This window comes from Terracoccus luteus (assembly GCF_003635045.1).
Lineage (GTDB): Bacteria > Actinomycetota > Actinomycetes > Actinomycetales > Dermatophilaceae > Terracoccus > Terracoccus luteus.
On record NZ_RBXT01000001.1, the window covers coordinates 2,966,922 to 3,023,557 of the forward strand.

The 56,636-nt window shown below is 73.0% G+C and carries 53 protein-coding genes (2 of these 53 cut by a window edge); 23 read left to right on the forward strand and 30 right to left on the reverse strand.

Annotation, left to right across the window (positions count from 1 at the left end; translation table 11 throughout):
* From DFJ68_RS13480 to DFJ68_RS13500, 5 genes are all read left to right on the forward strand, one after another.
* Window positions 1-333, forward strand: the end of a protein-coding gene (locus tag DFJ68_RS13480) for an MDR family MFS transporter (RefSeq protein WP_121033969.1). 1,485 nt of this gene lie to the left of the window's left edge; 333 of the gene's 1,818 nt are visible here — the last part of the coding sequence; the start codon falls outside the window, past its left edge; its stop codon occupies window positions 331-333.
* A 107-nt stretch (window positions 334-440) separates the two neighbouring features.
* A complete protein-coding gene (locus DFJ68_RS13485) occupies window positions 441-950 on the forward strand; it encodes a phosphoribosyltransferase (RefSeq protein ID WP_121033971.1) in 510 nt (169 codons plus the stop codon).
* 174 nt (window positions 951-1,124) lie between these two features.
* Window positions 1,125-1,541: a hypothetical protein gene (locus tag DFJ68_RS13490; RefSeq protein ID WP_147431587.1), complete on the forward strand. Its 417-nt coding sequence runs from the start codon at window positions 1,125-1,127 to the stop codon at window positions 1,539-1,541.
* A 73-nt stretch (window positions 1,542-1,614) separates the two neighbouring features.
* Entirely contained in the window at window positions 1,615-2,484 is an 870-nt protein-coding gene (locus DFJ68_RS13495) for an LLM class F420-dependent oxidoreductase (protein ID WP_121033975.1), read from the forward strand.
* A 166-nt stretch (window positions 2,485-2,650) separates the two neighbouring features.
* Window positions 2,651-4,525 (forward strand): CocE/NonD family hydrolase, encoded by a 1,875-nt coding sequence (locus DFJ68_RS13500; protein ID WP_121033977.1) that lies wholly within the window; start codon window positions 2,651-2,653, stop codon window positions 4,523-4,525.
* A gap of 87 nt (window positions 4,526-4,612) precedes the next feature.
* Here the strand turns inward: DFJ68_RS13500 and DFJ68_RS13505 are convergent, their stop codons facing one another.
* The 6 genes from DFJ68_RS13505 to DFJ68_RS13530 all read right to left on the reverse strand — a co-directional run bounded on the left by DFJ68_RS13505 (window position 4,613) and on the right by DFJ68_RS13530 (window position 10,835).
* The gene (locus DFJ68_RS13505; protein ID WP_121033979.1) at window positions 4,613-5,146 is read right to left on the reverse strand and encodes a putative immunity protein; all 534 of its coding nucleotides are present in this window, start codon (window positions 5,144-5,146) and stop codon (window positions 4,613-4,615) included.
* A 109-nt stretch (window positions 5,147-5,255) separates the two neighbouring features.
* Window positions 5,256-5,948 (reverse strand): Type 1 glutamine amidotransferase-like domain-containing protein, encoded by a 693-nt coding sequence (locus DFJ68_RS13510; RefSeq protein ID WP_121033981.1) that lies wholly within the window; start codon window positions 5,946-5,948, stop codon window positions 5,256-5,258.
* A 108-nt stretch (window positions 5,949-6,056) separates the two neighbouring features.
* Entirely contained in the window at window positions 6,057-7,028 is a 972-nt protein-coding gene (locus DFJ68_RS13515) for an ABC transporter permease (RefSeq protein WP_121033984.1), read from the reverse strand.
* Complete coding sequence (locus DFJ68_RS13520) at window positions 7,025-10,105, reverse strand: alpha/beta fold hydrolase (protein ID WP_211333363.1); 3,081 nt, start codon at window positions 10,103-10,105, stop codon at window positions 7,025-7,027. The genes DFJ68_RS13515 and DFJ68_RS13520 overlap by 4 nt, the downstream gene beginning before the upstream one ends.
* A gap of 66 nt (window positions 10,106-10,171) precedes the next feature.
* Entirely contained in the window at window positions 10,172-10,429 is a 258-nt protein-coding gene (locus tag DFJ68_RS13525) for a hypothetical protein (protein ID WP_121033986.1), read from the reverse strand.
* A gap of 1 nt (window position 10,430) precedes the next feature.
* Window positions 10,431-10,835 carry an ankyrin repeat domain-containing protein gene (locus DFJ68_RS13530; RefSeq protein ID WP_121033988.1) on the reverse strand — a complete coding sequence of 135 codons (405 nt, stop codon included), beginning with the start codon at window positions 10,833-10,835 and terminating at the stop codon, window positions 10,431-10,433.
* A 43-nt stretch (window positions 10,836-10,878) separates the two neighbouring features.
* Here DFJ68_RS13530 and tpx point away from each other — a divergent pair, with 43 nt between their 5' ends.
* Entirely contained in the window at window positions 10,879-11,373 is a 495-nt protein-coding gene (tpx, locus tag DFJ68_RS13535; protein WP_121033990.1) for a thiol peroxidase, read from the forward strand.
* A gap of 79 nt (window positions 11,374-11,452) precedes the next feature.
* Here tpx and glpK read toward each other — a convergent pair whose 3' ends face one another.
* Window positions 11,453-12,979, reverse strand: a complete 1,527-nt coding sequence (gene glpK / locus DFJ68_RS13540; protein WP_121033992.1) for a glycerol kinase GlpK — start codon at window positions 12,977-12,979, stop codon at window positions 11,453-11,455.
* A gap of 101 nt (window positions 12,980-13,080) precedes the next feature.
* On the opposite strand from glpK, the gene DFJ68_RS13545 reads away from it, so the two are divergent.
* Complete coding sequence (locus DFJ68_RS13545; protein ID WP_121033994.1) at window positions 13,081-14,805, forward strand: glycerol-3-phosphate dehydrogenase/oxidase; 1,725 nt, start codon at window positions 13,081-13,083, stop codon at window positions 14,803-14,805.
* An 87-nt stretch (window positions 14,806-14,892) separates the two neighbouring features.
* Here DFJ68_RS13545 and DFJ68_RS13550 read toward each other — a convergent pair whose 3' ends face one another.
* From DFJ68_RS13550 to DFJ68_RS18795, 12 genes are all read right to left on the reverse strand, one after another.
* The gene (locus tag DFJ68_RS13550; RefSeq protein ID WP_121033996.1) at window positions 14,893-15,357 is read right to left on the reverse strand and encodes a VOC family protein; all 465 of its coding nucleotides are present in this window, start codon (window positions 15,355-15,357) and stop codon (window positions 14,893-14,895) included.
* A 113-nt stretch (window positions 15,358-15,470) separates the two neighbouring features.
* Window positions 15,471-16,340, reverse strand: a complete 870-nt coding sequence (locus tag DFJ68_RS13555) for a DNA-formamidopyrimidine glycosylase family protein (RefSeq protein WP_121033998.1) — start codon at window positions 16,338-16,340, stop codon at window positions 15,471-15,473.
* A gap of 102 nt (window positions 16,341-16,442) precedes the next feature.
* On the reverse strand, window positions 16,443-17,042 hold the full coding sequence (locus DFJ68_RS13560; RefSeq protein ID WP_245963650.1) for a GNAT family N-acetyltransferase: 600 nt from the start codon (window positions 17,040-17,042) through the stop codon (window positions 16,443-16,445).
* Entirely contained in the window at window positions 17,032-17,322 is a 291-nt protein-coding gene (locus DFJ68_RS18525) for a hypothetical protein (protein WP_211333511.1), read from the reverse strand. The genes DFJ68_RS13560 and DFJ68_RS18525 overlap by 11 nt, the downstream gene beginning before the upstream one ends.
* Before the next feature lie 367 nt (window positions 17,323-17,689).
* Complete coding sequence (locus DFJ68_RS13570; RefSeq protein ID WP_121034004.1) at window positions 17,690-22,804, reverse strand: Lhr family helicase; 5,115 nt, start codon at window positions 22,802-22,804, stop codon at window positions 17,690-17,692.
* A gap of 82 nt (window positions 22,805-22,886) precedes the next feature.
* Complete coding sequence (locus DFJ68_RS13575) at window positions 22,887-24,212, reverse strand: AGE family epimerase/isomerase (RefSeq protein ID WP_147431588.1); 1,326 nt, start codon at window positions 24,210-24,212, stop codon at window positions 22,887-22,889.
* A complete protein-coding gene (locus DFJ68_RS13580) occupies window positions 24,209-25,507 on the reverse strand; it encodes an ADP-dependent glucokinase/phosphofructokinase (protein WP_170165775.1) in 1,299 nt (432 codons plus the stop codon). The genes DFJ68_RS13575 and DFJ68_RS13580 overlap by 4 nt, the downstream gene beginning before the upstream one ends.
* On the reverse strand, window positions 25,504-26,364 hold the full coding sequence (locus DFJ68_RS13585) for a ketose-bisphosphate aldolase (protein ID WP_121034010.1): 861 nt from the start codon (window positions 26,362-26,364) through the stop codon (window positions 25,504-25,506). Before DFJ68_RS13585 ends, DFJ68_RS13580 begins: the two co-directional genes overlap by 4 nt.
* 70 nt (window positions 26,365-26,434) lie before the next feature.
* Complete coding sequence (locus DFJ68_RS18785) at window positions 26,435-26,830, reverse strand: carbohydrate ABC transporter permease (RefSeq protein WP_245963651.1); 396 nt, start codon at window positions 26,828-26,830, stop codon at window positions 26,435-26,437.
* An 11-nt stretch (window positions 26,831-26,841) separates the two neighbouring features.
* Complete coding sequence (locus tag DFJ68_RS18790) at window positions 26,842-27,393, reverse strand: ABC transporter permease family protein (RefSeq protein ID WP_245963652.1); 552 nt, start codon at window positions 27,391-27,393, stop codon at window positions 26,842-26,844.
* Window positions 27,394-27,395: 2 nt separating this feature from the next.
* Window positions 27,396-28,400: a carbohydrate ABC transporter permease gene (locus DFJ68_RS13595; RefSeq protein ID WP_121034012.1), complete on the reverse strand. Its 1,005-nt coding sequence runs from the start codon at window positions 28,398-28,400 to the stop codon at window positions 27,396-27,398.
* Between the two features lie 52 nt (window positions 28,401-28,452).
* Window positions 28,453-28,662: a hypothetical protein gene (locus DFJ68_RS18795; RefSeq protein ID WP_245963831.1), complete on the reverse strand. Its 210-nt coding sequence runs from the start codon at window positions 28,660-28,662 to the stop codon at window positions 28,453-28,455.
* A gap of 36 nt (window positions 28,663-28,698) precedes the next feature.
* On the opposite strand from DFJ68_RS18795, the gene DFJ68_RS18800 reads away from it, so the two are divergent.
* The 4 genes from DFJ68_RS18800 (at window position 28,699) to DFJ68_RS13615 (ending at window position 33,329) form a co-directional block, all read left to right on the forward strand.
* Window positions 28,699-29,088: a DeoR/GlpR family DNA-binding transcription regulator gene (locus DFJ68_RS18800; protein WP_276330724.1), complete on the forward strand. Its 390-nt coding sequence runs from the start codon at window positions 28,699-28,701 to the stop codon at window positions 29,086-29,088.
* A 37-nt stretch (window positions 29,089-29,125) separates the two neighbouring features.
* Entirely contained in the window at window positions 29,126-29,629 is a 504-nt protein-coding gene (locus DFJ68_RS13605; RefSeq protein ID WP_211333364.1) for an EVE domain-containing protein, read from the forward strand.
* A gap of 88 nt (window positions 29,630-29,717) precedes the next feature.
* Entirely contained in the window at window positions 29,718-32,240 is a 2,523-nt protein-coding gene (locus tag DFJ68_RS13610; RefSeq protein WP_121035379.1) for a DEAD/DEAH box helicase, read from the forward strand.
* A gap of 231 nt (window positions 32,241-32,471) precedes the next feature.
* Window positions 32,472-33,329: an acyl-CoA thioester hydrolase/BAAT C-terminal domain-containing protein gene (locus tag DFJ68_RS13615; protein WP_170165776.1), complete on the forward strand. Its 858-nt coding sequence runs from the start codon at window positions 32,472-32,474 to the stop codon at window positions 33,327-33,329.
* Between the two features lie 28 nt (window positions 33,330-33,357).
* Here DFJ68_RS13615 and DFJ68_RS13620 read toward each other — a convergent pair whose 3' ends face one another.
* A complete protein-coding gene (locus tag DFJ68_RS13620; RefSeq protein ID WP_147431589.1) occupies window positions 33,358-34,827 on the reverse strand; it encodes a M1 family metallopeptidase in 1,470 nt (489 codons plus the stop codon).
* Window positions 34,828-35,032: 205 nt separating this feature from the next.
* Here DFJ68_RS13620 and DFJ68_RS13625 point away from each other — a divergent pair, with 205 nt between their 5' ends.
* Together DFJ68_RS13625 and DFJ68_RS13630 are read left to right on the forward strand one after the other, a co-directional pair.
* The gene (locus DFJ68_RS13625; RefSeq protein WP_121034022.1) at window positions 35,033-35,818 is read left to right on the forward strand and encodes a DUF1206 domain-containing protein; all 786 of its coding nucleotides are present in this window, start codon (window positions 35,033-35,035) and stop codon (window positions 35,816-35,818) included.
* Between the two features lie 33 nt (window positions 35,819-35,851).
* On the forward strand, window positions 35,852-36,721 hold the full coding sequence (locus DFJ68_RS13630; RefSeq protein WP_147431590.1) for a hypothetical protein: 870 nt from the start codon (window positions 35,852-35,854) through the stop codon (window positions 36,719-36,721).
* 24 nt (window positions 36,722-36,745) lie between these two features.
* Here the strand turns inward: DFJ68_RS13630 and DFJ68_RS13635 are convergent, their stop codons facing one another.
* From DFJ68_RS13635 to DFJ68_RS13645, 3 genes are read right to left on the reverse strand one after another with little or no spacing between them, the layout of a single operon-like run.
* Complete coding sequence (locus tag DFJ68_RS13635; RefSeq protein WP_245963653.1) at window positions 36,746-37,486, reverse strand: phosphatase PAP2 family protein; 741 nt, start codon at window positions 37,484-37,486, stop codon at window positions 36,746-36,748.
* Window positions 37,483-38,241, reverse strand: coding sequence for a phosphatase PAP2 family protein (locus tag DFJ68_RS13640; protein WP_245963654.1), 759 nt, complete (start codon window positions 38,239-38,241; stop codon window positions 37,483-37,485). The genes DFJ68_RS13635 and DFJ68_RS13640 overlap by 4 nt, the downstream gene beginning before the upstream one ends.
* Window positions 38,234-39,271 carry a diacylglycerol/lipid kinase family protein gene (locus tag DFJ68_RS13645; protein ID WP_121034026.1) on the reverse strand — a complete coding sequence of 346 codons (1,038 nt, stop codon included), beginning with the start codon at window positions 39,269-39,271 and terminating at the stop codon, window positions 38,234-38,236. Before DFJ68_RS13645 ends, DFJ68_RS13640 begins: the two co-directional genes overlap by 8 nt.
* Window positions 39,272-39,358: 87 nt before the next feature.
* Between DFJ68_RS13645 and DFJ68_RS13650 the strand changes: the two genes are divergently transcribed.
* Complete coding sequence (locus DFJ68_RS13650; protein ID WP_121034028.1) at window positions 39,359-39,997, forward strand: DUF1345 domain-containing protein; 639 nt, start codon at window positions 39,359-39,361, stop codon at window positions 39,995-39,997.
* A gap of 6 nt (window positions 39,998-40,003) precedes the next feature.
* Here DFJ68_RS13650 and DFJ68_RS13655 read toward each other — a convergent pair whose 3' ends face one another.
* On the reverse strand, window positions 40,004-41,158 hold the full coding sequence (locus DFJ68_RS13655) for a spore photoproduct lyase family protein (RefSeq protein ID WP_211333365.1): 1,155 nt from the start codon (window positions 41,156-41,158) through the stop codon (window positions 40,004-40,006).
* 140 nt (window positions 41,159-41,298) lie between these two features.
* On the opposite strand from DFJ68_RS13655, the gene DFJ68_RS13660 reads away from it, so the two are divergent.
* The 3 genes from DFJ68_RS13660 to DFJ68_RS13670 are packed head-to-tail and all read left to right on the forward strand — an operon-like array spanning window position 41,299 to window position 43,229.
* Window positions 41,299-42,516 (forward strand): inorganic phosphate transporter, encoded by a 1,218-nt coding sequence (locus tag DFJ68_RS13660; RefSeq protein ID WP_121034030.1) that lies wholly within the window; start codon window positions 41,299-41,301, stop codon window positions 42,514-42,516.
* Between the two features lie 54 nt (window positions 42,517-42,570).
* Window positions 42,571-42,897 (forward strand): hypothetical protein, encoded by a 327-nt coding sequence (locus tag DFJ68_RS13665; RefSeq protein ID WP_121034032.1) that lies wholly within the window; start codon window positions 42,571-42,573, stop codon window positions 42,895-42,897.
* Window positions 42,898-42,908: 11 nt separating this feature from the next.
* On the forward strand, window positions 42,909-43,229 hold the full coding sequence (locus DFJ68_RS13670) for a DUF3349 domain-containing protein (protein WP_121035383.1): 321 nt from the start codon (window positions 42,909-42,911) through the stop codon (window positions 43,227-43,229).
* Window positions 43,230-43,270: 41 nt separating this feature from the next.
* Here the strand turns inward: DFJ68_RS13670 and DFJ68_RS13675 are convergent, their stop codons facing one another.
* From DFJ68_RS13675 to DFJ68_RS13685, 3 genes are all read right to left on the reverse strand, one after another.
* On the reverse strand, window positions 43,271-44,542 hold the full coding sequence (locus DFJ68_RS13675) for an MFS transporter (RefSeq protein WP_211333366.1): 1,272 nt from the start codon (window positions 44,540-44,542) through the stop codon (window positions 43,271-43,273).
* 54 nt (window positions 44,543-44,596) lie between these two features.
* Window positions 44,597-45,862 (reverse strand): ATP-grasp domain-containing protein, encoded by a 1,266-nt coding sequence (locus DFJ68_RS13680; RefSeq protein WP_121034034.1) that lies wholly within the window; start codon window positions 45,860-45,862, stop codon window positions 44,597-44,599.
* 81 nt (window positions 45,863-45,943) lie between these two features.
* Window positions 45,944-46,651, reverse strand: coding sequence for an alpha/beta hydrolase (locus tag DFJ68_RS13685; protein ID WP_121034036.1), 708 nt, complete (start codon window positions 46,649-46,651; stop codon window positions 45,944-45,946).
* A gap of 344 nt (window positions 46,652-46,995) precedes the next feature.
* On the opposite strand from DFJ68_RS13685, the gene DFJ68_RS13695 reads away from it, so the two are divergent.
* Complete coding sequence (locus tag DFJ68_RS13695) at window positions 46,996-48,267, forward strand: DUF2786 domain-containing protein (protein ID WP_147431591.1); 1,272 nt, start codon at window positions 46,996-46,998, stop codon at window positions 48,265-48,267.
* A gap of 35 nt (window positions 48,268-48,302) precedes the next feature.
* Entirely contained in the window at window positions 48,303-48,902 is a 600-nt protein-coding gene (locus tag DFJ68_RS13700) for a hypothetical protein (protein WP_147431592.1), read from the forward strand.
* Between the two features lie 25 nt (window positions 48,903-48,927).
* Here DFJ68_RS13700 and DFJ68_RS13705 read toward each other — a convergent pair whose 3' ends face one another.
* Window positions 48,928-49,293, reverse strand: a complete 366-nt coding sequence (locus tag DFJ68_RS13705) for a TfoX/Sxy family protein (protein ID WP_121034044.1) — start codon at window positions 49,291-49,293, stop codon at window positions 48,928-48,930.
* On the reverse strand, window positions 49,280-50,407 hold the full coding sequence (locus DFJ68_RS13710) for an endonuclease/exonuclease/phosphatase family protein (RefSeq protein WP_121034046.1): 1,128 nt from the start codon (window positions 50,405-50,407) through the stop codon (window positions 49,280-49,282). Before DFJ68_RS13710 ends, DFJ68_RS13705 begins: the two co-directional genes overlap by 14 nt.
* A 267-nt stretch (window positions 50,408-50,674) precedes the next feature.
* Here DFJ68_RS13710 and DFJ68_RS13715 point away from each other — a divergent pair, with 267 nt between their 5' ends.
* Both DFJ68_RS13715 and DFJ68_RS13720 read left to right on the forward strand, forming a co-directional pair.
* On the forward strand, window positions 50,675-52,858 hold the full coding sequence (locus DFJ68_RS13715) for an HNH endonuclease (RefSeq protein ID WP_121034048.1): 2,184 nt from the start codon (window positions 50,675-50,677) through the stop codon (window positions 52,856-52,858).
* A gap of 64 nt (window positions 52,859-52,922) precedes the next feature.
* Window positions 52,923-54,530: an LLM class flavin-dependent oxidoreductase gene (locus DFJ68_RS13720; RefSeq protein WP_121034050.1), complete on the forward strand. Its 1,608-nt coding sequence runs from the start codon at window positions 52,923-52,925 to the stop codon at window positions 54,528-54,530.
* Between the two features lie 16 nt (window positions 54,531-54,546).
* On the opposite strand, the gene DFJ68_RS13725 is transcribed toward DFJ68_RS13720, so the two are convergent.
* Entirely contained in the window at window positions 54,547-55,092 is a 546-nt protein-coding gene (locus tag DFJ68_RS13725) for a type 1 glutamine amidotransferase domain-containing protein (protein WP_121034052.1), read from the reverse strand.
* 216 nt (window positions 55,093-55,308) lie between these two features.
* Here DFJ68_RS13725 and DFJ68_RS13730 point away from each other — a divergent pair, with 216 nt between their 5' ends.
* Window positions 55,309-56,106, forward strand: coding sequence for a deoxyribonuclease IV (locus tag DFJ68_RS13730; RefSeq protein ID WP_121034054.1), 798 nt, complete (start codon window positions 55,309-55,311; stop codon window positions 56,104-56,106).
* Window positions 56,107-56,140: 34 nt separating this feature from the next.
* Window positions 56,141-56,636: the 5' portion of a DUF1989 domain-containing protein gene (locus DFJ68_RS13735; RefSeq protein WP_121034056.1), read on the forward strand. Its footprint extends 140 nt past the window's final position; the window shows 496 of its 636 coding nt (coding positions 1-496); it begins with the start codon at window positions 56,141-56,143; its stop codon lies beyond the right edge, outside the window.

A 56,636-nucleotide genomic window follows, 5' to 3' on the forward strand; every position in this document is an offset into this window, starting at 1 on the left:
AGCTTCCAGGCGGCGCTGAAGAACCCCACCGGCGGCGACCCGGCCGCGAACGCGCAGTTCATCGCCTCGCTCAAGAGCAACGGCGGCGGCGCCGGCACCTCGGCCCTCACCGACAGCTCGTTCGTCAACCAGATCGACCCGCGCCTGGCGCGTCCGTTCCTCGTCGGCTTCAGCGACGCGATGTCGACGGTCTTCGTCGTCGCCGCGGGCGTGCTCGTGCTCGCCTTCGTCGCCACGCTGTTCCTGCCGCACGTCGACCTCGGCCCCAAGCCGGGCGAGTCGGCGCAGCAGCAGGAGGAGGGCGAGCCCGCCACGGCGGTCGCCGGCCACTGACGGCGTCCGTCTCGACGCACCACCCGCGAGGGGTGGGCCGGTACCCGCCGGCCCACCCCTCGCCCGCGTCCCGCCCCCGTCCGGGCACCGGCCCGTACCCTCGGAGGATGACGACGGCCTACCACGCAGACTCCAGCGACCTCGACGACAAGGAGGTGCTGACGTGGGACCGGTTCGGCGACGCATGCCGTGACCTCGCCCGGTCGGTCGTCGAGTCCGGCTTCGAGCCGGAGATCCTCATCGCCGTCGCCCGGGGCGGCCTGCTGCCCGGCGGTGGCCTGTCGTACGCGCTCGGGGTCAAGCTGACCGACGCCATCAACGTCGAGTTCTACACCGACGTGCACGAGACGCTGCCCGACCCGGTGCTACTCGCGCCGCTGCTCGACACCGAGAGCATCCGCGGTCGCCGGCTGCTCGTCGTCGACGACGTCGCCGACTCGGGCCGCACCCTCGCGCTCGTGCTCGACCTGCTGCGGGAGCACGGCGCCGAGTGCCGCAGCGCCGTGCTCTATGCGAAGCCGAAGTCGCAGGTGCGCCCCGACTTCGTGTGGAAGGAGACCGACCAGTGGATCGTCTTCCCGTGGTCCGCCGAGCCGCCGGTGTCCATGTTGGGATAGGGAGGGATAGCGGCCGGATGCCGTGGGGCCGGCGCCCGAGGCCGGTGCCGTTCCTGTTCGTGGGGCGAACAGGGGGCATGGCTCCCGTAAAGACTTGGTCGGCGGCTGTCAAAAGTTGTCCCGATGGTCCTGTTCGGGCGCGCACGGGGGGTCCGTCACCCCTACTCTCACCGCATGAGCACAGAAACCGCACACCTCTCGGTCGAGGACATTCTCGACATCGAGCAGGCGCTCGCCCCGGACCTGCAGCTGGCCCGTCTCGTCGACATCGTCAACCAGCAGGCGCCCGGCACGGTCTCCGTCGACCTCACCCTCATCATGAGCGGGCAGACCGTGGGCGGCACGCTCATCCCGGCGCGCCAGTGGCGTCAGGAGCTGCGCGACGAGCTCGCCCGCACGCTGCCCGACGACGTCGGCACGGGCGTGGGCGAGGCGACCTCGGGCACCCGCCCCGACGCGGCGAGCATCACCTCGTTCCTGCACCTCAAGGACGCCTGCGTCCCCGCCCACGACGGGGTGCTGCCCATCGGCAACACCCGTGCGCGGCTCAACGAGGTCTCGGCCTGGTCGCTGCGCAGCCTCGGTCGCTGACGCCGGGCGGGGCCGGGCCGGGGTCGGGACGGGTGATCCGGCGGCCGGGCTGCGGTCGGCGTAGCGTCGGGTCATGGACCTCGGACTGCACCTCGCCAACTTCACCTGGTCGGGTGGCGCCGACAGCTTCGTCGACGACCTCACCCGCACCGCCCGTCTCGCCGAGCAGGTCGGCTTCACCAAGCTCTCGGTCATGGACCACGTCTGGCAGATCCGGGGCGTGGGGCCGAAGGAGAACGAGATGCTCGAGGCCTACACGGCCCTCGGCTTCCTCGCCGCCGTCACCGAGCGGGTCGACCTGCTCGCGTGGGTGACGGCCACGGTGTACCGCGAGCCCGGCCTGCTGGCCAAGGAGGTCACGACCCTCGACGTGCTGTCGAAGGGTCGTGCCTGGCTCGGGATCGGCGCGGCGTGGAACGAGGAGGAGTGCATCGGCCTGGGGCTGCCGTTCCCGTCGACGGCCGAGCGGTTCGAGCGCCTCGAGGAGACCCTGCAGATCTGCCTGCAGATGTGGAGCGACGACGACGGCCCCTACGAGGGCGCGCACTACCGGCTCGGGTCCACCCTCAACTCGCCGCAGTCGGTGCGCCGGCCGCACCCGCCCATCCTCATCGGCGGCAGCGGGGAGAAGAAGACCCTGCGGATGGTCGCCCAGTACGGGCAGGCCTGCAACCTCTTCGACAGCCCCGAGGTGGCCCACAAGCTCGACGTGCTGCGACGCCACTGCGACGACCTCGGGCGCGACTACGACGCGATCGAGAAGACCGTCATCAGCATGGCCGACCTCGGTGACGACGAGAAGGTCGACGAGTTCGTCGACCACCTCGGTGGGCTGGCCGAGCTCGGGATCACCCACGTGCACACCGGCATCCGCGACGGATCCCGCACCGACGAGCTCGAGCTCTTCGGCGAGCGCATCATCCCCGCTGCGAAAGCCCTCTGAGCCCAACGGCATCCAGCCCTCCGGTCCACCCTGACAGGTGAGATCGGTTGCGGTACAACACCGTTCAACCATCTGTTCGTCGACCCCCTTCTCGTTTCAGGTTGCCGGGTGGTCGGGCCGCGCCTAGCGTCCGACTGTCACCAGTTCGCCCACCCGAGAAGGACTCATGACCCGACCCCGCTCGTTCACGCTGCTGGCCGCCCTGACGCTCACCGGCGTCGCCGCGGCCACCTTCACCGCGCCGCTCACCGCGCAGGCGGCCACCATCCCCACGCCCGGCAACCCCGTCAGCCACGACGAGAACCCCCGCGTCCCCGTCGGCGCGCTCTGGACCGAGGAGTACTTCCCCTCCTCCGACGGCAGCGATGTCGTGCTGCACGCCGACGTGCTGCGCCCGGAGAACCTGCCGGCCGACGCGAAGACGCCGGTCATCCTCTCGGTCGGCCCGTACTTCGCCCACCGGGGGCAGACCGGCGACGACGGCTTCGAGGGCACCGGCCCGTCGGAGCGGTTCGACGACCTCATCGTCGGGGCCGACCTGATGAACCGCGGCTACACCGTCGTCATGGTCGACCTGCGCGGGTTCGGCGGCTCCACCGGCTGCCTCGACTGGGTCGGGCCGGGTGAGCAGGCCGACGTCCGCGCCGCGGTCAACTGGGCGACGAAGCAGGCGTGGTCGACGGGCAAGGTCGGGATGTACGGCAAGTCCTACGACGCCTCGACCGGGCTCGTCGGCACCAACCAGGCGCCGCCCGGGCTCAAGGCCGTCGTGGCCCAGGAGCCGGTGTGGGACATGTACAACTACCTCTTCAGCAACGGCGTGCGCCGGCCGAACTACCTCGGCACCCCGCGGGCGTACAACTCCATCGCCGGCATCCAGGGGATGCCCGACGACTCGGAGCAGTACAAGGCCGCAGCCGCCTACGAGAAGACGCACCCCGAGTGCTACGCGGCCAACCTCACGGACACCCAGGACCCGAACGCGAACTCCGCGTACTGGCGCGCCCGCAACCTCGCCGAGCGGGCCAAGAGCTCGACCGTCCCGCTGTTCGTGACCCAAGGCTTCATCGAGCCGAACACCAAGCCCGAGGACATCGAGAAGCACCTGCAGAACCACCAGGGCACCGAGCGCGGCTGGCTCGGGCAGTGGGAGCACGTGCGCGGCAACGACGTCGACGGCGACGGCACCCTGCTCATGGGCCGTGAGGGCTGGTTCGAGGAGGTCATGCGCTTCTACGACAAGGAGCTCAAGGGCATCAAGCCGGCCGTCAACGACCCGGCCTTCGTCATCGAGGACAACCTCGGCCAGTGGCGGGCGCAGTCGTCGTGGCCCGAGGTGCGCAAGGCGACGACGGTGACCCTGCGCCCCGGCAGCTACGTCGACGACGGCGGCGAGAGCGGCGCGCGTCGCTCGACGCCCGCACCGACCCCCGCGTACGACATGGAGAACGCCCCCGCCCTGCCCCCGGCCTCCGCGGTCTCCGGCTCCGGCGCGTCGGCCACCTCGAGCGCCGCCGCGGACGCGAGCGCCGCCCGCCTGGCCGCCGGCCCCAAGCCGGGGACGACGGCCGACGACGACGGCTACTACTCGTGGTCGAAGCCCGTGGCGAAGGAGACCCGCATCACCGGGACACCGCGGGTCTCGCTGCAGACCCGCGGCACCGGCAACGTGCTCGTGCGCCTGTGGGACGTCGCCCCCGACGGGACCGCGACGATGTTCGACGAGCAGATGTCGCTCGTGTCGGGCGTGAAGACGGCCTTCGACCTCAAGTCCGTCGACTGGACGCTCGCGGCGGGTCACCAGCTCGTCGTCGGGGTCGGCACGAACACGTCGTTCTCGTGGGCCGACACCCCGTCGAACGAGACGATCACCGTCAAGGGCGCCACCCTGGCCCTCGACCTGCAGAACACGAGGTTCGACACGGCCACCCAGGGCGACCGTTCGCCGTACCTCGACGGCTACCTGAGCTACTACACGACGACCCTGCCGGAGACGGCGCCGGGGACCTTCGCGATCAACGTCCCGCAGAGCCGGGGCTGACACGAAGAGACGCTCCTGACGGAGCCCACCGACGGCGGGGCCGGTCACGCATCAGCGTGGCCGGCCCCGTCGTCGTGCTCGTCCCGGTCAGTCGTCGAAGAGGTTCCAGCAGAGGGGACTGCGACGGGCCTGGTCGTCGAGCACGAGGGCGCGCACGGCATCCGGGAGCAGGGCTCGCTGGTGGTCACGCTCGGCGCGTCGGACGTCGTCGACGAGGGGCCTGCCCGCACCCGCGTCCCCGTCTGACACCGCCACGACGGCCTTGATGGCGTAGGCAGCGGCGCCGAGGTCGTGCTCGGCGACGTGGCCGACGCAGGCCGCCTGCCCCGCGGCGTAGGCGGCGAAGCGGGGCGCCCCCGTCAGCGGCCGGGCGGCGCCCATCGCGTGCCCGCCGTCGGCCCTCGCGGCCATCATCGGCAGCTCGCCCCGCGCCCAGGCCCGCGCCGCCTCGACGGCACGCCGCGGCCGGTCGTCGTCGGGAGCCGACCGCTCGAAGAGGGGCAGCACGCGCTCGGCGCAGTCGGCGGCCCAGAGGGCGAGGAGCCGGTGGTCGTCGTCGGTGAGCGAGCCCCCGCGGCGGACGGTGACGAGGCGGGGGTCCCGGACCGGCGGCAGGATCATGCCCCCACCCTGCCGACCCGGGCCCCGCATCTCCACCCGCGCCACGGCCCGCTTCGGGACACCGGGCGGGCGCAACCGTGTCCGCCAGCGGGCCGCGGCCCCATCCGGGTCAGGACGAGACCGGGGACCCGGGGTCGAACCTCACCCACTGCCCGTCGGAGACGACCCGGGTGTCGCCGTCGGCGACGACGACGGCGCTGCGGTCGTCAATCGCGTAGGCCGGGTGGTCGATCGTGGCCGCCCACGCCTGTGCCTCGGCCAAGGAGTTGCCGGGCTCACCGTCGGGGGCGAGGTGGGGGCAGATGCAGAAGTCGACGAGCCCGAGGGTGTGGTCGCCCTCCCCCGCCGGCGGCTGCCACCCGACGAAGTCGTCGCCGATGCGGGGTGTGAGCACCATGCTGCCCGCGCTCAGGCCCATCCAGACGGTGTCGGTCAGCTCGGGCAGCAGGTCGGCCACCCCCGACTCCCGCAGCCAGTGCGCGAGGTAGAGGGCGTCGCCGCCGGACACGAGCAGCGCGTCGGCCGCGCGCAGCGCCGGCTCCCACCGTTCCCGGTCGATGGTGGGCACCGCGGTCAGCTCGAGCAGCCCGACCGACCTCCAGCCCAGCTCGACCATGGGGTTGGGCGAGCGGCCGCTGACGAACTCCCACACCTTCTCGCCGGCCCCCACGCTCGGGTGGCCGTACATCGCGGTCGGGATGCACAGCGCGGTCGACTCCTCGACCGGGCGCCCGAGCAGCTCGACGAGGGCGGCCCGGATGCCGGGGGTGGTGACCCCACCCGAGGTGAGCAGCAGCTTCACGGTGACTCCTGCGGTCGGCGGCGACGGCGATCACGGACGACCGCACCGTACCCCTCGCCCGCTCCGGGGAGCCACGCCCGGGCGGGGCCGAGGTCCGCTGGCGTCGGGTCAGCTGAGGATGTCGGACCGGCGGAAGCGCCGGTAGGCGAGCATGGTGAACAGCACCGCCCAGACGAGCGACCACAGGGTGCCGTGCACCATGTCGGTCCAGTCGGGGGTCACGGCCAGGGCGTCCTGCCAGGCCCGCCCGTAGTGGCCCGGGAAGGCGTTGCGGTACGGGTCGAGGGCGTCGAGCTGGTCGAGCACGTTCGCGAGGATGGAGACGAGCACGGCGCCGCCGACGGCCGCGAGCGGCGCGTCGGAGCGGGTGCCGAGCCAGAAGGCGATGGCGGCGATCGGCAGCAGGGTGACGAAGATGTATCCCATCGCGAGCGCGAGGCGCGGCAGGAACTGCCCCCACGTGAGGTTCTCGCCGATGGGGTTGGTCAGGGGGTCCCACCCGTACGCGATGCCGCCGACGAGCAGCCCCCACGCCGGGAGAAGGAACGTCGCGAGGAGGGTCGAGGTGACGCCCACGACGAGCTTGCTCGTGAGCAGCCTCGCCCGTTGTACCGGTGCGATGAGCAGGTAGCGCAGCGACGACCACGACGCCTCCGACGGCACGGCGTCACCGCAGAACAGGGCGGCGAGCAGCACGAGCAGCAGCTCGGAGGCGAGGAAGACGAGCACGAGGGTGAAGTTCGCGGCGCCGTCCTGGGCGAGGTCGAAGATGCGAGTCGTCGTGCCGCCGCGCCCGTTGTCGTTCCGCTCGCCGAAGAAGAACGACGCGACGAGCACGAGCGGCAGGGCGAGCAGCAGCCCGAAGGCCCAGATCGTGCGGCGTCGCCCCCACTGCCGCCGCACCTCCGCGCGCCACGAGAGCGGGTCGCGCTGCTGCCTGACGTCGGTGTCGCGGGGGGCGGATGCCGTGTCGATCGCCTCGAGCAGCGCCTCACCGGGTGCCGCGTCGGGCCCGGCGACGGCGCCGCGGGTGCCGTTGGTGCCGGTCGGGCCGGTGGTGGTCGTGCGGTCGTCGCTCATCGTGCCCTCACCTGTCGCAGGCGCTCGACGAGCGACTCCCCGCTGCCGTCGTCGTCCGTGCCGTCCCCGGCGCCGGACGCCGAGCTGATGACCCCGAGGAAGACCTCCTCCAGGTGGCGCCGGCTGCTGACGCCGATGACGGGCAGGCCGGCCGCGACCGCCGCGCGCACCACGTCGGCGCGGGCCACGTCGGCCACGACGACGAGGCGGCTGGGCGTGTCGGTGCGCACGTCGGTGATGCCGTCGGTGCCGGCCAGCACGCGCACCCCCTCGCGCACCGTCGTCGGGTCGAGCTGCTCGGGGAGGTCGAGCACCGTCGTGTCGTCGCTGTCGACGAGGTCGGCGACCTGACCCTGGGTGACGACCCTGCCGGCGTGCATGACGACGACGTGGGTGCACGTCATCTCGACCTCGGCCAGCAGGTGGCTCGAGACGACGACGGTGCGCCCCGACTCGGCGTAGCGCCGCAGGATCGGTCGCATGGCCGCGATCTGCGGCGGGTCGAGCCCGTTGGTCGGCTCGTCGAGGATGAGCAGCTCGGGCAGGCCGAGCATGGCCTGGGCGATGCCGAGCCGCTGGCGCATGCCCTGGCTGTACGACTTCACCGGCCGGTCGACGGCGCCGCCGAGGGCTGCGACGTCGAGCGCCTCGTCGAAGTGGGCGTCCTCGGGCGCGCGGCCGGTCGCGGCCCAGTAGGCCTCGAGGTTGGCCTTGCCGGTGAGGTGCGGCAGGAAGCCGGGCCCCTCGATGAGCGCCCCGACCCGGGCCAGCACCGGCGAGCCGGCCGTGACCGGCTGCCCGAGCACGTGCACCGAGCCGGAGTCGGACCCGATGAGGCCCATGACCATGCGCATCGTCGTCGTCTTGCCGGCGCCGTTCGGGCCGAGCAGCCCGACGACCTGGCCCTTCTCGGCCCGCCACGTGACGTCGTCGACCGCTCGGTGGCCGTCGGCGTAGGTCTTGACGAGCCCCTCGACGACGAGCGGCACGTCGGCGAGGTCGGGACGCGCGGGTTCGAGGCGGCGACGACGGCGCCGCAGCAGCCACCCGCCCAGCGCGACGAGCAGCAGCGCGCCGAGGGCGGAGGCGGCGATGGTCGTCTCCGTGTCGACACCGGCGACCCCGACCGACGAGCCCACGCTGGTACCGCGGGCGACCGGGAGGGTGAGCCCACCGGCATCCGACAGCAGGATCTGGCTCGGCTCACGCGAGTTCGAGAAGGTCGACTCGGTGCTCGTCAGCAGCACCCGCCACCGCGTGCCCGCGGGCAGGTCGTAGGTGGCGCCGGGAAGCGAGAGCAGCACGGGCGTCGGCCGGCCGGGCGTCACGGTGACGCGCAACGGGGCGACGAGCGGCTCGGTGAGGGTGACGCCGCCGCCGGTGACGGTCCACACGGAGGCGAAGAGCGTGACGTCGGGGGTGTCGGACGTCACGGTGAGCCGCATGGTCGGCGAGCCCACGACGGTGGCCGCCTCGGCCAGCGGCTCGGTGTCGAGCGCGGCGGACTGGCCCGGCAGCGCAGCGATCTGGTAGGTCGACAGGCTGATGCCCAGGGCGGCGAGGCCGGGCACCGCGATGAGGGATGCCGGTTGGCCGCCGGGCGGGTGCACCAGCGCCCCGCGGTCGGTCGCGAACGCGAGCTCACGGGTGTCGAGGGCGGCGCCGAGGCCGGGGTAGGACGGGAGCGTGTGCAGGGTCGAGGGCTGTCCGGGCCGCGAGGCGGGGAGTGGGTAGGTGAACGCGGCGCCGGGGAGGGGCGCGTCACGCGGCGCCTTGTCGCGCACCCAGTGGTCGAGCCAGGCGTAGGAGGCCTCGGTCTCCTCCGCCTCGTGGGTGCTGGGGGCGTCGTGGCCGCCGTCGCTCCAGCGCACCGCGTAGGGCGTGCCGCTCGCCTTCAGGGCCCGGGCCGTGGCGTCGGCCTGGTCGAGCCCGAAGAGGGAGTCGCCGATGCCCTGCACGAGCATGGTCGGCGCCGTCACCTGCGACATGGTCGGGGCCGGGCTGTGTCGCTTCAGCACCGAGACGATCTCGTCGCCGGCCTCGCCGGACTCCGACGTCTGCAGGAACAGCCGGCAGACGGTCGGGTCGAAGCGACCGCACGAGTCGGCCTGTGCCGCAGCGGCGCTCGAGCGTGCCGTGGTGGGGGCCGTCGAGGGGGTGGTCGAGGGGGTGGTCGAGGGGGTGGCCGAGGGCGCAGCCGAGCCGGACGGCGCCGGGGTGACGTCGGGGGCCGTCGCCCCACCGCCCGCGTCGGCGCCGGACCCGCTCGTCGTGGCCCCGCCGACACCTCCGGCCGCGCCACCCCCGCGGGCGGACAGGAAGAACGTCGTGGCCCACACCTGCTTGAACGGCCCCGGTGTCGCGACGGCCGGGCGTCCGGCCGCCGTGGTCGGGGTGGAGGCGAGCGCCGACTGGGGGAAGAACGCGGTCGACAGGTCGTTCCACGTGATGGCGCTGACGACGGCGTCGACCCGCTTGTCGGCACCGGCCAGCATGAGGCCGAGGGCGCCGCCGTACGAGCCCCCCATGACTCCCGCCCGCGGGTCGCCCGAGCCGTCGAGCTCGACGTCGCTGCGGGCAGCAGCGAGGTCGAGCAGCGAACGCGCGTCGGCGACCTCGTAGTCGGGGGCGTCGAGGTGGATGAGGCCGCCCGACGCGCCGTGCCCGCGGGCGCTCCACGTCACGACGACGTAGCCCCGCTGCTGCAGCTGCTGAGCCTGGCCGGCGACGGACGCCTTCGAGCCGCCGAAGCCGTGGGCGAGCAGCACCGCCGGGTGCCGCGCGCCGTCGGACTGGCCGTACACGGAGACGTCGAGGGTGACGGCCGTGCCGTCGGCCTCGGCCCGCACCGGGACGCGCTGCACCTGGGGCGCGGGCAGGTCGGCCGCGACCGCCGACACACGGGCTGGGGCGCCGACCGCGCTCACGGGGGCCGCCCCGGCCACCCCGGTCAGCCCGCCGACGCCCACCCCGAGAGGGGCGACGAGGGTGACGAGGCCCGCGAGAAGGGTCGACCGGGCCGTCGCACGACGGGCCGGCCGACGCGTCGAGGTCCCGCGAGGGGTCCGGCCCGGCATGCGCCCATCACATCACGAGATCCCGACACTCGTGAGCGGCCGCCCGGCGACGGCTGACCGTGGCCGTCACTCGCTGTCGGCACCGCGCTCGAGCAGGTAGGCGACGAACAGGCAGACGACGAGCACCATCGCGGGCGGCAGGAGCCGGGCCGCCCCCTCGAGCTGCAGCCAGCGGTAGGGCGCCTGGGTGAAGTCGAGGATGGCGCTCTGGAAGAGGTAGCTGACGATGGCGAGCCCGCCGTAGACGAGACCGACGACGCCGATGAGGTTGATGGCGAACCGGCGGGCGGCGCCGCCCGCCGGCTTCTGCTCGGGGCGGGCCACGTCAGGCTCCCTCGGACTCGATGAGGTGGGTGCTGCCGAACATCGCCGCGGTGGCGCGGGCCGACGGCGAGCCGGCGTCGAGGTCGGCCCCGGCGTCGACGAGCAGTCTCACGATCTCCTCCTCGCCCTTGAACAGGGCTCCGGCGACGGGCGACTGGTCGCGGTCGTTGCGCCGGTCGACGTCGGCACCGCGATCGAGCAGCGCCCGGACCGTCTCGGCGTGACCGTGGTACGCCGCCAGCATGAGCGCGGTGTTGCCGCCGTGGTCCCGCGTGTCGACGGGGAACCGGTGGTCGAGGAAGTCGAGCAGCTCGGCCGTGAGCCCCTCGCGGGCGAGGTCCATCGCGGTGACGATGATGCGCTCCTCCTGCTCCGGCGTGAAGGGTGAACCGGCGGCCTCGCTCATGCCCCCACGATAGGGGTGGCCCGGCAGGTGCTAGAACCGTGCCATGGCCATCACGCATCTTGGAGAGACCGAGGTCCACACCGTCGGCGAGCTGCCCGCCGTGGGCACGACCGCCCCTGACTTCACCCTGACGGGAGCGGACCTCGGCGACGACGTCAGCCGGCCGACCGGCATCCGCACCGTGCTCAACATCTTCCCGAGCGTCGACACGGGCGTGTGCTCTGCGAGCGTGCGGCGCTTCAACGAGATCGCCGCGGGCCTCGACGACGCCACCGTCGTCTGCGTCTCGAACGATCTGCCCTTCGCCATGGCGCGCTTCTGCGGCGCCGAGGGCATCGAGAACGTCACCGTCGCGTCGGCGTTCCGGTGCGACTTCGGCGACGACTACGGCGTCACCCTCGCCGACGGCGGCTTCCGCGGGCTGCTCGCCCGGGCGGTCGTCGTGCTCGACCGCGACGGCAGCGTGCTGCACACCGAGCTCGTCCCCAGCATCGGTCAGGAGCCCGACTACGATGCCGCGGTGGCCTCGCTCGGCTGAGCCCGGCTGAGCCCGGCTGAGCCCGCCTGAGCCCGGTCGGGTTTGTCTACGCCGCAACGTCGTCCAGGCCGGATGCCGGTCAGCGCGTGTCGTCGTCGACCCAGTCGAGCGTGCGCTCCACCGCCTTCTTCCAGGTGCGGTAGAGACGTTCGCGCTCGGCGGGGTCGAGCGACGGCGACCACCGGCGGTCCTCGGCCCAGTTGTCGCGGATCTCGTCGGTGGAGGCCCAGTAGCCGACGGCGAGACCGGCCGCGTAGGCCGCGCCGAGGGCGGTCGTCTCGCTGATGCGCGGGCGCACGACGTCGACCCCGAGCAGGTCGGCCTGGAACTGCATGAGGGTCTCGTTGACGACCATCCCGCCGTCGACCTTGAGCTCGGTGAGGCGCACGCCCGAGTCGGCCTCCATCGCGTCGAGCACCTCACGGGTCTGGAAGGCCGTGGCCTCCAACGCCGCTCGCGCGATGTGGCCCTTGTTGACGAAGCGCGTGAGGCCGACGAGCGCCCCGCGGGCGTCGGAGCGCCAGTGCGGCGCGAAGAGGCCCGAGAAGGCGGGGACGAAGTAGGCGCCGCCGTTGTCCTCGACGGTGGCGGCCAGCCGCTCGACCTCGGCGGCGGAGTCGATGAGCCCGAGGTTGTCGCGCAGCCACTGCACGAGCGAGCCCGTGACGGCGATCGAGCCTTCGAGGGCGTACACCGGCGGCTGCTCGCCGAGCCGGTAGCAGAGCGTCGTCAGCAGCCCGTGCCGGCTCTCGATGATCTCGTCACCGGTGTTGAGCAGCATGAAGTTGCCGGTGCCGTAGGTGTTCTTGGCGCTACCGACGTCGAGGCACGCCTGACCGAACGTCGCGGCGTGCTGGTCGCCGAGGATGCCGGCCACCGGCACCCCGATGAGGATGCCGGGGTGGCAGACGCCGTACTCCTCCGACGACGAGCGGATCTCCGGCAGCATCGACCGGGGCACGCCCATCGCCTCGACGACGTCGTCGGCCCAGTCGAGGGTGCGGATGTCCATCATGAGCGTGCGGGAGGCGTTGGTGACGTCGGTGACATGCACCCCGTCGTGCTCGGCACCGCCGGTGAGGTTCCACAGCAGCCACGTGTCGACGGTCCCGAAGAGCAGCTCACCGGCATCCGCCCGTTCGCGTGCCCCCTCGACGTGGTCGAGGATCCAGCGGACCTTGGGGCCGGCGAAGTACGTCGCGAGGGGCAGGCCCGTACGGGCCTTGAACCGCTCGGGGCCCTCGTCGCCGGCGAGCTCGTCGCACAGGGCCTGCGTGCGGGTGTCCTGCCAGACGATCGCGTGGTGCACCGGCTCGCCCGTCGAGCGGTCCCACACGACGGTCGTCTCGCGCTGGTTGGTGATGCCGACCGCCACGATGGAGGTGGCGTTGAGGTTGGCCGCGGCGAGGGCGCCGCCGACGACGGCCCGGGTGTTGGCCCAGATCTCCGTCGCGTCGTGCTCGACCCAGCCGGCTCGCGGCAGGATCTGCCGGTGCTCGCGCTGGTCGACGGCGACCACGCGCCCGCTGCGGTCGAAGACCATCGCCCGGGTGCTCGTCGTGCCCTGGTCGATGGCGAGGACGTGGCTGGCCTGCTCGCTCGTCATGCCCAGACCGTAGCGCCCGTCGCCCGCGCACGACCTGCTCCTACAGTGGTGGTGTCAGTGGGGGTGTCGCCCCACACGAGCACGACCAGGAGGGACCGCAGATGACCAGTGCGGTGCGGCTCGACGCCGAGTACCGGAGCCGAGCCTGGAAGCGGTTGGCCGAGAAGAAGTTCGACGTCCTCGTCGTCGGTGGCGGGGTGACCGGCGCCGGTGTCGCGCTCGACGCCGCCACGCGCGGGCTGTCGACCGCTCTCGTCGAGCAGCGCGACTTCGGCTCCGGCACCTCGTCCCGCTCGTCGAAGCTGTTCCACGGCGGCCTGCGCTACCTCGAGCAGATGAACTTCGACCTCGTCCGCGAGGCGCTCAAGGAGCGCGAGCTCATGCTGACGCGCATCGCCCCGCACCTCGTCAAGCCGGTGCCGTTCCTCTACCCGCTGACCGGGCGTGGGTGGGAGCGCCCCTACGTCACAGCGGGACTCACGCTCTACGACACGATGGGCGGCGCCCGCTCGACGCCCCGGCACAAGCAGCTGACCCGCACCGGGGCACTGCGCATCGCGCCGTCACTGCGCCGTGACGCCCTCACCGGGGCCCTGCTCTACTACGACGCGCAGGCCGACGACGCCCGCCACACCCTCACCACCGTGCGCACCGCGGCCGCCTACGGCGCCTGGGTGCTCGCCTCGGCACGGGTCGTCGACCTGATCCGGGCGGGTGAGCGCATCGTCGGGGCGGTCGTCGAGGACGTCGAGACGGGCGAACGGGTGCAGGTGCAGGCGTCGGTGGTCGTCAACTGCACGGGCGTCTGGACCGACGACATCCAGACGATGGCGGGCGGGCGCGGCCGCTTCCACGTGCGAGCGAGCAAGGGCGTGCACATCGTCGTGGGCCGCGACCGCATCAACAGCGAGACCGGGCTGATCCTGCGCACCGAGACCTCCGTGCTCTTCGTCATCCCGTGGGGCACGCACTGGATCATCGGCACCACCGACACCGACTGGGAACTCGACCGCAGCCACCCCTCGGCCACACGCGCGGACATCGACTACCTCCTCGAGCACGTCAACGCCGTGCTCAACGTGCCGTTGACGCACGACGACATCCAGGGCGTCTACGCGGGGTTGCGGCCGCTGCTGTCGGGCGAGAGCGAGGACACGAGCCAGCTCTCGCGCGAGCACGCCGTGGCGCGACCCCAGCCGGGCCTCGTCTCGATCGCCGGGGGCAAGTACACGACCTACCGGGTCATGGCCGCGGATGCCGTGGACGCCGCCCGCGCGGATGTGGGGGGTGACGTCGGCGAGAGCGTCACCGAGCACATCCCCCTCTCGGGGGCCGAGGGCTACGTCGCGCTCGTCAACCAGATCGACCGGCTCGCCCGCCACCAGGACCTCCCGGTCTGGAGGATCACCCACCTGCTCGACCGCTACGGCTCGCTCGTGCACGAGCTGTTCGCCCTCTCCGAGGACGACCGGAGCCTGTACGATCCGCTCCCCGGTGCCGAGGAGTACCTCACCGTCGAAGCGCTCTACGCCGTGACCCACGAGGGCGCCCTGCACCTCGACGACGTGCTGGCCCGCCGCACCCGCATCTCGATCGAGACGCCCGACCGCGGCGTGCAGTGCGCCGAGGCCGTGGCCCGGGTCGTCGGGCCCGTGCTCGGGTGGGACGACGCGCGGCAGCTCGAGGAGGTCGAGCGCTACCGGGCCCGGGTCGAGGCCGAGCGGGAGTCGCAGAAGGAGCTCGCCGACTCCGAGGCGAACGCCGAGCGGCTCAGCGCCCCCGACATCCGCCGAATCCCGGTCAGCCGGGCCCCGCACGAGCCCTGAGGTCGCTCGGCTGCCCGCCGACCGGCATCCGGTCGAGGGGGTCGTCGGCGCCACCCCCGAGGCGGCGCCGACGACCCCCTCGGCTCCCTACGGGGTCCCGGCGGCCTCGGCGCCGTCGGCGCTGTCGGAGCCGTCCGGCGGCTGCGACCCCGCGATGTTGACGAGCCAGCCGACGCCGAACCGGTCGGTGACCATGCCGAACTCGTCGCCCCACATCTGCCTCTCGAGGGGGACGGTCACGGTGCCGCCGTCGGCCAGCTTCTCGAAGTAGCCGCGCAGCTCGTCGGCGTCGTCACCGCTGAGGCTGATGCTCATCGACGAGCCCTCGTCGAGCGGCATGCCGGGCGGGGCGTCGGAGGCCATGAGGGTGTAGCCGGCCGGCGTCTCGAGCTGGGCGTGCATGACGCCGTCGGCGGACGCCCCCTCCGGTGGCGTGCCGAACTCGCCGAAGGTGCTGATGCTCAGCTCGCCGCCGAGGATGCCGCGGTAGAACTCCATGGCCGCGCGGGCGGAGTCGGTGAAGTTGAGGTACGGGTTCAGCGTGGACGGCATGCGGTGCCCTCCTTCGTCGGTCGGATGCCCAGCAGCGTAGGGGCGTCGCGGGCGCGGCGGAACAGGTCTGACGCAGGAAGTTCACACCGACCACATGGCGGTCGCCGGACGGGTCAGAGGGCGCGGGGCGAGCGCTTCGAGCTGCCCTCCGACCCGAGCGGACGCTGGGTGCGGCCGTCGTCGGTGGGGCCGAGGCCGCCCTGGCAGCGGGGGCAGTAGAACATCGTGCGGGTGCGCGGCTCCTGGCCGATCGGGGCGACGCGCACGGTGGTGCCGCAGCGACGGCACGGGCGGCCGCTGCGGGCGTGGACGTAGTGCGCCTCGTCGAGCCGGTAGCTGCCGGTGCTCGTCTGCACGGCGTTGTTCTTGCCGTTGTCGATGAGCCGGTGGGCCCGGGCGACGATGCGCTGCAGCCGTTCTCGGCCCAGCTCGGTCGTCGGGGTCCACGGCGGGACACGCTCGAGGAAGAGCGTCTCGGCGCACCACATCGTGCCGACGCCCGCGAGGTTGCGCTGGTCGAGCAGGGCCTCGCCGACGGGGAGGTCGGCGCGCAGCAGGTTGTCGATGGCGGCCTCCGCGTCCCAGTCCGGCCCGAGGACGTCGGGACCGAGGTGGCCGACCAGGTCACCCTCGCGGTCGGTCGGGACGAGGTCGAGCATGCCGAGGCGCATGCCCAGCGCGGTCCAGTCGGTGGCCGAGACGAGCGCGCGCAGGTTCGGGTTGCGCCGCCACCGGGGCGCGAGCGACGGGGTGGCCTCGATGCGCCACTGGCCCTCCATGCGCAGGTGGGAGTGCAGGGTCAGGCCGCCCTCGATGCGGTGCAGCACGTGCTTGCCGCGGCTGACGACCTCGATGGTCGTGCGGTCGGTGAGGTCGGCGGTGGCGATGTCGGGCCAGCGCAGGTCGCTGGCGACGATGAGCTTGCCGGCGAGCGCCTGGTGCAGTCGGGTGGCGGTTCGCCACACGGTGTCGCCCTCGGGCACGTCGCCCCCTCTCGTCTCGGTCGAGGTCGACGTACCCCCTCCCCGTCGAGAGGCCACTTCCCGACACCCCCACACCGTCGAGAGGCCACTTCCCGTCGCTGCTCAGAAGTCGATGCGCACCACGACACGGCGGACGCTCGGCCGCAGCACCTCACGGAACCCGGCCGACAGGTAGCTGCCGAGCAGACCGGGGTGCAGCTCCTCGAGGAGCGCGTCGGTGCTCGTCATGGGGTACCCCTCGAGCGCCCGCGCCCCTCGGTCCCGGGCGAAGTCGACCGCAGCGGCGACGAGCGCGGTGGAGACACCCTCACGGCGGAAGCCCCGCCGGACGAAGGCGCAGGTGACGGCCCAGACGCCGTCGTCGAGACGGTCCTCGTCACGGCCGACCCAGACGGCGCGGCTGCTGTTGCGGACGAGGCCGCCGTACGCCGGGCGGGGCTCCACCGCGCACCACCCGACCGGAGAGCCGTCGAGATGGGCGACGAGCCCGCTCGTCTCCGGTGCGTCGGGGTCACCGCATGCCGTCTGCTGACGCAACCGGTGCACCCGCTCCTCACGCGGCATCCGGCCGAACGACTCCCCCCGGGCCAGCTTGAAGCGCTGGCACTGGCAGCGGTGCGCGGGACCACGCTCGCCGAAGACCTCCTGCAGATCGTCGAAGGGGACTTCGTTGGCAGGCCGGATGCGCAGGTCAGCCGCCACGTGCACCACCCCCGCCCGGGTGCCCGTCCGGGTCAGCCGCGCTGGACGACAGCATGACCGCGACCAGGGCGCCGAGCCGGCCGGCGACATCGACGGCGGCCCGGCCGACGAGCCCGTGAGCCTCCATCGCGTCGTCGGGCCGGCCTGTCTCGGCGAGGGTTTCGCCTAGAGTCCTGCCCTCGAGCAGGACGGCCTCGAGCGTCCCGTCGTCGTCTATGTGCACCCACAGGTCGACGCACCCGAAGGGCGCCTTCTGGTGCTCGTCGTACGACTGGGGCAACCCCGGATGGTTCGCCAGGACCGCGGGGAACGCCGCACACCAGACGATCCCGCCGCCCGAGGGTGCGTCCGGCGAACCGTCCGTGGGGTCCGGCGGTCCGGTGTTCTCCTCTACCGGCGGTCGTCGCTCCCACGGCGATCCGACCACGGCGGCCGACACCGCCGCGTCGACGACCTCGATGGGTGAGTGCACTCTCATCGACTCATGGTGGCAGAGCGCGCGTGGGCAGGAAGGCGCCGTCGTTGCTCCACACCGACGGGAAGTGGCCTCTCGACGGTTCGACGTCGTGACGGGAAGTGGCCACTCGACGGTTCGGGCTGCGGTGGGAGGTGACCTTTCGATGACCTCTATTCGGCCTTTCGACGGGTCAGCGGCGGAGGCGGAGGCCGCGGGGGGTCATGTGGAACCCGGCGCTCGACAGGGCGGCGACGAGCGGGTGGTCGGACCCGAGGACCGCTGCACCGTCGGCCTTCTCGACCGTCAGCCGGCCCAGCGCCCCCTCGCGCACCGCGAGCGCCAGGGCGTCGGCGGCCGGCTGCAGCTGCGCCTCGTCGTCGGACCAGCAGAGCATCGTCTTGCCGCCACGCTCGACGTAGAGGACGAGCTCGCCGTCGACGAGCACGACCAGGGCCCCGGCCTTGCGGCCCGGCTGGTGGCCCTTGCGTCGTGAGGTCGCCTTGGCCGGGGCGTCGCCGTTCGAGGACGTGTCGGCCTCGCCGTCCGCCGCGTCGGTGACGGGTCGCTCGGGCCAGCCGAGGGCCGCGCCGTAGGGGTTGGCCGGGTCGCTGGCCGCCAGCACGAGGGCGGGCGGTCCGCTGCGGTCGTCACCGCGCCGCCCCCCACGACCGGCCGCAGCCGGGGCCGCGACGGCGGGCGTCGCCCACTCGTCGCCCTCGTCGGGGTCGACGCGACGGGAGCCACCGCCGTCTGCGCCACCGGGCAGTCGGGAGAGCGAGCGCAGCCGGTCGACGGCACCGGTCGTCGCGAACTGTGACGCCCCGAGGCTCTCGACGAAGTACCCGCGACGCACCTTGCCGGCCTCCTCGGCGGCGGCGAGCACGCGGTAGACGGCCGCGAAGCCACCCGTGACCTCCTCGGCCACGACCGACCCCCGGGTCAGCACGCCGTAGCGATCGAGCAGCAGCTCGGCCGTCGTCACCGCGCGCACCGTGGGGTCGGTCTCGGCGGTCGGCAGCAACGTCCAGCGGCCGACCCCGGATGAGGGGCCCGACCCGGCCGCGCGGCCGGCCCCCGACGCCGCCGCCTGCGCCTTGGCCTCCGCGTCGACGACCTGCTCGGGGCTGGTGGCGGCCAACGCGCCGCGCAGCAACCCGAAGCGCCCGAGCGAGCCGCGCCGCCCGGAGTACCGTGCCGACCGCGGCGCCGTCACCGTGCGCTTGTGCGCCGTGCGTCCCCCGGCGAGCAGGGCCCGCAACGGGGCCATCGTGTCGTTGGTGACCCGACCGCTCCAGGCGACGGACCACAGGGCGTCGAGCACCTCCGGGTCACCGAGCCCGACCCGCTGCGCCAGCGGACGGAAGAACCAGGCGCCGCCGCCAGCGAGGGCGTCGAGCACGGCGTCCTCGGCGTCGGTGAGGTCGCTCGACTCGGGCGGCAGGAGGGTCAGATGGGCCTGGTCGGCGAGGTGAAGGCTGACCCACCCGTCGTCACCGGGCAGCGAACCGTGACCGCGCCAGACGACCTCGCCGGCGCTCATCACCTCGTCGAGCAGGCCCGGGCGGTAGTCACCGACCCGGGCGGGCAGCACGAGCGTCTCGAGCGAGCTCGCCGGCACGATGGCACCGGTGAGCTGCTCGACGGCCCGCAGCAGGCCGTCGCGGCCGCGCTGGTTGCCGCCGACCCCCTGCCACTGCGGCACGAACCGCGCCAGCGCCGTGCGGTCGACCGGCTCCACCTCGTGCCGCAGCGCCGCGAGCGAACGCCGCCGCAGCAGCCGCAGCACCTCGGCGTCGCAGAACTCGGGACCGTGGCCGCCGCCGTTCTCGGTCGGGAGCAGCTCACCCTCGACGGCCCGCCCGGCCGAGACGAGCCGGCGCAGCGCGTCGTGCACGACCGCCGGGCCGACGCCCCACCACCGCGCGACGGTGGCGACGGTGAACGGGCCGTGGGTGCGGGCGAAGCGTGCGACGAGGTCGCCCAGCGGGTCGGGCACCGGCTCGAGGAACGCCTGCGGCACCCCGACGGGCAGGGCGGTGCCGAGCGCGTCACGCAGCCGGGCGGCATCCTCAATGGCGGCCCAGCGCTGCTCGCCACCGACGCGGACGCCGATGACGCGCCGTGACGACTCGAGCGCGGCCAGCGCCGCCTCGACGTCGGCGGGGGCGAACCCCTCCGCCGCGCGGGCGACGATGTCGGCGAGCGACAACGGGCCGAGCACGCGCAGCAGGTCGCTGACGTCGTCGGCGTCGCGGGCGCCGCGCTCGGGCGTCAGCCGCTGCAGCTCGGCCTCGGTGCGGGCGACCGCCTCGGGGTCGAGCAGGTCGCGCAGGGCCAGCGCCTCCCCCTGGCCCAGCAGCTCGGACAGCAGCGACGGGTCGAGCGCGAGGGCCGCCGCCCGGCGCTCGGCCAGCGGCGAGTCGCCCTCGTAGAGGTACTGGGCGACGTAGCCGAACACGAGCGACTTGGCGAACGGGGAGGGTGACGAGCTCTCGACGTCGAGCACGGTGATGGCCCGCGACCGGACGTCGGTCATGAGCTCGATGAGCCCCGGCACGTCGAAGACGTCCTGGACGCACTCGCGCACGGCCTCGAGCACGATCGGGAACGACGGGTACTGGCTCGCCACCTCGAGCAGCTGGGCGGCCCGCTGTCGCTGCTGCCACAGGGGCTGACGGCGGTCGGGGCGTCGACGCGGCAGCAGCAGCGCCCGCGCCGCGCACTCGCGGAAGCGGGCGGCGAAGAGGGCCGAGCCGCCGATCTCCTGCGTGACGAGGGCGTGCACCTCGTCGGGTTCGAGGGTGACGAGCTCGACGAGCTGGCGCCCGATGGCGCTGTTGCCCATACGGCGGTGCGTGCGGACGCCGTCGCCGTCGCCCTCGCCGTCGTCACCGCCGAAGCCGTCGTCGTCGAACTCGAGGTCGGGCAGGCGGAAGACGATCCCGTCGTCACCGTGCATGGCCTGGACGTCGATGCCGAACCGCTCACGCATGCGCGCGGCGACGCACAGCGCCCACGGTGCGTGGACCTGGCCGCCGAACGGTGAGAGCACGGCGACGCGCCAGTCACCGATCTCGTCGCGGAAGCGCTCGACGACGATGGTGCGGTCGTCGGGGACGTGGCTCGTCGCCTCGCGCTGCTCGTTGAGGTAGCCGAGCAGGTTGTCGGCCGCCCACTCGTCGAGGCCCGCGGTGCGCACCCGGTCGCGGGCCCGCTCGGGGGTGAGCCCGACGATCTCACGGATGAAGGCCCCCACGGCCCGCCCCAGCTCGGCCGGGCGACCCTGCTGGTCGCCCTTCCAGAACGGCAGCTTGCCGGCCTGCCCCGGCGCCGGTGTGACGAGCACCCGGTCGTGCGTGATGTCCTCGATGCGCCACGACGACGTGCCGAGGGTGAAGACGTCACCGACCCGCGACTCGTAGACCATCTCCTCGTCGAGCTCGCCGACGCGTCGCCCCGGCCCGTCCCCCGAGGCGAGGAACACGCCGTAGAGACCGCGGTCGGGGATGGTGCCACCGCTCGTCACCGCCAGTCGCTGGGCGCCGCGCCGGCCCGACAGCACGTCGGTGACACGGTCCCAGACGATGCGCGGACGCAGCTCGGCGAACTCGTCGCTGGGATAGCGACCCGCGAGCATGTCGAGCGTCGCCTCGAGCACCGTGTGCGGCAGGGCGGCGAAGCTCGCCGAGCGCCGCACCAGCGCCTCGAGGTCGGCCACCGACCACTCGTCCATCGCGCACATCGCTACGATGTGCTGGGCCAGGACGTCGACCGGGTTCGCCGGGATGCGCAGGCTCTCGATCGCCCCCGCCCGCATGCGCTCGACGACGACGGCCGTCTGCACGAGGTCGCCGCGGAACTTCGGGAACAGCACCCCCTCGCTCACCGCGCCGACCTGGTGCCCGGCGCGCCCGACGCGCTGCAGGCCGCTCGCCACGCTCGGCGGGCTCTCGACCTGGATGACGAGGTCGATGGCGCCCATGTCGATGCCCAGCTCGAGGCTGCTCGTGGCCACGACCGCCGGCAGACGCCCCGCCTTGAGGTCCTCCTCGATGGCCGACCGGTGCTCCTTGCTCACCGAGCCGTGGTGCGCGCGCGCCAGCACCGGCGCCGCGCCCGTGGCGACGCCCGCCTGGGCCATCACCTGGGCGGGCGCCCGGGTCACGGTGCGGGCGGGGGCCGACCCACCGGCATCCGGATGCCGGGTGGCGCCCTCCCCGGGTGGGGTGCCGTCGGGCGACTCCTCCCCCGCGGCGGCCTCGGCGGCCTCGGCGGCCTCGGACTCGGCCAGCCGCTCCTCCCAGATCTCGTTGAGACGTGAGGTGAGCCGCTCGGCCAGCCGGCGCGAGTTGGCGAAGACGAGCGTCGAGCTGTGCTCGGTGATGAGGTCGACGATCCGCTGCTCGACGTGGGGCCAGATCGAGGCCTGCGGCGCCTGGCCCGCGGCCGGGCCGCTGAGGTCGGGTACGCCCGGCGAGACCTCGGCCGCGCCGCTCAGCTCGGCCATGTCGGGCACGGGCACGACGACCTCGAGGTCCCACTCCTTCGTCGAGACCGGCTGCACGATGTCGACCGGGCGACCGCCGGCGAGGTAGCGGGCGACCTCCTCGACGGGTCGCACGGTGGCCGAGAGCCCCACGCGCTGGGCGGGCTGGGGCAGCAGGGCGTCGAGGCGGTCGAGGCTGAGGGCGAGGTGGGCACCGCGCTTCGTGCCGGCGACGGCGTGGACCTCGTCGATGATGACGGTCTCGACGCCCTGGAGGGCCTCGCGCACGGCCGAGGTGAGCATGAGGAAGAGCGACTCCGGCGTCGTGATGAGCACGTCGGAGGGGGTGCGGGCGAAGGTGCGGCGGTCGGCCGCGGGCGTGTCGCCCGAGCGCACGCTGACGGTGATGTCGGGCGGGGTGACCCCGAGGCGCTCGGCGGCGTGGCCGATGCCGACGAGGGGGGCGCGGAGGTTGCGCTCGACGTCGACGGCGAGCGCCTTCATCGGCGAGATGTAGAGCACCCGGCACCGCTCGATCGCCTTCTCGGGCACCGGTCGGCTGGCCATGCGGTCGATGGCCCAGAGGAAGGCGGAGAGCGTCTTGCCCGAGCCGGTCGGCGCGACGACGACGCAGTGGTGGCCCGAGCTGATGGCGTCCCACGCACCGGCCTGCGCCGCGGTCGGCAGCGCGAAGCTGTTGCGGAACCACTCGGCGGTCGCCGGCGAGAAGCGCTCGAGCACGTCGACGGGGCCGCGGGCGCCGTCCGCCCCGCGACCGCCCGTGCCTCCGGTGCCGGCCGTGCCGTCCTTGGTTGCCATCACCGCACAGCCTGCCACCCTGCGCCGACAGAGGCCCGCCCGTCGAACGACGGCCGCCCGTCGCCGGGGCCCAGGTGGCTCGTCAGCGCACCGGCCGACCCACCTCGCCGGCCAGGTGGGTCGCGCTCTGGTCGCGCGTCAGCGCCCCCTCGGCCGCGGCCACCGTCATGAACGGCCACACCGGCAGCAGCGGGGCGAGGTAGGCGCCGGCCCCGTGGTAGACGTCTGGTCGACCCGGCCACACCGCGAAGCCCTCGTCGCCGTTCTCGTCGAGCTCGTTGACCCAGCTGCCGTCGGGGGCCACGAAGAACCGTGCCGCGTGGTCCCAAAGACGCCGGTACCACCGCTCCCACTCGTCGTCGCCGGTGAGCGCCCGCAGCGCCGCCGTGGCCTGGATGCCCTCGCACACCGGCCAGTGCAGCCGCACCGTCGACACGGGGCGCCGCTGCCAGTCGACGGTGTAGACCAGTCCCTCCCGACCGTCGACTCCCCACGCGGACAACGCCGTCCGCGTCAGCGCCGCCGCCGAGTCGAGCACCCAGCCGGGGGTCTCGACGCGCGGTGACGCGTGCAGGGCGCACAGCAGCCGGGCCCACTCGAGGGAGTGGCCGTACGTCGCGCCGTAGGGTCGGAAGGGGTGGTCGGGGTCGTCGACGTTGTGGTCGGGCTGCTCCACCCACCGCTCGTCGAAGTGCTCCGGGAGCAGCCAGCCGTGCTCGCGCGCATGGCGGTCCACGAGCCGCTCGCAGACGCGCAGCGCCCGCTCGTGCCACCTGTCGTCGCCGAGGGCGTCTCCGGCGGCGAGGAACGCCTCGACCCCGTGCATGTTCGCGTTGGCGCCGCGGTAGGGCTCGGGGTCGCTCCAGTCGGCCGCGAACGACTCGGACAGCGCGCCGTCGGCCTCGACCCAGAACCGGGTCCCGACCACGTCGAGCGCCTCGTCGAGCAGCTCGCGCGCGCCCGGCACCCCGGCCGCCAGCGCGGACGACGCGGCGAGGACGACGTGGACGTGCTCGTAGGCCGCCTTGCGCCCACGGCCCTCGCCTCCGTCGCCCGCCGCCGCATCCGTCGCCGCATCCGTCGCCAGCGTGCCGAACCAGCCGCCGTGCTCGGCGTCGCGGAACGGACCGGCCAGCGAGTCGAGGGCGTGCCGCAGCAGCGCCTCCGACCCGGGCAGGCCGAGCACGCTGCCGAGCGAGGCGGCGTGCGCCATGCGGGCCGTCAGCAGCAGGGTCGGCGCACGCCCCGGCAGCGGGCGCCGGTCCCCCCCGAGGTACTCGAAGCCCCCACCGGGGGCGGCGCTCGCGACGACGAAGTCGAGCATGCGCCCGAACCGGTCGACCGCCCACTGCCGGTGCGTCGCCCGTTGCACCCACGGTGTGTCGACGGCAGTCACGTCGGCGCTCACGACGGACCGACCGCCCTCCGCGACACCACGCGTCGCAGCTCGGGCGACCGCGCGCACTCGGAGAGGAAGCCGCCGACGAAGGTGTCCCCGAGCCCGACGGTCGTCGCGGTCGGCACGTCGACGAGGGGGACGGGCACCACCGCGACCAGCCCGCCGGCCAGCTGCTGCAGCCGGCCTACGACGTCGTCGGTTCCGTCGTGGCGAGCGGCCAGACGGTCGAGCGCGGTCCGGATGCCGGCCACGTCCGTCGGCGTCGCCGCTCCCCCGTGCGCGTAGCGGGCCGTCGCGAGCACGACACCCGCCCGCAGGGCCGGCCGCAGGGCGGCCGCCGCCCTCGCGTCGTCCGCGACGGCCAGGGCCCAGCGGCGCGAGTGCACGACGAGGGCGCCCACCTGCAGGCGTCCCGCGACCTCGGTGACCGCGGCCAGCACGTCGTCGGCGTCGAGCAGGTCGACGGGCCGGCCCAGCACCTCCGCGAGCTCCTCGTCGCTCAGGCTGTAGACGTCGACGAGCGGCACGAGCCGGCGCCGAACGACCTCGGCGAGGTGCGGCTCGTGGAAGCCGGCGTCCTCGTACATGACGAGGGCGTCCGTGTCGGCGTGCGCCAGGGCCGCCTCGACGTGCCGGAGCCGGGGCTGGAGGTCCTCGTCGGTGCGCAGGGCGTTGAGGCCCGACACGAGCACGACCTCGGCCGACGCCACCGCGCCGACGAGACCATCCGACAGGGCGATCCGCTCGTTGGCGGGGTCGTTGACGTAGATGATCCGGTTGGCCCGGGGGGCGAAGAGGTCAAGGCGGTCGGTGACGACCCGGGCCCCGCTCGGGTACTGCACGATGAGGTGCGGGTGGTACTCGGCGTCGTTCTCCCCGACGAGGTGCGCCGCGCCCGGGGGCAGCAGGGCGAGCACGTCGTCGTCGACGAACGACAGGTGCACCGTGGCCGGTACCCCCACCCGCGCCATGGCCGATGCGGCCCGGACGCACGTGCCGCCGAGCGAGGTCTCGCCGTCGAACCGCTCGCAGAACGCGCCGATGACCTCGGCGCCCTCGACGTGGCGCTCGCCGCCGGCCCCGCGGGCGAGGTAGCCCAGCACCGAGGCGACGAGGTCACGCTCGGTACGGATCGGCCCGACCGCTGTCAGGTCGTCCGGCCCGACGCCGTGGTGCCGGGCGAGATCGCCCAGCACCACGGCATCCCAGACGATCTCGCGGTCTATCGCGGCTCCGAAACCGAGCACGACCTCGCCGGCGTGTGGCGAGACGACCGGGGCGACCGCCGTCACGGGAGTGCTCAATACAGGGCAGCCTGGCCGCTCGCGTTGAACAGCTCGATCTTGTGCGCGGCCGTGACCTTCATGGCCTCGATGCACGGCGGCTGGATCGAGTTCGGCTCGCGCAGCTTGGTGTCCGCGAGCACCTCGCGCATCTTGTCGTGGTAGGCCACCTTGATGTCGCTGCTGATGTTGATCTTGGCGACGCCGTGCATGACCGACTTGGCGATCTCCTCGTCGGGGTTGCCCGAGCCGCCGTGCAGCACGAGCGGGATGGCGACGGCGGCCTCGATGCGCTCGAGCAGGTCGAGCTTGATCTCGGGCTTCATCCAGTCGGGGTAGAGGCCGTGGCAGGTGCCGACGGCGACGGCCAGGCTGTCGATGCCGGTGAGCCCGACGAAGCGGACCGCGTCGTCGGGGTCGGTGTAGACGATGGAGTCGGTGCCGGCCTCGGCCTCGTCGTCGGTCTTGCCGATGGTGCCGAGCTCGGCCTCGACGCTGACGTCGACGGCGTGGGCGGCGTGGGCCACCTGCTTCGAGACGGCGACGTTGTCGTCGAAGGGCTTGAGCGAGGCGTCGATCATGACGGAGGTGAAGCCGAGCTGGATGGCCCGCAGCGCCTCCTCGTACGTGGCGCCGTGGTCCCAGTGCACCGCGACCGGGACGGTCGAGCGCAGCGCTCGGCTCAGCACCGCGGGGAGGAAGTCGGCGCCGACGTGGCTGACCTCGTCGGGGTGGATGGCCACGATGAGCGGCGACTCGGTCTCTTCGCAGATCTCGAAGATGCCCTTCGCCATCGCGTGGTCGCTGATGTTGAAGGCCGGCACCGCGAACTGGTTCTCGCGGGCGACCTGCAGGAGCTTGACTCCGTTGACGAGCATGGATTCGTCTCTCTCTGATGGGTGTTCGGGCTGGTGGGTCGCCGCCGCTCGACGCGGGGCGAGGCGGAGGTCAGCTCTTCACGGCGCCGGCGGTCATGCCGCCGATGAAGAACTTCTGGAAGAAGACGAACAGGACCAGGACCGGCACGCTGCCCAGCACACTCATCGCCATCATCTCGCTCCACTCGTACGAGTGCTGGCCCATGAGCAGCTGGATGCCGATGGGCACCGTGCGCATGTCGTCGGTGCGGGTGAGGGTGAGCGCGAAGAGGTACTCGTTCCACGCGATCATGAACGTGTACACGGCGACCGAGACGATGCCCGGCAGCGAGATCGGCACGAGGATGCGCCACAGCGCGCCGAAGCTCGAGGTCCCGTCGACCCGCGCGGCCTCGTCGAGCTCGCGAGGCAGGGTGTTGAAGTAGCCCGTCATCATGATGATCGCGTAGGGCAGCGTGAACACCATGTAGGTGAGGATCAGACCCTGGTAGCTGTTGTAGACCGCAGCGCGACGATGAGGCCGAAGTACGGGATGAGCAGCGTGATCGGCGGGACGGCCTGGATGCCGATGATGACGATGTTGATGAGCGTCTTGCCCCGGAACTGGAAGCGGCTGAACGCGTACGCCGCGAGGATGGCGACGACGAGCGTCAGCACCGTCACGACGCTCGCGATGAAGTAGCTGTTGAAGAAGAACCGCAGCTTCGTCGGGTCGGTGAATACGCTCGTGTACGCGGCGAAGGAGAAGTTCTCGGTGATGAGCTTCGGCGGGTAGGCGAAGATCTCGCTGTTCGCCTTGAACGAGCTCGACACCATCCAGAGGATCGGCAGGCCGGCGAAGCAGGCCCCGAGCAGGAGGCCGAGCACGGCACCGACCTTGAGCAGCATCCGCTTCGCGTGTCGGGGGTCGCGCCCACCGGATGCCGGGGTGGCGGGGTGGGTGGGGCCGGCGGGGTCCGTGCCCGACGAGCCCGACGAGCCCGACGACGTCGGCGTCGTGGCGCGGGGGCTCACGGTGTACTGGGTCATGGTCAGTCCCTCGCTCGCTGGTGGCGGACGTACAGGACGGCGAGCACCAGGGCGATGACGAGCATGATCACGGCGCTGGCGGCGGCCTGGGCGAACTGGTACTCGCTGAAGGCGAGCTTGTAGGTATAGGTGCTGAGCATCTCGGTGCGGTCGAGCGGTCCGCCGCCGGTCGTCATCCAGATGAGCGGGAACTGCTGGGACGTCCAGATGACGTCGAGCAGCGCCATGCTGATGATGACGGGGCGCAGCGACGGCAGCGTCACGTGCACGAACCGTCCCCACCACGAGGCGCCGTCGACGGCCGCGGCCTCGTAGAGGTCGGTCGAGATCCCCTGCAGGCCGGCGAGCAGGCTGATCATGAAGAACGGGTAGCCGGCCCAGATGTTCATCACCGTCACCGCCGGCAGCGCGAGGTTGAGCTCGCTGAACCAGGCGACCGGACCGTCGATGAGCCCGACGCTCTGGAGGCCGTAGTTGACGACGCCGTTGGGGTCGAGCAGGAGCCGCCAGAGGATGGCGATGATGGCCACGGTGAGCAGCCACGGCATGACGAAGATGGTGCGGAAGACCGTCTTGGTGCGGTTGCCGATGAGCGTCGAGTTGAGCAGCATCGCAAACCCGAGGCCGATGACGAGGTGCGCCGCGACGCTGACGCCGGTGAAGACGAGGGTGTTCTTCGTCGCCGTGTGAAAGGCCGGGTCGGTGAGGATCGTGACGTAGTTCTTGAGGCCGACGACGATCGAGGTGGGGCTGATGATGACGTTGTCGAAGAACGAGTACCGGATGACGACGGCCACCGGCAGGATCATCAGCACGAGCATGAGCGCGATGACCGGGGCGAGGTAGCCGTAGGGGCCGAGGCGCTTGCCGAGGCTCGATCGCCGGACCGGTGCCGACGCCCGCGAGCCGCGGCCGTCGGCACCGGGGCCTGGGGTGGCGCCGCCGGGAGTGCCCGAGGGGTTCTGCGATCGCCTCACCGCTGGGGTGGGCAGGGTGGTACCTGACATGGGGGTGCCTCCTCGACGGGGCGGCCCTCCCGGGCCGCCCCGTCGTCAGCGGTCAGAACTTGGACGACCAGGCGGACTGGACGTTGCTGAGCATGGTGTCGACCGGCTGGCCGTTGGCCAGGGTCTCCTGCAGCTGCACGTCGAAGGTGCGCATGAGGTCCTCCGCGGTGGGCAGGCCGGTGAACTCGTTGGCCGGCACGCCCTTGTTCCAGATGTCGAAGGCGGTCTTGAACATCTCGTCCGACTGGACGAAGTCGGGCACCGACTCCGGCTGCCGGCCGAGATCCCGCCGAAGTGCCTGCGGGGCCTCTACGTCTTCGGGGGCGACGTCAGCCTCGTCGCCCAGGCGACCATCGGTCCCGTCGCCTTCCCCGTCACCCTCGGCGGGCGCGACATGGACATCCGCTGCGACCTCGCCCTCGTGACCGTGGGTGGGGTGTCGGGCGACGGCTACTCGACCGGCAACCTCGCTGAGGCGAGCATGATGCGCTCGATGGTCGAGCGGGCGAGCCGGGTGGCGATCCTCGCCGACTCCTCCAAGCTCGACCGGCGGCTGTTCGTGCAGATCGCCGAGCTCGGCGCGGCCGACTACTTCGTCACCGACCGCGAGCCCCCGGCCGAGCTGCTCGCGGCCATGCGGCACGAGGGTGTCGAGGTGCTCTGGGAGCCGGTGGAGGAGACCGCCTGACCCCACCCGACGCGCCGCCGGCGGGTACGGGTCCGACGTGGTGAGAACCGTGACGAACACCGTGACCCGCGACCGGCTCGGCGCCTGGGTGCTGAAGTGCAACCCCGTCGCGTGGGACCTTCGCGCCTTCGTCGACTCCGGCGAGGGACGCGTCACCTCGTGGTCGGTGCAGCCGGGCTACCGGGCCGACCTCATGGAGCCGGGCGACCGGGTGCTCTTCTGGGTCTCAGGCGACGGCCGCACGGGGTTCGACCGTGGCGTGTGGGGTCTGGGCCACGTCACGGCGCCCGCGGAGCCGTGGGTCGAGACCGACCCCGGTCACTGGCGTGCAGCGGGTGACGCCCACGGCATCCGGGCCCGCGTCGAGGTCGACGTCCCGCTGCTCTCGGCCCCCGTCACGGATGCCGACCTGCGCGCGGTCGGGTGCGACCGCCTCGAGGTGCAGCGCCAGCCCTTCCTCGCCAACCCCTCGTGGGTCGACGTCGACCAGCTCGCCGCGATGGGCCCGCTGCTGCCGCCGTGGCCCGACCCGCCTGCCTGACGCGCCCTGGACCGCCCTGCGTCAGACGGCGTCCCCGGGCCCGGTGCGGGCACGGGATACTCGGGTGGTGAAGAACCTCAACGAGCGGATGCCGCGCGACCCCGACGCCGACGCCCTCTACGAGGCGTTCACCGAGTGGACGACCGACTCCGGGCTCACGCTCTACCCGCACCAGGACGAGGCCTTCCTCGAGCTGCTCAGCGGCAGCAACGTCATCCTCGCCACGCCGACCGGGTCGGGCAAGTCGCTCGTGGCGACCGCCGCCCACTTCACCGCGCTCGCCGACGACCGGGTCAGCTTCTACACGGCGCCGATCAAGGCCCTCGTCTCCGAGAAGTTCTTCGCCCTGTGCGGCCAGTTCGGCGCCGACAACGTCGGCATGATCACCGGCGACGCGACGGTCAACGGTGACGCTCCCATCATCTGCTGCACGGCCGAGATCCTCGCCAACATCGCTCTGCGAGAGGGCAGCTCGGCCGACGTCGGCCTCGTCGTCATGGACGAGTTCCACTTCTACAGCGAGCCCGACCGCGGCTGGGCGTGGCAGGTGCCGATCCTCGAGCTGCCCCAGGCGCAGTTCGTGCTCATGTCGGCGACCCTCGGCGACGTCACGATGTTCCGCGACGACCTCACCCGCCGCACCGGCCGGTCCACGGCCGTCGTCGCGGGGGCCGAGCGGCCCGTCCCCCTCGAGTTCTCGTACGCCATGACGCCGCTGCACGAGACGATCGAGACGCTGCTCGAGAAGGACCGCGCGCCCGTCTATGTCGTGCACTTCACCCAGGCCGCCGCCCTCGAGCGGGCCCAGAGCCTCACCGCCGTGAAGGTCACGACCCGCGAGGAGCGCGACGCCATCGCCGAGCGCATCGGCGCCTTCCGCTTCGGGGCCGGCTTCGGGCGGACCCTGTCGCGGCTCGTGCGCCACGGCATCGGGGTGCACCACGCCGGCATGCTGCCGAAGTACCGCCGGCTCGTCGAGCAGCTCGCGCAGGACGGCCTGCTCAAGGTGATCTGCGGCACCGACACCCTGGGCGTCGGCATCAACGTCCCGATCCGCACGGTCGTGCTCACCGGGCTGACGAAGTTCGACGGCACGAAGCAGCGGATGCTGCGGGCCCGCGAGTTCCACCAGATCGTCGGCCGGGCCGGACGCGCCGGCTACGACACGCGCGGCTGGGTCGTGGCCCAGGCCCCCGACCACGTCATCGAGAACCACCGGGCGGTCGAGAAGGCCGGCGACGACCCGAAGAAGCAGCGCAAGGTGCAGCGCAAGAAGGCCCCCGACGGGTTCATCGGCTGGAGCGAGGAGACCTTCGACCGGCTCGTCGCCGCCGCACCCGAGCCCCTCGTCCCCCGCCTGCGGGTCTCGCACTCGATGCTCGTCAACATCCTCGCCCGCGAGGGCAACCCGGTCGCCCACGTCTCACGGCTGCTGACCGACAACCACCACGAGAGCAAGGACCAGCGCCGCCTGCAGAAGCACGCCCTCGTGCTGGCCCGCGAGCTGCTGACCTCGGGTGTCGTCGAGCGGCTGCCCGAGGCGGACGGCACCGGGCGGCGGCACGCCCTCACCGTCGACCTCCAGCGTGACTTCGCCCTCAACCAGCCGCTGGCACCGTTCGCGCTGGCCGTCATCGACACCCTCGACCCCGACTCCGAGACGTACGCGCGCGACATCGTCTCGGTCGTCGAGTCGGTGCTCGACGACCCGCGCCAGGTGCTGTGGGCGCAGGAGAACAAGGCCCGGGGCGAGGCCGTCGCCGCCATGAAGCTCGACGGCATCGAGTACGAGGAGCGCATGGAGCGCCTCGAGGAGGTGTCGTGGCCCAAGCCGCTCGCCGAGCTGCTCGACACCATGCTCGCCACCTACCGCCAGACCCATCCGTGGCTCTCCCCCGAGGCGCTGTCGCCGAAGTCGGTCGTGCGCGAGATGTACGAGCGCGGCATGACCTTCAACGAGTTCGTCGGCGAGTACGGCCTCTCCCGTTCCGAGGGGCTGCTGCTGCGCTATCTCACCGACGCCTACCGCACCCTGCGGCACACGGTGCCCGAGTCGGTGCGCACCGACGAGCTCGACGACCTCGTGGAGTGGCTCGGTGAGCTCGTGCGCCAGACCGACTCCAGCCTGCTCGACGAGTGGGAGGACCTCGTCAACCCGGATGCCGCCCTGCCGCAGCCGGGCACGCTCGCCCCGCCCGCGCGCCCCCTGACGGGCAACGTGCGTGCCTTCACCGTCATGATCCGCAACGCCCTGTGGCACCGGGTCGAGCTCGCGTCCCGCGACCAGTGGGAGGCCCTCGGTGCGCTCGAGGCGCGGGTGGCCGAGCTGACCGACCCGCCGCAAAAGGTCGTCATGACGGCGCAGGCGTGGAACGACGCGCTCGGCGCGTACTACGACGACCACGACGCCATCGAGACCGACCAGCAGGCCCGCTCCCCCGCCCTGCTCCAGGTCGAGAAGGGCGCGGACACGTGGCGGCTGCGCCAGGTCGTCCGCGACCCCGACGACGACCTGGACTGGGGCATCGTCGCGCACGTCGACCTCCCGGCGTCCGACGAGGCGGGCGCCGCCGTGCTCACCGTCGACGCCTTCGAGCGGTTGGGCGGCTGAGCCCCAGCCACGGCCACGGCCACGGGCTGGCAACACTGGCGACACGCCCGGGCGCGAAAGCCCACAACCGACCCAATCCGGCCCGCGGGGGTCTCCGAACCATGACACGGGGGGCGGTAGACCGGAGCGCAACCTGAGGGGGTGAGCGCTCGGGTCGCCCGGCGGGCCGGCAGACGCAACTCGACGGTTACGTCTGCCGGCCCGTGCATCATTGAGCGGGTGAGGGGACCCGTGTCCGTCAGGGAGAGCCGGCTGGCCGAGCACGACACCGTGCTCGCCCAGCCGGTCGACGGCGGCAACGGCACCGGCGTGCTCGTGCTCGGGGGGAGCAGCGGCCGCGTCGAGCGCGATCGGGTCCGGGTGCTGGCGCAGGCTGGGGTGACGGCCCTCGGCCTGCGCTGGTTCGGCGGCCCCGGCCTGCCCCCGGCCATCGACGAGTACCCGCTCGAGCGGCTGTCGTGGGGCATCGACCGGCTGGCCGACCGCTGCGACCGGATCGCCGTGATCGGCAGCTCGAAGGGCGCCGAGGCCCTGCTGCTCTACTCCCCCGACGACCCCCGGGTCGACGCCGTCGTCGCCTTCGCCCCCACCCACGTGGCCTGGGCCGACCTGGGCCGGCGCCCGGACGAGGCGCCCCGCGACGACCGCTCGTCGTGGAGCCGGGGAGGCCGCCCGTTGCCCTTCGTGCCGTACGACCACGAGGCCCCCACGCCGGGGGACCCACCGGCGTTCGCGCCGATGTACGCCGCGAGCCTCGCCGGCCTCGCCGACCGCGACCCCGCACGCCTCGAGGCGGCCCGTCTGCCGGTCGAGCGCTTCTTCGGGGCGATGCTCCTCGCCGCCGGGGGTGACGACGCCGTCTGGCCGTCACTCGGCTCGGCGCGCGAGATCGAGCGCCGACGCACGGCATCCGGGCTGCCCACCACGGTGGTCACGCACCCGGGCGCGGGTCACCGGGTGGTGCTGCCGGGAGAGACGCCGCCCACCGGCGGTCAGCCCATGGCCCGCGGCGGCACGGAGGTGGACGACCGCGCGCTCGGCGCGCTCGTCCACCCCCACCTCATGCGGGTGCTCGACCTCGAGCCGTGACGGTGCTGTCTCGTGGGGCGAGGTCGGCTCAGGGGCGGGCCGGCTTGCCCGGCGTGTAGAGCCACGTGTCGAAGAAGCCGTCGAGCCGCTGCCCCGAGACCCGCTCGGCGAGCGCCACGAAGGCGTCGGTGTCGGTCGACCGGTACTCCTCCGTCGCCGCCCACCGCTGCAGCACCTCGTCGAACGCCGCGGAGCCGATGCGGTGGCGCAGGGCCTCCAGCGTCATCGCCCCTCGCGTGTAGACCGCGTCCGAGAAGAGCAGCGCCGGGTCGTGCAGGTCGGCCGGGGCCGGCCCCCACAGCTCGTCGTCGGCCGCGGTGGCGTAGGCCTTCGCGAACGCCTCGGCGCGCGTCTGCCCGCCGTGGGCCTCCTGCCACCACCACTCGGCGTAGGTGGCGAACCCCTCGTTCAGCCAGATGTCGCCCCAGTCGGCCGGGGTGACCGAGTCGCCGTACCACTGGTGCGCGAGCTCGTGCACGAGCGTCGAGGTGTCGACCGGGCCGTCGAAGAACGGGCGCGTCTGCGTCTCGAGCGCGTACCCCACCTTGATGCGGCTGGCGACGATGCCGACGGAGCTGAAGGGGTAGGGCCCGAAGTGCCGCTCGAGGAACCGGACGGCGGGGGCGATCTGCGCCCGCGCCGCCGCCTGGCTGCCGAGGTCGGGGTCGATGAACGAGGTCACCGGGATCGTGCGTCCGTCGGCCAGCCGCAGCGACGAGCGGTACACGTCGTACTGCCCGATGGAGATCATCGCGAGGTAGGTGGCCATCGGCTCGCGCTGCACCCACGTCCACGTCGTGCGCCCCGCCCGGGTGCTCTCACCGGAGAGGACGCCGTTGCCGGCCACCTCGGTGCCCGCCGGCACGGTGACGGCCACCCGGAACGAGGCCTTGTCGGCCGGGGTGTTGTTGTCTGGGAACCACGTCTGCGCCCCCACCGGCTCGCTCAGCACGGTCGCCCCGTCGGCGGTCGGCACCCAGCCGTCCTTGGCGCCGTCGGGGTCGATGTGCGTCACCGGGCGACCGCCGTAGCGGACGACGACGGTGAAGTCCCCGTGCACCGTCGCCCGCGGGACGACGTGCAGCTTCGTGCCGGTGCGCGACCACGTGGCGTCACGGCCGTCGACGGAGACGGACCGCACCGTGAGCCCCTCGAGGTCGAGGTCGATGCGCGGGAGCGGACGGGCCGCGGTCGCCCGCACGGTCGTCGTGGCCGAGATGGTGCCGGCCTTCGCGTAGTCGAGGGCGACGTCGTAGTGCCGGACGTCGTAGGCGTCGGTGCCCTGGCCCGGGAAGAGCGAGTCGCGCCCGGATGCCGCCCTGCCGGTGGGGGGGTGGGACGTGGCCGCGGGCGCGGTGCCTGCGGTGGTGATGGCGGCGCCTGCCGTGGTGGGGGTGGCGGTGGTGGCGCCGGCGGGCGGCGCTGCGGTGAAGGACAGACCGGCGGCGGTGACCGCGCCGGCGGCGGCCGCGACGACGCGGCGGAGGGGAGTGCGCATGGCGCGCACGCTAGACCCGTCGGCTGACAGGCGGCCCGCGGCACCCTGCAGCACCCTGCAGCGCCCTGCAGCGCCCTGCAGCGCCACCGACGGCGCCGGACACCGCCGAGCGCGGAGACGGTAGGGTCGGGAGGCCCTCGACCGCCCGGGGGACTCCCCGGCATCCGGGCGGGGCGTCGTCGCCGACAGCACACCGAGGAGACCCATGGACTCGTCCGACGTCAAGGCGGTCTCGCGCGAGGCCGGTGACCACCCGGCGCTCGAGACGGCCGCGCGGGTCGGCTACGCCGTCAACGGGCTGCTGCACGTCATGATCGGCGTCATCGCCCTGCAGCTGGCCTGGGCCACCTCGAAGCTGACGGCCGACCAGTCGGGGGCGCTCGGGGCGCTGTCGGGCAACACCTTCGGCAAGCTGGCCCTGTGGGTCGCGGTGGTCGGCTGGCTCGGCCTCGGGCTGTGGCAGGTCACGGAGGCGATCACCGGGTCGTTCGAGACGCCCGACCGAGTCAAGGCGGCGGCCAAGGCCGTCGTCTACCTCGTGCTCAGCTGGACCGCGTTCGGCTTCGCCCGCGGCGGCAAGGGCGACAGCGGCAAGCAGTCGACCGACTTCACCCGCTGGCTGCTCGGGGCCCCCCTCGGTGTGTGGCTCGTGGGCCTCGTCGGGGTGGCGGTCTTCGGCGTGGGCGTCTACCACGTCGTCAAGGGCTGGAAACGGAAGTTCCTCGCCGACCTCGAGAGCGACCCCGGCGACTTCGTGGAGGTCGCCGGCCGTTACGGTTACATCGCCAAGGGCATCGCCCTCGGCGTCGTCGGCGGCCTCTTCGTCGTCGCCGCCGCGCGGCACCGGCCGAGCGAGGCGGACGGGCTCGACGGCGCGCTGCACACGCTGCTCGAGGCGCCCGGGGGCAAGGCCCTGCTGACCGTCGTCGCGCTCGGCCTCATCGCCTACGGCGTCTACTCCTTCGGACGCGCCCGGCACGCCGACGTCTGACCACCACGACATCCGGTCGGGCACACTGCTCCCGTGACGAGCAGGGGTGAAGGTCCGCGAGGCCGCCGAGCGGCCGTGGGTCTGACCGTGCTGGCGCTCGGCGCGTCGCTGGGCTGCACGCCGAGCTCGCCGACACCGCAGCCGTCGCAGGTGTCGATGCCGTCGCAGGTGTCGATGCCGTCGCAGGTGTCGATGCCGTCGCAGGTGTCGATGCCGTCGCAGGTGTCGATGCCGTCGCAGGTGTCGATGCCGTCGCAGCCGTCGGCCGCGCCCACCCCGGGCACACCGACGATGACGGAGATCGTGTCCGCCCCGCGGTGCACCACCCGCACGCAGAGCGCCGGCCTCGCGCTGGAGGAGGTCTTCCCGGGGTCGACGGCCGGTGACTTCGGTGACCTCGACGAGGTGCGACCCGGCCCGGATGCCGCTGAGCCCGCGCTGTGCCCCGGCGAGCTCCCCGAGTCGGCGTGGTGCGACCAGTCCGTGCCGTGGACGGGTCTGCCCTTTGCCACCTTCGTCGTCGCCGCTGGGGCGACCACTGCACAGCGGCAGGACCTCGGGTCGTACCCGACCGGATCCCCCGTCGACGAGAACGGGAACATCGAGGGCGCACGGTCGCTGCACTACGAGCGGCTGAACGTGCGCCGAGGCGATCCCCGTGGCCTTCTCCCCTACCTCCGCGCCGCCTTCGCGAAATGCGCCGACGCCCGACCCGCCGTGGTTGCCGGCCGAACAGCTCTTGTCGGTCACGTCACGTCACTGCAGGGTTATGCGGTCCCGACCGAGGTCGTCCTCATCACCGGGTCGACGTCGGCGGTGTGGGTCCAGCTCGCCGGCGACGGCTGGGACGCACTCAGCCGCGACCGCGCCGCCCGCGCCGTCCTGGCCTTCGGCGACCGGTAGGGCGAAGCCGGCCGCGGCCCCCGGTCAGCGGGTGCGGTCGCGGCGCAGCCAGGCCCAGGCGAGCAGGGCGCAGACGATGCCGTTGACCGCGCCGACGAGGACGTCGCTGAGGTGGTGCATGCCGCGGTAGAGCCGGGCGTACGCGACGAGGAACGGCACGACGACGCAGACGACGGTGACGAGCCGCCGCAGCCACGGGGTCTCGATGCGCTGGGCCATGAACGCGAGGGCGAGGTAGAGCGCGGTCGACGCGCCGACGTGACCGCTCGGGTAGCTGCTCGTGGGCGGGGCCGGGTCGAGCTTGTCGACCGTCGGGCGTTCGCGACCGACGATGGCCGACACTGCGACGAAGACGCTGGCCTGCACCGCGATGGCGATGACCGGCACGAGCGCGAACCACCACTGCCTCGTGCGCCACCAGACGAGCAGGGCGACGACGACGCAGACACCGATGACGATCTCGGTGTTGCCGACGTGCGACCACACGGCGGTGATGCCGTTCCACGTCGAGGTGCGGCCGTCGGCCAGCGCCTTGCTGACGCGGTTCTCGGCCGGCAGGTCGCCGAGCGGACCGGTGATGAGGTACCCGGTGCCGAGCAGCACCGCGAAGAGCACGACGGCCGGGGCGAGCACCCGCAGCCCGAGGTCGCGGGCGGCGGCGCCGGCCGACGGTCCGGACGTGACGCCGTCCCACCGGTGCACGAGAACGCCGCGCGGCTCGTGACGGTGCGGGCGGGTCTCCGGGGCGGTGGCGGGACGGCTCACGGCGTGCCTCTTCTCGGGACGGTTCGGGTGGGGCGAGAGGCCGGGTCGGCGGCCTTCTCCTCCGGGGGAGGCGGGTCCTCGGGACCCAGCGGGTTCCAGCCGCGGTACCCGGCGTAGGAGGCGGCCGCGAGGCCCATCCCGAAGAGGACACCGGCGACGGCATCCGAGGGGAAGTGGACGCCGAGGTAGACGCGGTCGAGCGCGGTGACGCCGGTGACGACGACCGCCGCCGTGACGACCGCGACGCGCCCGCGGCGTTCGAGCAGCGGCCAGACGAGCAGCGCGAGGATGCTCGTGGCGGCGGCCGCGTTGGCGACGTGGCCCGAGGGGAAGCTGTAGCCGGGCGCGGTCGACACGGGGTCGGCGACGACGGGCCGGGCCCGCTGCACGACCTCCTTGAGCACGAGCTGGAGGTTCCAGGCCACCATCATCGTGACGAAGGCCCACGCGGCGCGGGTGGTGAGGTGGTGGCGCCGCCAGACGACGAGGCACACGATCGTGCCGGCGATGTAGACCCACTTCGGCTGGGTGGCCTCCTGCCAGTCGAGCAGGAAGGTGCGCAGCCACGGTCGCTCGCGGGTGACGTCCGTGGCCGCCCGGATCGCTGCCTCGTCGAGCCGCAGCAAAGGGCCGAAGTGCTCGCGGACGAAGAGCGCGAGCGCCGTGACGGGAACGGCGGACACGAGGCCGTAGGCCACCGCCCGCAGCAGCCGCCGACCGCGCCCGACCCGTCCGAGCCGCTGCGGCTCACCCAACGCGGACCACCAGCGACCCGGGCAGCACCCGGATCGCGAGCCCGCGGCGCTCGCCGATCGGGTCGCCGTCGATCTCCGCCTCGACGGGCTCGGCCACCTCCACGGTGAAGCCCGGCCCGCGCATGCGGTCGAGGCGGCGGTGGCCCCTGCGGTCGCGGGTGACGATCGCGGTGAGCACCGAGACCCACGCGAAGACGCCGCGCGGGGCCAGCACGACGGCGTCGAGGATGCCGTCGTCGAGGCGGGCGTCCGGCATGAGCTCGAGGCCACCCTGGAGGGTGCCGCAGTTGCCGACGAGCACGGTGCGGGCGTGGCGCGCGACGGAGTGGTCGACCGTGCCGTCTCCGCCGGTCTCCCCCTGCGGCGTCGGCCCGCTCGGCTGCCCGGCGGCCGTCGGCGCGACGTCGGCGCTGAACCCGCGGCGGGTCAGCTGCCGGGCGGCCGAGAGCACGTAGGCCGGCCAGCCCAGCACGCCCTTCACCTTCTCGTTCGTGCCGGCCATGATCTGGCCGTCGAGCCCGAGACCGGCCATGACGAGGAAGACCTCCTCGTCGTCCTCGGGGGCGTCACCGGCGCCGGGCGTCGGCACGGAGTCCTCACTGCTGCGCAGCAGGCCGACGTCGATACGGCGGTCGCGGCCACCGACGACGGCGAGCGCCGCCTCCTCGAGCGACTCGACCGGCAGCCGGAGGTTGCGGGCGAGCAGGTTGCCGGTGCCACCCGGCAGCAGCCCGAGCGCGACCTGGGTCCCGACGAGGGCGCTCGCGACGGCGCGCACCGTGCCGTCACCCCCATAGGAGGCGACGCAGTCGGCGCCCGCCTCGACGGCCTCGCGGGCCTGCTTCTCGCCGGTCTCCTCGGCGGTCGTCGGCACCCACGTCGCCTGCTCCCAGCCGTGGCGCTCGCAGGCGTCGGCCACCACCGTGCGGGCGCCCTGCAGGTCCTCGACCTTGACCGGGTTGTAGACGACGGTGAGGCGACGGCGGCGCGGCGGGGCCGGCGGTGTCGCAGGGTCCGGGGCTGGGGGCATCCAGTGATCCTAGGGAGGGCAGTCAGGTCGGGGCGGCTGCCGACGACGTCGAGTTCTCGTACCCGACTGCGTGGGTACCCTCACGTCGTGCACCGCGTGAGGGTCAGGCTCGCCATCGCCCTCGCCGTCGGGGTGGCCGCGGGGGCGATCGTGCCGCTCGGACCGGCATCCGGCCTGCTCACCCACCTGCTCACCGGGTTCGCCGTGACCGGGCTCGCCTTCGCCGTGCCCCTGCTGCGGCGGATCATGCGCGCGGATGCCGACACCACCCGGTCGCACGTGGACGGTGAGGACCCCGGGGCCCGTGTCACCGACGTGCTCGTCATCGTCGTGGGGCTGCTGAGCCTCGCCGGCGTCGGGGTGCTGCTCGTCGGGCCCGGCGGCTCGGGAGGCCGGGGCGCCGAGGTGGTCGAGGCGGTACTCGCCGTCGTCACGGTCGCGGTGGGCTGGCTGTGCGTGCACACGGTCTACTCGCTGCGCTACGCCCGCATCTACTACAGCGACCCGAGGCCCTGCATCGACTTCAACCAGGACGAGCCGCCGCGGTGGTCCGACTTCGTGTACTTCGCCTTCAACCTCGGCATGACCTTCCAGGTGAGCGACACGAGCGTGCGCTCGTCGGCGCTGCGCCGGGTGGTGCTCGGGCACTGCCTGCTCTCGTACGTGTTCGGCACCGTCGTCATCGCCTCGACCATCAACCTCGTCGCGGGGCTGAGCGGTGGCTGACGACGGTCAGAAGGCGTAGCGCACCCGGCACCACGGCGCCCTCGCGGCGAGCAGCGCCGACAGGTCGGCGAGGTGTCGCTGCTTCTGCTGCCACCGGTAGCGCACGTTGACCGCCCCGTTCTCGGAGCGCTTCTCCTCCTGCAGGTCGGGGCGCCACAGCATCTGCTCGGCCTGGGGGTGCCAGCCGAGGTTGACCTCGTGCAGCTGCTCGTTGTGGGTGAGGAAGATGACCTCGCAGGCGAGCTGGGCCTTCGTGCGCCCGCTCGTCGCGTCGCCGAGCTGGCCGAGCAGCTCGGCCCACGCCTCGAGCCACCCGTCGTGGACGACGACGGGCGAGAGGTTGACGTGCACCTCGTAGCCGGCCTCGACGAGGTCGTCGAGCACGGCGAGCCGGTCGGCCATGGGGCTGGTGCGGATGTCGAGGGTGCGGGCCGTGGCCGCGGGCATGAGGGAGAGCCGCACCCGCGTGCCCCCCTTCGGGTCCCAGTCGAGCAGGTCGCGGTTGACGAACTTCGTCGCGAACGACGCCTTGGCGCCCGACAGGCCCGCGAAGAGGGTGACGAGGTCGAGGACGTTGTCGCTGACCAGGGCGTCGACGCTGCAGTCGCTGTTCTCGCCGATGTCGTAGACCCAGGCGCGCTCGTCGCACTGGTTGGGCTCGGCCTTCGGCCCCTGCCGGTCGACGTGGCGCCGGATCGCGGCCGTGATGCGCTCGATGTTCGTGAACGTCGTGATGGGGTTGCTGTAGCCCTTGCGCCGGGGGACGTAGCAGTAGGCGCAGGCCATGGCGCAGCCGTTGGCGCTCGAGGGGGCGATGAAGTCGGCCGACCGGCCGTTGGGGCGCACCGTCAGCGTCTTCTTCTCGCCGAGCACGAGGGCCTCGCGCTTGATGCGCACCCACCGGGCCACGTTGGCCTCGTCGCCGTGCACCTGGGGGATCTGCCAGTGGCTCGCGACCTCGACCACGTCGGCGTCCGGCCAGCGCGCGATGACCTGCCGCCCGCGGGGCGACGCCGCGGCGGCCGGCTCGGCGTAGATGCGGGTGACGTCGAGCATGCGACGGGCGGCCTCGTCACGCCGCGCGTCGCGGTGGGTGCCGTGGGTGGGATCGGCGCCGTGGGTGCCGGGCATCGGCAGGGCGAGCATCGGCTGGTCGGTCATCACCGTCCATCCTGCCCGCGACCACCGACAGCAGGCTGCCCGGTCGTGACGAGACCGAGGTTCCCGGCCAACGTGAACTGTCGGCGAACAGTCGGACGAATCCCTTGTGAGGCCCAGCGGAGGCGCCCACCCTGATCTGCGTGACATCTGAACTCATCGTGCTGGCCCTCGTCGTGGTCACCGCGCTCGGCTTCGACTTCACCAACGGCTTCCACGACACGGGCAACGCGATGGCGACCTCGATCGCCACCGGGGCCCTCAAGCCCAAGGTGGCGGTCGCCCTCTCTGCGGTCCTCAACCTCGTCGGCGCCTTCCTCTCGGTCGAGGTCGCGCTCACGGTGACGAACGCGGTCATCAAGATCCAGGACAAGTCGGGGGCGCCGAAGCCGGAGTTCCTCGCCGACGGCGGCAACGCGCTGCTCGTCATCGTCATGGCCGGCCTCGTCGGCGGCATCGTCTGGAACCTGCTCACCTGGCTCGTCGGCCTTCCCTCGAGCAGCTCGCACGCCCTCTTCGGCGGCCTGATCGGCGCCGGCATCGCCGGCCTCGGCTTCGGCGGCGTCAACTGGGTCGGCGACGGCAGCAAGCTCGACGGCGTCATCGGCAAGGTCATCCTGCCGGCGCTCATGTCGCCCTTCATCGCCGCCGGGGTCGCGGCCGTCGGCACGTGGCTCATCTACAAGATCACGGCGGGCGTGGCCAAGCGGCGCACCGACTCCGGCTTCCGCTGGGGCCAGATCGGGTCGGCATCCCTCGTCTCGCTCGCCCACGGCACGAACGACGCGCAGAAGACGATGGGCGTCATCACCCTCGCCCTCATCGCGGCCGGCCACTGGAGCGAGACCGGCTCGATCCCCTTCTGGGTCAAGCTCGCGTGCGCGCTCGCCATCGCCCTCGGCACCTACCTCGGCGGGTGGCGCATCATCCGCACGCTCGGCAAGGGCCTCGTCGAGATCGAGAGCCCGCAGGGCATGGCCGCCGAGAGCAGCTCGGCCGCCGTCATCCTCGCCTCGAGCCACCTCGGCTTCGCCCTCTCGACGACCCACGTCGCGACCGGCTCCATCCTCGGCACCGGCATCGGTCGCCCCGGCGCCGAGGTGCGCTGGAAGGTCGCCGGCCGCATGGGCCTCGCCTGGCTCATCACCCTGCCGGCGGCGGCCCTCGTCGGCGCGCTCATGTGGTTCGTCGCCCACTCCATCGGCGGGGCGGCCGGCGCGGTGGTCGTGTTCGCCATCCTCGTCGTCGCCGCGGTCGGCATGTGGATGCGCTCGCGCCTGCAGCCGGTCGGCGCCCACAACGTCAACGACGAGTGGAGCGAGTCGCCCGCCGACACCACCCGCGCCACCGTCGACGCCTGAGCCGGCGCGACCTCCCCTACCGACTCCTCCCGACCCACGCGAAGGACCCCCACCGTGCACAACATCGCCCTCGCCCTCGAAGGCGCCTGGAAGGTGCTCCTCGCCGGGCTGCTGCTCGGCGCCGGCCTGCCCGCGATCTTCGCCCTCGGCATCCGCTCGCTCGGGATGTCGGCCCCCGGCGCCCGCGGCGCCACCGTGACCGGCACCGACGGCACGACGACGACCGACGCCCCGACGAGCACCCTCGGCCGGGCGCTGGCGGCGCTCTGCTTCGGGCTCGTGCTGCTCGGGGTCGCCCTCGGCATCACCTTCATCGTGGCCTCCGGCTTCGGCAAGCAGCTCGTCTTCGAGAACGTCTACCCCACCCTCATCGACAAGTGACCGGAGACGCCGTGAGCCTCGACGCCCGCCCCACCGTCCCCTCCCGCATCCTCGGCTGGCTGCGCGCCGGCTACCCCCAGGGCATCCCCGTCCGCGACTACGTCGCCCTGCTAGGGGTGCTGCGCCGCCAGCTGACCGACGACGACATCAGCGCCATCGCCACCGACCTCGCCCTCCAGTCCGACGCGCACGACGCCGCCGTGAGCGCCGACGACATCCGCGACATGGTGCGCGAGCACGCCTTCCAGTCGGCCACCCCCGAGGACGTCGCCCGGGTCTCGGCCGCCCTCGCCCGCGGTGGCTGGCCGCTCAGCGACGACGTCGACGCGTGACCTGACGCCCCGGCGCGCTCCGGGTGACCACTCGACGGGGGCTAAGCGCCCTCTCGACGGGAGCGGGGCGGGCGCAGGCGGGCGAGCACGAAGGCGGCCGGGGCGAGGATGCCGGCCGAGACGACGAGCGCGAACGGGATCGACGTGCGCGTGGCCAGCGCCCCGAGGGGCGGCCCGCCGAGCACCTGGCCGACCGCGTCGGCCTGGCTCGTCAGCGACAGCGTCGTGGCCCGGGTGTGCGACTCGACGTTGCGGTTGAGCCACGCCGCCTGCACGGGGTGGGCGACCGTGCGCGCCGCCTCCTTGACCCAGAGCGCGACGAGCACCGGCCACAGCGAGTCGACGAGCGCGAAGGCGAGGATGCCGGCCACCTGCACGAGCACGAGCCCGGCGAGCAGCCGGTTCGGGTGCAACGCGTTCAGGCGCGGGCCGGCCAGCCGGTTCGCGGCGAGGCTCGCGACGAGGGACACGACCGAGCCGACGAGGGCGAAGACCGTGAACCACGTGGCGGCGTCGTCGAACCCCGCCACCGAGGGCAGCGCGAACGACTCGACGACGCGGGCGGTCCAGAGCCGGTCGAACACCTCGGACGAGAGCCCGACGAGCAGCGCGACGACGAGGAACGAGCGCACCACCCCCGGTCGTCGGGCGGCGGCGACCCCGGTCGTCAGCAGGTGGCGCAGGTGGGCCCACGTCTCGCGCTCCTCCCGCGGCACAGGGCGGAAGCCGGTCTCGGGCATGACGACCGACAGGCCCAGGGCGAGGACGAGGTAGCCGGCGCCCGCGAGGAGCAGCGGCAGCTGCAGGCTGACCTGGCCGGCGACACCGGCGAGCACCGTGCCGACGACGGTGAGCGCGAGGTGCAGCTGCTGGGCCCGGGTGAAGAGCGGCTGGACGGCCCGCTCCCCCACCTCGTCGGTGACCCACGCGTCGACGGCGCCCGAGACGAACGTCCACCCGATCCCCCAGACGACCTGGGCGGCGACGATCGGCCAGAACGACGGCCAGACGCCCTGCACGAGGATGCCGAGGCCGACGACGAACGCCCCGATGAGCACCGACAGGCGGCGCGAGACGAGGTCGGCGACGACACCGGTCGGGATCTCGAAGAGGAAGCACGTGGCCTCCATGACGGTCCCCACGACGACGAGCTGCAGCGGCGTGAGACCGGCCACCTGCACCTGGTAGAGCAGGGCGAGCGTGAAGGCGAGCGCGTGCAGCAGCGACCAGCCGCCCTCGAAGCAGTAGTAGGCCCGCGCCGCCCGCGTGGGTCGGGGCGCCCGCAGGGGCCAGCGGCCGGGGTCGGCGGTCACCGGGCACCCGAGGTCGGCCGGCCGGGGGCGCCGGCCGACCGGCATCCTCGGGCGTCAGCGGGCGGCGAGGCGCGCCTTCTCGTCGGTGACCCAGGCGCCCACGAGCCCGCCGAAGTGGGCCATGAAGCGGTCGCGCTCGTGTGCCGGGTAGGTCGTGACGACGGTCTGGCGCAGCAGGCTCTCGAACTCCGGCGAGGCGGCCCACTGCAGCACGGCCTCGTCGAGGTGTGAGAGGTGCTTCGCGCACCAGGCCCAGTACGCGTCCGAGTCGAGGTACTCGTCGGCGATGGCGAGGTACGCGTCGAGCTTCTGCGCGTCGTCGAGGTCGTCGCGGTCGGCGACGTCGAAGTAGCGGCGCATCTCGAGGTCGACGCGCGGCTGGCGACCCGTGACGACGCAGTACGTCGACCAGCGCACGAGCGCCTTGATGGCCCAGGGGAAGTAGTAGTGCAGCGAGGTCACGGCGACGTCGGGACAGGCGTTGGCGTAGTCGATGGGGTAGACGTCGTCGCCGGAGACGAGCATCTCGCAGCTGTTGAACTCCCAGCCGAACATCGCGTTGACGATGCGGCTGATGGCCGCGGTCTGGCGGCCGGCCGACGGCGTGAGGAAGTCGTGGCTGACGGCGTACCGGTTGTGCATCGGCTGCTCGGGGCGGAAGTCCATGACCATCGTCTCGGGGCCGATCGACAGCGCCCGGGCGAAGTGCTCGTACTCGACCGTCGACTGCAGGTGCATGAGCATCTCGCCCGACTCGTCGTAGGCCCGCACGAGGTCGCGCTCGTCGTTGATGCGCGAGACGCCGCGCCAGCCACCCCCGTCGAACGGCTTCATGTAGAGCGGGTAGCCGAGGTTGCCGGCGATCTGCTTGAGGTCGAAGGGCTGGTTGTACTTCGCCGACGTGTAGGCCCACCGGACGTTGTCGACCGGGTTCTTGTACGGCACGAGCCACGTCTCGGGGACCTTGAGCCCGAGGCGCATGAGCGCGACGTAGGCGCTGTGCTTCTCCATCGACTGGAACGTGAAGGGGCTGTTGAGCAGGTACGTGTCGTTCATCAGCGCGGCCTTCTTGAGCCACTCGCGCGGGTGGTAGTACCAGTAGGCGAGGCGGTCGATGACGAGCTCGGTGCGGACCGGCTGACGCAGGTCGAACGGCTCGATGGTGAGCCGCTCGGTGGTCAGGTGGTGGGTGACCCCGTCGTCGTCGGTGATCGGCCCGACCAGCCCGAGCACCTGCTCGAAGGCGGTCGGCCAGTCCTCCTCGGCGCCGAGCAGCAGCCCGACGAGGTGGGTGCGCGACTGGGGGTCCGGCTGGCTCATCGAGCGCTCCTTATGGGTGGGGGTCGAGACGATCTTGGCAGGAGCGGGCGCGCCTGTCTCGCCTGCTCCACAGGCGCGCGGTCAGGACGTGACGCGTCGCAGCAGCGCCGGCAGGGTGGGCTTGAGGCTTCGCCGCCACTGCGGCCAGTCGTGGCGGCCGGGCACGACCGTGAGGCGCGTCTCGTAGCCGAGCCGCTCGAGCACCCGCGCCATCTCGCGGTTGTTGGCCAGGTTCCCCTCGTCGGCCCCGCACGTCAGCGCCATCACCGTGTCGCCCCGCGCCCGGCGCGCCCGGCGCACCTCGCGGACGAAGCCGGTGACTCGACGCCAGTGCTCGAACGACTCCTCGCCGTCGACGCCGCGCAGGAAGAACGAGCCCGACTGCAGCAGCAGCCCGGAGAACGCCTCGGGGTGGCGCCAGTGCGTCTGCAGCGCGGCGAGCGCACCGAGGCTGGCGCCCACCATGACCGCTCGCCCCTCGGTGCGTGCGACCTCGCCGACCGCAGGCAGGACGTGTTCCACCACGGATGCCGCGTGGTCCGGGTTCGCGGCGTACCGGCCGTTGCGCTCGCCCGGGTGGAGCAGCGCGACGCGCACCCGGGGGCACCGGCCGGCGTCCGCCGCCTCGTCGAGAAGACGCACGATACCGGCCCGACGTGAGTACTCGGGCCCGTCGCCGGCGACGACGAGCGGCAGCGGGTCGGTGCGGCGCGTGCCCCGGGGTGAGACGAGGGTGACGTCGACGTCCCCCACCGGGGTGTCGGGGACGGTCAGGTGCAGGCGGGCCACGACGACACCGTAGGTGGGCCGGGTCGTTCACACCCCCCGTGGTGGGAGGCGCGGCAGGGCGGTCGTCCACAGCCGGGCCGGTCGGGGTCGGGGCATGGCCTGCCGGGCGGGCACGATGGGGTCCGGACGAGAGGGGTGTCATGGGCAGGGCGAGCAGGCGGAAGCATCCGGCCGGCGGTGCGGGCGGTGGCGGTGGTCATGGCGGTGGTCATGGCGGTGGTCATGGCGGTGGTCATGGCGGTGGTCATGGCGGTGGTCATGGCGGTGGTCATGGCGGTGGCGGTGGCGGTGGCGGTGGCGACGACAGTGGCGCGGGCGACGGGCTCGACGGTGCGACGTTCGCGGTGCTGCTGCAGCAGGCCTTCGACGCCCTCGACGACGGCGACGGCCACGGGTTCGACGACGTGGTCGTCGTCACGGCCTCGGCGTGCGGCGCCGACGGTGCCCGCGGTCGCGCCGCCGTGACTGCGGTGGTCGAGCGGGCCCGGGCCGCGGTGGGCCGCGCGTGGCAGGCCGGGTGGCAGCCCGCCGACCTGCACCGGGTGGCGGGACGACGGCTCGGACCGCCGGAGCAGCGCCTCGTGCTCGACCTCGTCGTCGACGAGCTCGCCGGCCACGCGCGCGCGACCGTCGATCGTCGTTGGTGGGCGCAGCTCGACGAGCTCGAGGCCGATGTGTGGTGGCCGACCTCGCAGACGTGGCTCGACGGCCACCGGGTTCGCGGCGCCGACTGGTTCTCCCTCCTCTCGCAGACGCTGCAGGTGATGCACCTGCTGCACCGCGTGCCCACGCTCGAGCGACTCTCGCCGCTCCCGGGCGAGGCCAAGCCACCAGGCACCGACGCCGGCGCCTCGGGCGAGGGAGACGGAGGCGAGGAGGTCAGGTCGGCGGGCCCACCGGTCGACGACCGCATCCTGACGCGGGTGCGCATGCTGCTGGCCAAGGCCGAGTCGACCACGTACCCGGCCGAGGCCGAGACCTTCACGGCCGGGGCCCAGGCGCTCATGGCGCGTCACCGCATCGACGCGGTGCTGCTGCAGGGTGCCGACCGCCCCGGTGGGGGCACGGCCGGCGGCCCGGCCGGTCGGCGCATCGGCGTCGACACGCCGTACGACTCCCCCAAGGCGATGCTGCTGCACGCGGTCGCCACCGCCAACCGCTGCCGCACCGTGTGGAGCAGCGACCTCGGATTCAGCACGGTGATGGGCTTCGAGGCCGACCTCGATGCCGTCGAGCTGCTCTTCACGTCGCTGCTCGTGCAGGCGACGCACACGATGACGGCCGCCGGGTCGCGCTCCGACGGCTACGGGCGCAGCCGCACCCGCTCGTTCCGGCAGTCGTTCCTCACCGGCTTCGCGGCCCGCATCGGCGAACGGCTGACCGAGGTGGCCGACGCCGAGGAGGCGGCCGCCACCGAACGGGCTGCCGCCGGTGGGCGCGAGCTCGTCCCGCTCCTGCAGGCCCGGGCCGAGGAGGTCGACGACCTCGCGACACAGCTCTTCCCGCAGACGCAGCAGTCGAGGGTGCGACCGGTCCGCGACGCGGAGGGCTGGCACTCCGGCCTCGCGGCGGCCGATCGTGCCAGTCTGGACACCCGCGACCGCATCACCGGCTGACACCGGCGGCGACCGCGCCCGAACGAGGAGGCTAGATGTCCGGCGTACAGGTGCTCGGCGACGACTGGGACGACGGCAATGGCGACGGCGCCGGCGACGGCGGCGGTCTCGATGACGACCTGCCCGACGAGCTGGGCTGGCTGCCGGGCGAGCTGGGCGAGCCCCGAACCCTGCTCACGGACGGGGAGGTGCACCTGTTGCTCCAGCGGTCCCTCGTCCACCCCAACGGTGTCCTCGTCACCGTCGAGGTACGGCTGCTCCACACCCCTTCGCACCGGTCCCCCGTCGGTGACCCTGACCACCTCCTCTCGGAGGCGGCGGTCGACGACGTGCGGCGTCGTCGCCTCGCCGACGAGGTCCTCTCTTTCCGCGACCCCGAGCTGGGCGGCCCCCGCCTCGCGCGGCGCGACCCCGTGACCGGTGAGGCGCAGCCGGCCCTGCCGTGGGCCCAGGGCGGGTCGACGGACGCCAAAGGTGGTCGGTGGACCCTGCCGTACTGGGTGTCGATGGACCCGATGCAGCCGTGGCCGCTCTGGGTCACTTTCGAGTGGCCCACGCGCTCGATCGTCGTCGACCTCGTCCACGCCGCCGACGAGGTCCGCGCCGCCCGCTCCCGGGCCCGGCCGCTGCACTGACCCGGCCCGCCTGCCGACCACCGGGTCAGCGACGTCGACGACGGGGCTGCGGCGGGTGCGCCACGACGTGGTCGCGTGCCCGCGACAGCCAGGCGTGCACCTCGTCGTCGTCGAGCCCGGGCGGCAGGGCGGGAAAGGACACCATCGGTCGGCCACCGAGCAGCAGGGGCGCGCTGCCCGGCATCCTCGACAGCTCTGAGCGACCCGCCTCGCCGACCTTGACCCCGATCTGGTCACCGAGCACGAGGGCGAAGACGTGACCGTCGACGAGGGCGGCGAGGGTGCCGAACATCCGTCGCAGCTCGATGTCGGGACCCATGGGCAGCAGGTCGACGAAGCTCTCACGGGCCTCGTCCACCGCCTGCACCCCGGCCTCGTCAGAGGTCGACATCGGCCCACAGCGCCGCGTGGTCGCTGGCGGCGTCCTCGGCGCGGGTCAGGGTCGGGTACATCGGCCAACGCCCGGATGCCGTCCACACCCCTTCGCGCCGGACCCCCGCTGCCGTGACCGAGTCGAGCAGCGCCGGGGAGCAGAGGATGTAGTCGATCTTGTTGCCCTTGCTGGCAGTTCCGTACGTGCCGGGCCAGCCGCCGTCGTCGAAGCCGGCGACGACGGACACGTCACGCAGGTCGCTCGGGCTCGCCGCGACGCCGGTGCCGCCGGACCCGAGCAGCGGTGAGAGGGCGTCGCTGTCAGGGGTGTCGTTGAGGTCGCCCACGACCGCGATGAGGTCGTGATCCTCGGCGCGACGCTGCTCGTAGATCTCCCGCACCCGTTGGGCCTGGCGCTTGCGCCGAACGGTCGCGCCCGCACCGCCGTAGCCCTTGGACTTGAAGTGGTTGACCATGACGAGCAGCGTGCCACCGCCGCCCAGCGAGACGGTGTACTCAGGGCAGTCGCGGCTGAAGATCGGCCCGGCGAGGTCGGAGTCGTCGACGTGGCTGACGACCGGTCCGAGCGGGTGGTCGCCGCGGGTGAGGATGCCGACGTCGATGCCGCGCTCGTCGTTGCCGTCGATGAGCATGACGTGGCCGAAGAGGCGGCCGCCGAGGGGTGCGAGCTGGTCGGCGTTGAAGTGGCGCAGGGCCCAACGGTCCTCGGCCTCGACGACGGCGAGCACGTCGGCGTCGAGGTCGTGCACGACCTGCGCGGCGTGGTGCACGGCGAGGTCGGAGACGCTCTCGCGCTTCATCTCGACCCAGCCGATCCAGTCGCCACGGCCTGTCGCGACGACCGTGACGGAGCCGTCGCGCGAGCGACGCACGAGACGACCGCGGTTCTGGCGGAGGTAGAACAGCTCGCTCTCGTCGGACGCCGTGAGGCCGAGTGTGTCGAGCAGGCGCAGGATGGTTCGCGCGTCGGCGGTCGAGTACTGCTGCTGTTGCAGCACTTTGGTGAGGTCGGTGTAGGCGTCGAGCAGCCGGCGGTTGGTCGACCACGTGCTGGTGGCGAGCACGCGGGCCCGGTCGAAGAGGTTCTCCACGTTGTAGGACGCGAGACGCATGGGTCAACGGTCCCACCCGCGACGGGAACGCGCAGGGGTTGAGCCCCTCTACGGCCGGCGCGCCGCTGAGCGCCAGCATCCACCGCCACTCACCACCGTCTCTCAGCACCCGTCACGCGGCAGCGGGAGGCACCCGCACCGCCATGATCGACCTCATCCACGACACCTGACCTCGATCCCCCGGGGCGTCAGAACTGTTAGGACCGTGGCGAATTCACGTGGGGACCACTCTGGACCGGCCTTCCCCCACCTGCTAGAATCGAACACATGTTCGATAGTGAGGCGGTGGTGACGGCGGCAGGGCTTGAAGGCCTGCTCGCCGTTCTCGCGCGCGTCGAGCAGGCGTCGTTCGCGACCGGCACTGAGGAGACCGTCGGCGGTCCGCCGGCATCGGCTGCGACCACTGAATCCACCGGTTCTCCGTGCCTGTCCGATGAAGAGCGCATCGACGTGTTGACGGTGTTGGAGCGGGTCAAGGCGGCGGTCGGAGCGGCGCAGGTGCGGGTGACGGCGGGGTTCGTCGCCTCGCAGGAGCAGGAGTCGCTCGGGTGGCGGGCGCAGTCGCAGGCGGCGCTGGACGCGAACGACTTCGGCGGCTGGCTCGATGCGCGGGAGAAGGCCGACCTGGCCTCGTGGGCGGCGGCGTTGGAGTTCGGCGCCCACGCCGACACCCGCGGGAAGGCGGCGTCCGACGATGCCGGCCTCGGGGCAGTAGCCGGGTCCAGTGGCGAGGGAGGCGGCGCGACTGGCGCAGGGGAGCCGGAGCGGCGGCCGTCGTCCTCGCGGCGCAACCTCATCGCGAAGGGCGGGGTCGCGGCCCAGGTCGCCCTCGCCCGGCACCTGTCGCCGTTCAAGGGCGCCGAGGGCATCCGGTTCTCCCTCTCGCTGACGCACGACATGCCGCACACGCTGGCCCTGCTCGAGGCGGGGGGGCTGAGTGAGTGGCGGGCCCTGTCGATCACGAAGGAAGCGGCGATCCTCTCCCCGGAGCACCGGCGGCAGCTGGACCAGGAGCTGCACGACACCTACGGCGACCGTCTCGGGGGTCTGGGTGACCGGGAGCTGAACCGTCTCGTCCGCGCCGTCGCCTACCGTCTGGACCCGGAAAGTGTGCTGCGGCGGGCCCGCAAGGCGGAGTCGGAGCGGCGGGTCACCGTGAAAGCGGCGCCGGACACGATGGCGTACCTGACCGCTTTGCTTCCCGCCGCTGAAGCCGTGGCCGCCTACGCGGCGCTGACCGGGGCCGCAGCCAGCGCGAAGGCTGCCGGTGACGAGCGTGGCAAGAGTCAGGTCATGGCCGACACCCTCGTCGACCGCGTCCTGGGCCACGCCAACACCGTTGCAAGCGAACCGAACGCCACCGCAGACAGCGCCGACGCGCCGGCTGAACCGGCTGACGCGGCAGCTGCACCCTTCGACGCCGGATCCGAAACCGCAGCCGGCTCGGCCGGCTCGGCCGGCTCGGCCGAGACTTGCGACCGTGTCGACACGCCCGGCGAGGCTGGTGCGCCGGCTGACGGTTGCGCCGGGGCCGACGGGCGCGAGGCCGCCGACGGCAGCGGCGCCGCCGATGCTGGGCCGACCGGAGGGCCGCGTCCGCGTGGTGCCCGGCTCGCAGGTGACGACCGCAGAACAGACGCAGCGACGCCAGAGCCGGCCGGTAGGGCCGGGGTCGACGTCGAGGTGCAGCTCGTCATGGGCCTGGACGCCCTCTTCAACACCGGCGAGGGCGCTGACACGCCGGCTCAGCTGCTCGGGTACGGCACCGTCCCCGCCGGATGGGCCCGCGAGTACCTCCGACCCGCGGACACCCACCACCCGGACGACCCGGACGACCCCCTCGCCGACCCCGGCGGTGGCAGTCCGGCCAGGGGGCGTGGGGGTGGTCTGTCCCGCGCGGGGCGGGTGTGGATCCGCAGGCTGTTCGTCCGGCCCGGCACCGGTGAGCTCGTGGCCATGGACTCCCGACGACGGCTCTTCAGCGACGGGCTGCGCCGGTTCGTCCTGACCCGCGACGCCGCGACCTGCCGCACCCCCTGGTGCGACGCCCCCGCCCGCCACGTCGACCACGTCACCCCCCACGCCGACGGCGGCCCCACCACCGCGGCCAACGGCCAGGGCCTGTGCGTGGCGTGCAACCTGACCAAGGAACACCCCGACCTCACCAGCACCACCCTGCCCCCCGACCGCCGAGGTGCGAGCGGCGGCGGCCGCGGGCACACGGTACGGGTCACCACCGGCACCGGACACACCTACGACTCCGAAGCGCCACCCCTGCTCCCCGGCGCCCCGCCACCCCCGCCGAAGCGACCCCGCGACTCGGGGCACCCGTTCCCGACCATGCTCTGGACACTGCCCGCCGACCCCACCACCCAGCCCGCCAGCATGCTCGAGCGACGGCTGCAGCAGCTCATCGACGAGGCGTCGGCGCCGTCGACCCCGAGCCCATGAGTGACGCCGGCCGGACGGCCCACGCGAGATCTGGCCGACGCCACCGACGTGGTGGGATGAGTCCATGACCGACTACGGGCACGAGCTGCAGTTCGGCATCTTCCCCAGCCCCGACGCTGCCAAGGCGGAGCAGACCCTCGAGCTGGCCCAGCTCGCCGACGTGAGTGGTCTCGACCTCGTCACGGTGCAGGACCACCCCTACAACGGCGCCCACCTCGACACCTCGACCCTGCTCGCCGTCATCGGCGCCCGCACGACGAACGTCCGCGTCGCGGCCAACGTCGCCAACCTGCCGCTGCGCGAGCCGGTCGTGCTCGCCCGGTCGGTCGCCACCCTCGACGTGCTCACCGGCGGTCGGGCCGAGCTCGGCCTCGGCGCCGGCGCCTTCTGGGACGCCATCGTCGCCGCCGGTGGCGAGCGCCGCACCCCGCGTGAGGCCGTCGACGCGCTCGTCGAGGCCATCCGCGTCATCCGCGGCGTGTGGGGTCAGGACCCGGACCACCCCGGCGTCCGCTCCGTCTCCGTCGACGGCGAGCACTACCGAGTCAAGGGGCTGCACGTCGGACCCCGGCCGCTTCACGATGTCGAGATCTGGCTCGGCGCCTACAAGCCGCGCATGCTCCGGGTCACGGCGCGCCTCGCCGACGCGTGGCTGCCCAGCCAGGGCTATGCGGACCCGCCCGCGCTGGCGGCGATGAACGAGACCATCGACGCCGCGGCTGTCGAGGCCGGCCGCGGCCCCCACGCGATCCGGCGCATGTACAACGTCTTCGGCCGGTTCGGCAGCGCGGCGGGTTTCCTGCAGGGCTCCCCCGCCGACTGGGCCGAGCAGCTCGCCGGGCTCACCCTCACCCAGGGCATGAGCACGTTCATCCTCGGCAGCGACGACCCCCGCACCGTGGCCACCTTCGCCGCGGAGGTCGCGCCGGCCGTCCGCGAGCACGTCGAGATCGAGCGCGCCCGTCGCGCCGCCGCACCGAACCCGGCCGACCGGCATCCGATCGAGGTGGCCGGCCACGCCGCGCCGCCGACGACCCCGACGGCGACCACGGCGACGACGCTCGGCGTCACCCCCACTCCCGACGACGGCAGGCGCCTCAGCCCCCGGATGCCGTGGGACGAGTCCGCGCGGCCCGTCGCCCCCTTGCCCGCCGGCGCCCGCTACACCGCGGCGCAGGAGAGCGCGCCACAGCACCTCGTCGACATTCACGACCACCTGCGCACCGAGCTCGGTCAGGTGCGCGACGTCATCGACCAGGTGCGCCAGGGACTGCTCACCGTCGGGGCGGCCCGCTCACACCTCAACACCATGGCGATGCGCCAGAACAACTGGACGCTCGGTGCCTACTGCGAGTCGTACTGCCGTGTCGTCACGGGTCACCACACCCTCGAGGACCGCAGCATCTTCACCCATCTGCGACGCACCGACAGCGCCCTCGTGCCCGTCCTCGACCGCCTGGAGGAGGAGCACCACGTCATCTCCGACGTGCTCGAGCAGGTCGACGAGGCGCTGGTGAACCTCGTCGGCGCCGACGGCTACGGCACGGCCGGGCACGCTGCGCTCGACGAGCTGCAGCGTGCCGTCGACCTGCTCACCGACACCCTGCTCTCGCACCTCTCCTACGAGGAGCGAGAGCTGCTGCACCCACTGGCAGCACACGGGTTCGGCTGAACGACAGAGCCGTTCGTCAGACGGTGGCGGCCGACCCGTGCTCGAGGGCCTCGACGACGGCGCCGCAGAACTTCGGCAGGTCGTCGGGGTTGCGGCTCGTGATGAGGTTGCCGTCGATGACGAGCTCCTCGTCGACCCACTCGCCGCCGGCGTTGCGGATGTCGGTCTGCAGGCTCGGCCACGACGTGATGCGACGGCCCTTGAGCACGTCCGCCTCGACGAGGGTCCACGGCGCGTGGCAGATGGCGGCCACGGGGCGGCCCGACGCGACGAACTCGCGCACGAACGAGACGGCGTCCTTCTCGGTGCGCAGCGCGTCGGGGTTGGCGACGCCGCCGGGCAGCACGAGGGCGTCGTAGTCCTCCAGGTTCGCGTCGCCGACGGTGACGTCGACCTTCTTCGTGTCGCCCTTGTCGAGGTGGTTGAACATCTGCACCTCACCGCTCTCCGGGCTGATGAGCACCGCCTCGTGGCCGGCGTCCGTGACGGCCTTCCACGGGTCGGTCAGCTCGACCTGCTCGATGCCCTCGGAGGCGACGAGGAATCCGACCTTCTTGCTCACGATGACTCCTGGTTCCGGCGCCCGGGGTGCGAGCGCCAACTCTGTGACGTCGGCGGGCTCGGTCGCCCACCTCGTGTCTCGTACCCGCAGCGTCGGCGCGCTCACCCCACAGGCGCCCCGGCGGTGCCGCCCCCTCCCGTCCACACCGTCGTGCACACGTGTGGACAAAGGCTGGACACGAGCTGGGCCTGCTGCCGGGACCCTAGGCTGGTGGGCATGGCTCTGAGCATCGGTGCGCACGTCGACCAGGAGGACCCGATCGGGCAGGCCCGGGAGCGCGGCGCGACGCTGTCGCAGATCTTCCTCGGCGACCCCCAGAGCTACAAGGGCCCCGTCGTGCGCTACCCCGGCGGCGCGGAGGCGCTCAAGGCGGCCGCGCAGGATGCCGGCGTCGACCTCTACGTGCACGCGCCCTACCCGATCAACGTCGCCAGCCTCAACAACCGCATCCGCATCCCCGGCCGCAAGCTGCTGCAGCAGCACGTCACGGCGGCCGCCGAGATCGGGGCCAAGGGCGTCGTCGTGCACGGCGGCCACCTCGGCGTCGACGAGGACGCCGCGAAGGGCTTCGACAACTGGCGCAAGTGCATCGACGGCCTCGACCTCCCGGTGCCACTGCTGATCGAGAACACCGCCGGCGGCGACAACGCCATGGCCCGTCGCCTCGAGGCGATCGAACGGCTCTGGGATGCCGTGGGGCGGGCGAGCGGGGCCGAGAACGTCGGCTTCTGCCTCGACACGTGCCACGCCTTCGCCGGCGGTCTCGACCTTGCGACCGTCGTCGACGACGTGCGCGCGGTCACCGGCCGCATCGACCTCGTCCACGCGAACGACTCCCGCGACGAGGCCGACTCCGGCGCCGACCGCCACACGAACTTCGGGTCCGGGACCATCGACGCCGAGGCCGTCGCCGCGGTGATCCGCGCCGCGGGCGCCCCGGTGGTCTGCGAGACCCCGGGCGGCGCACCGGGCCAGGCGGCCGACATCGCCCGCCTGCGCGAGCTCGTCGGGTAGGGCAGTGCGGTCGCGGGCGGGTACGACGCCGGGCATGGACACCGACCTCTCCTCCCACCCGGCATCCGGCTTCACCCGGCTCGCCCCGCAGACCGGCACGGGGTTCGTGCTGCCCGCCGGTTCGACGCTCACCGTCGTGGACCCGACGGGCGAGCAGGTCAGCGACTTCTTCTGCTTCGCGGCCGACGACCACGCCGAGTGGCTCTCGTCGGGTCGCACGATCGACTACGCCAACTCGATCTACGTCACGACGGGGTCGGTGCTCTACAGCAACCGCAGCCGACCGCTCGCCACCGTCGTCGAGGACACCTGCGGCAACCACGACTTCCTCCTCACGCCGTGCAGCCAACAGACGTTCGACCTGCTCTACCCGGAGTTCGAGGGCGCCTACCACCCGAGCTGCTTCGAGAACCTCTGTGGCGGCTTCGCCCCCTTCGGCATCTCCCCCGACGCGGTGTCGACGACGCTCAACATCTTCATGAACGTGTGGACCGACCGGACCGGCGAGCTGCACATCGACCCGCCGACCT

Excerpts from the sequence above, each read along its gene's own strand:
- DFJ68_RS13570 (WP_121034004.1), bottom strand. The coding sequence starts at position 22,804 with ATGGCAACCAAGGACGGCACGGCCGGCACCGGAGGCACGGGCGGTCGC.
- DFJ68_RS18790 (WP_245963652.1), bottom strand. The coding sequence starts at position 27,393 with ATGACCCAGTACACCGTGAGCCCCCGCGCCACGACGCCGACGTCGTCG.
- DFJ68_RS13610 (WP_121035379.1), top strand. The coding sequence starts at position 29,718 with ATGCCGCGCGACCCCGACGCCGACGCCCTCTACGAGGCGTTCACCGAG.
- DFJ68_RS13625 (WP_121034022.1), top strand. The coding sequence starts at position 35,033 with ATGGACTCGTCCGACGTCAAGGCGGTCTCGCGCGAGGCCGGTGACCAC.
- DFJ68_RS13710 (WP_121034046.1), bottom strand. The coding sequence starts at position 50,407 with ATGCGTCTCGCGTCCTACAACGTGGAGAACCTCTTCGACCGGGCCCGC.
- DFJ68_RS13730 (WP_121034054.1), top strand. The coding sequence starts at position 55,309 with ATGGCTCTGAGCATCGGTGCGCACGTCGACCAGGAGGACCCGATCGGG.
- DFJ68_RS13655 (WP_211333365.1), bottom strand. The coding sequence starts at position 41,158 with ATGACCGACCAGCCGATGCTCGCCCTGCCGATGCCCGGCACCCACGGC.
- DFJ68_RS13485 (WP_121033971.1), top strand. The coding sequence starts at position 441 with ATGACGACGGCCTACCACGCAGACTCCAGCGACCTCGACGACAAGGAG.
- DFJ68_RS13520 (WP_211333363.1), bottom strand. The coding sequence starts at position 10,105 with ATGCCGGGCCGGACCCCTCGCGGGACCTCGACGCGTCGGCCGGCCCGT.
- DFJ68_RS13505 (WP_121033979.1), bottom strand. The coding sequence starts at position 5,146 with ATGATCCTGCCGCCGGTCCGGGACCCCCGCCTCGTCACCGTCCGCCGC.
- DFJ68_RS13620 (WP_147431589.1), bottom strand. The coding sequence starts at position 34,827 with ATGCGCACTCCCCTCCGCCGCGTCGTCGCGGCCGCCGCCGGCGCGGTC.
- DFJ68_RS13645 (WP_121034026.1), bottom strand. The coding sequence starts at position 39,271 with ATGCCCCCAGCCCCGGACCCTGCGACACCGCCGGCCCCGCCGCGCCGC.
- DFJ68_RS13495 (WP_121033975.1), top strand. The coding sequence starts at position 1,615 with ATGGACCTCGGACTGCACCTCGCCAACTTCACCTGGTCGGGTGGCGCC.
- DFJ68_RS13500 (WP_121033977.1), top strand. The coding sequence starts at position 2,651 with ATGACCCGACCCCGCTCGTTCACGCTGCTGGCCGCCCTGACGCTCACC.
- DFJ68_RS13550 (WP_121033996.1), bottom strand. The coding sequence starts at position 15,357 with ATGCCGTCCACGCTGAACCCGTACCTCAACTTCACCGACTCCGCCCGC.
- DFJ68_RS18785 (WP_245963651.1), bottom strand. The coding sequence starts at position 26,830 with ATGGTGTTCACGCTGCCCTACGCGATCATCATGATGACGGGCTACTTC.
- DFJ68_RS13595 (WP_121034012.1), bottom strand. The coding sequence starts at position 28,400 with ATGTCAGGTACCACCCTGCCCACCCCAGCGGTGAGGCGATCGCAGAAC.
- DFJ68_RS13720 (WP_121034050.1), top strand. The coding sequence starts at position 52,923 with ATGACCGACTACGGGCACGAGCTGCAGTTCGGCATCTTCCCCAGCCCC.
- DFJ68_RS13515 (WP_121033984.1), bottom strand. The coding sequence starts at position 7,028 with ATGAGCGACGACCGCACGACCACCACCGGCCCGACCGGCACCAACGGC.
- DFJ68_RS13490 (WP_147431587.1), top strand. The coding sequence starts at position 1,125 with ATGAGCACAGAAACCGCACACCTCTCGGTCGAGGACATTCTCGACATC.
- DFJ68_RS13545 (WP_121033994.1), top strand. The coding sequence starts at position 13,081 with ATGACCAGTGCGGTGCGGCTCGACGCCGAGTACCGGAGCCGAGCCTGG.
- DFJ68_RS13715 (WP_121034048.1), top strand. The coding sequence starts at position 50,675 with ATGTTCGATAGTGAGGCGGTGGTGACGGCGGCAGGGCTTGAAGGCCTG.
- tpx (WP_121033990.1), top strand. The coding sequence starts at position 10,879 with ATGGCCATCACGCATCTTGGAGAGACCGAGGTCCACACCGTCGGCGAG.
- DFJ68_RS13530 (WP_121033988.1), bottom strand. The coding sequence starts at position 10,835 with ATGAGCGAGGCCGCCGGTTCACCCTTCACGCCGGAGCAGGAGGAGCGC.
- DFJ68_RS13705 (WP_121034044.1), bottom strand. The coding sequence starts at position 49,293 with ATGTCGACCTCTGACGAGGCCGGGGTGCAGGCGGTGGACGAGGCCCGT.
- DFJ68_RS13585 (WP_121034010.1), bottom strand. The coding sequence starts at position 26,364 with ATGCTCGTCAACGGAGTCAAGCTCCTGCAGGTCGCCCGCGAGAACCAG.
- glpK (WP_121033992.1), bottom strand. The coding sequence starts at position 12,979 with ATGACGAGCGAGCAGGCCAGCCACGTCCTCGCCATCGACCAGGGCACG.
- DFJ68_RS13680 (WP_121034034.1), bottom strand. The coding sequence starts at position 45,862 with ATGAGCCAGCCGGACCCCCAGTCGCGCACCCACCTCGTCGGGCTGCTG.
- DFJ68_RS13700 (WP_147431592.1), top strand. The coding sequence starts at position 48,303 with ATGTCCGGCGTACAGGTGCTCGGCGACGACTGGGACGACGGCAATGGC.